Origin of the sequence: Paraconexibacter sp. AEG42_29, assembly GCF_040581415.1 — a bacterium.
Classification (GTDB): Bacteria; Actinomycetota; Thermoleophilia; order Solirubrobacterales; family Solirubrobacteraceae; genus Paraconexibacter.
Genome location: NZ_CP114014.1, coordinates 56913 through 111836 on the forward strand (window position 1 = coordinate 56913; position 54924 = coordinate 111836).

General features: G+C 73.2%; 57 protein-coding genes (2 of these 57 running past the window's edge). 43 read left to right on the top strand and 14 right to left on the bottom strand.

Annotated elements, in window-relative coordinates; all coding sequences use genetic code 11:
• Window positions 1-76, top strand: the 3' portion of a protein-coding gene (locus DSM112329_RS00270) for a flagellar FlbD family protein (protein WP_354699797.1). The gene continues 152 nt to the left of window position 1, outside the view; only the last 76 of its 228 coding nucleotides appear in the window; the start codon falls outside the window, past its left edge; it ends in the stop codon at window positions 74-76.
• A gap of 6 nt (window positions 77-82) precedes the next feature.
• On the opposite strand, the gene DSM112329_RS00275 is transcribed toward DSM112329_RS00270, so the two are convergent.
• The gene (locus DSM112329_RS00275; RefSeq protein WP_354699798.1) at window positions 83-664 is read right to left on the bottom strand and encodes a Uma2 family endonuclease; all 582 of its coding nucleotides are present in this window, start codon (window positions 662-664) and stop codon (window positions 83-85) included.
• Between the two features lie 195 nt (window positions 665-859).
• Between DSM112329_RS00275 and DSM112329_RS00280 the strand changes: the two genes are divergently transcribed.
• From DSM112329_RS00280 to fliR, 17 genes are all read left to right on the top strand, one after another.
• The gene (locus DSM112329_RS00280; protein ID WP_354699799.1) at window positions 860-1393 is read left to right on the top strand and encodes a chemotaxis protein CheW; all 534 of its coding nucleotides are present in this window, start codon (window positions 860-862) and stop codon (window positions 1391-1393) included.
• Window positions 1394-1427: 34 nt separating this feature from the next.
• A complete protein-coding gene (cheB, locus tag DSM112329_RS00285; protein ID WP_354699800.1) occupies window positions 1428-2525 on the top strand; it encodes a chemotaxis-specific protein-glutamate methyltransferase CheB in 1098 nt (365 codons plus the stop codon).
• 115 nt (window positions 2526-2640) lie between these two features.
• The gene (locus DSM112329_RS00290; RefSeq protein ID WP_354699801.1) at window positions 2641-3576 is read left to right on the top strand and encodes a protein-glutamate O-methyltransferase CheR; all 936 of its coding nucleotides are present in this window, start codon (window positions 2641-2643) and stop codon (window positions 3574-3576) included.
• Window positions 3577-3582: 6 nt separating this feature from the next.
• Window positions 3583-5622: a chemotaxis protein CheA gene (locus DSM112329_RS00295; protein WP_354699802.1), complete on the top strand. Its 2040-nt coding sequence runs from the start codon at window positions 3583-3585 to the stop codon at window positions 5620-5622.
• Window positions 5623-5625: 3 nt separating this feature from the next.
• On the top strand, window positions 5626-6213 hold the full coding sequence (locus DSM112329_RS00300) for a chemotaxis protein CheC (RefSeq protein ID WP_354699803.1): 588 nt from the start codon (window positions 5626-5628) through the stop codon (window positions 6211-6213).
• A gap of 15 nt (window positions 6214-6228) precedes the next feature.
• Window positions 6229-6759: a chemotaxis protein CheD gene (locus tag DSM112329_RS00305; protein WP_354699804.1), complete on the top strand. Its 531-nt coding sequence runs from the start codon at window positions 6229-6231 to the stop codon at window positions 6757-6759.
• A gap of 28 nt (window positions 6760-6787) precedes the next feature.
• On the top strand, window positions 6788-7774 hold the full coding sequence (locus tag DSM112329_RS00310; protein WP_354699805.1) for a FliM/FliN family flagellar motor switch protein: 987 nt from the start codon (window positions 6788-6790) through the stop codon (window positions 7772-7774).
• A complete protein-coding gene (locus DSM112329_RS00315; protein WP_354699806.1) occupies window positions 7771-8658 on the top strand; it encodes a FliM/FliN family flagellar motor switch protein in 888 nt (295 codons plus the stop codon). The genes DSM112329_RS00310 and DSM112329_RS00315 overlap by 4 nt, the downstream gene beginning before the upstream one ends.
• Window positions 8658-9017 carry a response regulator gene (locus DSM112329_RS00320; RefSeq protein ID WP_354699807.1) on the top strand — a complete coding sequence of 120 codons (360 nt, stop codon included), beginning with the start codon at window positions 8658-8660 and terminating at the stop codon, window positions 9015-9017. The genes DSM112329_RS00315 and DSM112329_RS00320 overlap by 1 nt, the downstream gene beginning before the upstream one ends.
• A gap of 132 nt (window positions 9018-9149) precedes the next feature.
• Window positions 9150-9965: a flagellar motor protein gene (locus tag DSM112329_RS00325; protein ID WP_354699808.1), complete on the top strand. Its 816-nt coding sequence runs from the start codon at window positions 9150-9152 to the stop codon at window positions 9963-9965.
• A gap of 4 nt (window positions 9966-9969) precedes the next feature.
• Window positions 9970-10929: a flagellar motor protein MotB gene (locus tag DSM112329_RS00330; RefSeq protein WP_354699809.1), complete on the top strand. Its 960-nt coding sequence runs from the start codon at window positions 9970-9972 to the stop codon at window positions 10927-10929.
• Entirely contained in the window at window positions 10926-11372 is a 447-nt protein-coding gene (locus DSM112329_RS00335) for a flagellar basal body-associated FliL family protein (RefSeq protein ID WP_354699810.1), read from the top strand. Before DSM112329_RS00330 ends, DSM112329_RS00335 begins: the two co-directional genes overlap by 4 nt.
• A 55-nt stretch (window positions 11373-11427) precedes the next feature.
• Complete coding sequence (gene fliN, locus DSM112329_RS00340) at window positions 11428-11784, top strand: flagellar motor switch protein FliN (protein WP_354699811.1); 357 nt, start codon at window positions 11428-11430, stop codon at window positions 11782-11784.
• A gap of 108 nt (window positions 11785-11892) precedes the next feature.
• A complete protein-coding gene (locus DSM112329_RS00345) occupies window positions 11893-12435 on the top strand; it encodes a flagellar biosynthetic protein FliO (protein WP_354699812.1) in 543 nt (180 codons plus the stop codon).
• A 1-nt stretch (window position 12436) separates the two neighbouring features.
• Window positions 12437-13069: a flagellar type III secretion system pore protein FliP gene (fliP, locus tag DSM112329_RS00350; RefSeq protein ID WP_354699813.1), complete on the top strand. Its 633-nt coding sequence runs from the start codon at window positions 12437-12439 to the stop codon at window positions 13067-13069.
• A gap of 13 nt (window positions 13070-13082) precedes the next feature.
• The gene (gene fliQ / locus DSM112329_RS00355; RefSeq protein ID WP_354699814.1) at window positions 13083-13361 is read left to right on the top strand and encodes a flagellar biosynthesis protein FliQ; all 279 of its coding nucleotides are present in this window, start codon (window positions 13083-13085) and stop codon (window positions 13359-13361) included.
• Window positions 13362-13385: 24 nt separating this feature from the next.
• Window positions 13386-14180, top strand: coding sequence for a flagellar biosynthetic protein FliR (fliR, locus tag DSM112329_RS00360; RefSeq protein WP_354699815.1), 795 nt, complete (start codon window positions 13386-13388; stop codon window positions 14178-14180).
• 48 nt (window positions 14181-14228) lie between these two features.
• On the opposite strand, the gene DSM112329_RS00365 is transcribed toward fliR, so the two are convergent.
• Window positions 14229-14792 carry a Uma2 family endonuclease gene (locus DSM112329_RS00365; RefSeq protein ID WP_354699816.1) on the bottom strand — a complete coding sequence of 188 codons (564 nt, stop codon included), beginning with the start codon at window positions 14790-14792 and terminating at the stop codon, window positions 14229-14231.
• A 99-nt stretch (window positions 14793-14891) separates the two neighbouring features.
• On the opposite strand from DSM112329_RS00365, the gene flhB reads away from it, so the two are divergent.
• From flhB to DSM112329_RS00400, 7 genes are all read left to right on the top strand, one after another.
• A complete protein-coding gene (flhB, locus tag DSM112329_RS00370; protein WP_354699817.1) occupies window positions 14892-15953 on the top strand; it encodes a flagellar biosynthesis protein FlhB in 1062 nt (353 codons plus the stop codon).
• Between the two features lie 71 nt (window positions 15954-16024).
• Window positions 16025-18094 carry a flagellar biosynthesis protein FlhA gene (gene flhA / locus DSM112329_RS00375; protein ID WP_354699818.1) on the top strand — a complete coding sequence of 690 codons (2070 nt, stop codon included), beginning with the start codon at window positions 16025-16027 and terminating at the stop codon, window positions 18092-18094.
• A gap of 85 nt (window positions 18095-18179) precedes the next feature.
• A complete protein-coding gene (locus DSM112329_RS00380) occupies window positions 18180-19847 on the top strand; it encodes a hypothetical protein (RefSeq protein WP_354699819.1) in 1668 nt (555 codons plus the stop codon).
• A 17-nt stretch (window positions 19848-19864) separates the two neighbouring features.
• On the top strand, window positions 19865-20503 hold the full coding sequence (locus DSM112329_RS00385) for a hypothetical protein (RefSeq protein ID WP_354699820.1): 639 nt from the start codon (window positions 19865-19867) through the stop codon (window positions 20501-20503).
• Window positions 20503-20886: a hypothetical protein gene (locus DSM112329_RS00390; RefSeq protein WP_354699821.1), complete on the top strand. Its 384-nt coding sequence runs from the start codon at window positions 20503-20505 to the stop codon at window positions 20884-20886. The genes DSM112329_RS00385 and DSM112329_RS00390 overlap by 1 nt, the downstream gene beginning before the upstream one ends.
• A 34-nt stretch (window positions 20887-20920) precedes the next feature.
• Complete coding sequence (locus tag DSM112329_RS00395; RefSeq protein ID WP_354699822.1) at window positions 20921-21136, top strand: hypothetical protein; 216 nt, start codon at window positions 20921-20923, stop codon at window positions 21134-21136.
• A 236-nt stretch (window positions 21137-21372) separates the two neighbouring features.
• Window positions 21373-22548, top strand: a complete 1176-nt coding sequence (locus tag DSM112329_RS00400) for a glycosyltransferase (protein ID WP_354699823.1) — start codon at window positions 21373-21375, stop codon at window positions 22546-22548.
• 11 nt (window positions 22549-22559) lie between these two features.
• On the opposite strand, the gene DSM112329_RS00405 is transcribed toward DSM112329_RS00400, so the two are convergent.
• Window positions 22560-23795, bottom strand: a complete 1236-nt coding sequence (locus DSM112329_RS00405; RefSeq protein WP_354699824.1) for an MFS transporter — start codon at window positions 23793-23795, stop codon at window positions 22560-22562.
• A 109-nt stretch (window positions 23796-23904) separates the two neighbouring features.
• Here DSM112329_RS00405 and DSM112329_RS00410 point away from each other — a divergent pair, with 109 nt between their 5' ends.
• The 3 genes from DSM112329_RS00410 (at window position 23905) to DSM112329_RS00420 (ending at window position 26740) form a co-directional block, all read left to right on the top strand.
• Window positions 23905-24801: a LysR substrate-binding domain-containing protein gene (locus tag DSM112329_RS00410; protein WP_354699825.1), complete on the top strand. Its 897-nt coding sequence runs from the start codon at window positions 23905-23907 to the stop codon at window positions 24799-24801.
• 118 nt (window positions 24802-24919) lie between these two features.
• Window positions 24920-25720, top strand: a complete 801-nt coding sequence (locus DSM112329_RS00415) for a flagellin (RefSeq protein ID WP_354699826.1) — start codon at window positions 24920-24922, stop codon at window positions 25718-25720.
• Between the two features lie 255 nt (window positions 25721-25975).
• The gene (locus DSM112329_RS00420; protein ID WP_354699827.1) at window positions 25976-26740 is read left to right on the top strand and encodes a hypothetical protein; all 765 of its coding nucleotides are present in this window, start codon (window positions 25976-25978) and stop codon (window positions 26738-26740) included.
• Window positions 26741-26832: 92 nt separating this feature from the next.
• Here DSM112329_RS00420 and DSM112329_RS00425 read toward each other — a convergent pair whose 3' ends face one another.
• A complete protein-coding gene (locus DSM112329_RS00425) occupies window positions 26833-27663 on the bottom strand; it encodes an SDR family NAD(P)-dependent oxidoreductase (protein ID WP_354699828.1) in 831 nt (276 codons plus the stop codon).
• 147 nt (window positions 27664-27810) lie between these two features.
• Here DSM112329_RS00425 and DSM112329_RS00430 point away from each other — a divergent pair, with 147 nt between their 5' ends.
• Window positions 27811-28527: a CHAP domain-containing protein gene (locus DSM112329_RS00430; protein ID WP_354699829.1), complete on the top strand. Its 717-nt coding sequence runs from the start codon at window positions 27811-27813 to the stop codon at window positions 28525-28527.
• On the opposite strand, the gene DSM112329_RS00435 is transcribed toward DSM112329_RS00430, so the two are convergent.
• Together DSM112329_RS00435 and purM are read right to left on the bottom strand one after the other, a co-directional pair.
• Window positions 28524-28946 (bottom strand): OsmC family protein, encoded by a 423-nt coding sequence (locus DSM112329_RS00435; protein WP_354699830.1) that lies wholly within the window; start codon window positions 28944-28946, stop codon window positions 28524-28526. The two genes, DSM112329_RS00430 and DSM112329_RS00435, sit on opposite strands and share 4 nt — an antisense overlap.
• 107 nt (window positions 28947-29053) lie before the next feature.
• A complete protein-coding gene (gene purM / locus DSM112329_RS00440) occupies window positions 29054-30145 on the bottom strand; it encodes a phosphoribosylformylglycinamidine cyclo-ligase (RefSeq protein WP_354699831.1) in 1092 nt (363 codons plus the stop codon).
• A gap of 296 nt (window positions 30146-30441) precedes the next feature.
• Between purM and DSM112329_RS00445 the strand changes: the two genes are divergently transcribed.
• Window positions 30442-31473 carry a hypothetical protein gene (locus DSM112329_RS00445; RefSeq protein WP_354699832.1) on the top strand — a complete coding sequence of 344 codons (1032 nt, stop codon included), beginning with the start codon at window positions 30442-30444 and terminating at the stop codon, window positions 31471-31473.
• A gap of 163 nt (window positions 31474-31636) precedes the next feature.
• On the opposite strand, the gene DSM112329_RS00450 is transcribed toward DSM112329_RS00445, so the two are convergent.
• Window positions 31637-32506 carry an undecaprenyl-diphosphate phosphatase gene (locus DSM112329_RS00450; protein WP_354699833.1) on the bottom strand — a complete coding sequence of 290 codons (870 nt, stop codon included), beginning with the start codon at window positions 32504-32506 and terminating at the stop codon, window positions 31637-31639.
• Window positions 32507-32510: 4 nt separating this feature from the next.
• Window positions 32511-33167, bottom strand: a complete 657-nt coding sequence (locus DSM112329_RS00455; protein ID WP_354699834.1) for a DedA family protein — start codon at window positions 33165-33167, stop codon at window positions 32511-32513.
• 71 nt (window positions 33168-33238) lie between these two features.
• Between DSM112329_RS00455 and DSM112329_RS00460 the strand changes: the two genes are divergently transcribed.
• Genes DSM112329_RS00460 through DSM112329_RS00470 form a run of 3 tightly spaced genes read left to right on the top strand, consistent with a single transcriptional unit; the run spans window position 33239 to window position 35909 of the window.
• Window positions 33239-34345, top strand: a complete 1107-nt coding sequence (locus DSM112329_RS00460) for a DegT/DnrJ/EryC1/StrS family aminotransferase (RefSeq protein ID WP_354699835.1) — start codon at window positions 33239-33241, stop codon at window positions 34343-34345.
• 8 nt (window positions 34346-34353) lie between these two features.
• The gene (locus DSM112329_RS00465) at window positions 34354-35346 is read left to right on the top strand and encodes a DUF354 domain-containing protein (RefSeq protein ID WP_354699836.1); all 993 of its coding nucleotides are present in this window, start codon (window positions 34354-34356) and stop codon (window positions 35344-35346) included.
• Window positions 35347-35360: 14 nt separating this feature from the next.
• Entirely contained in the window at window positions 35361-35909 is a 549-nt protein-coding gene (locus tag DSM112329_RS00470) for a hypothetical protein (RefSeq protein ID WP_354699837.1), read from the top strand.
• Between the two features lie 16 nt (window positions 35910-35925).
• Here DSM112329_RS00470 and DSM112329_RS00475 read toward each other — a convergent pair whose 3' ends face one another.
• Window positions 35926-36576, bottom strand: coding sequence for a DUF6518 family protein (locus DSM112329_RS00475; RefSeq protein WP_354699838.1), 651 nt, complete (start codon window positions 36574-36576; stop codon window positions 35926-35928).
• Between the two features lie 92 nt (window positions 36577-36668).
• Here DSM112329_RS00475 and DSM112329_RS00480 point away from each other — a divergent pair, with 92 nt between their 5' ends.
• A complete protein-coding gene (locus DSM112329_RS00480; RefSeq protein ID WP_354699839.1) occupies window positions 36669-37535 on the top strand; it encodes an FkbM family methyltransferase in 867 nt (288 codons plus the stop codon).
• Window positions 37536-37538: 3 nt separating this feature from the next.
• Here DSM112329_RS00480 and DSM112329_RS00485 read toward each other — a convergent pair whose 3' ends face one another.
• Entirely contained in the window at window positions 37539-38183 is a 645-nt protein-coding gene (locus DSM112329_RS00485; protein ID WP_354699840.1) for a glycosyltransferase, read from the bottom strand.
• Window positions 38184-38274: 91 nt separating this feature from the next.
• Here DSM112329_RS00485 and DSM112329_RS00490 point away from each other — a divergent pair, with 91 nt between their 5' ends.
• The 8 genes from DSM112329_RS00490 (at window position 38275) to DSM112329_RS00525 (ending at window position 47532) form a co-directional block, all read left to right on the top strand.
• Window positions 38275-38736: a helix-turn-helix domain-containing protein gene (locus DSM112329_RS00490; protein WP_354699841.1), complete on the top strand. Its 462-nt coding sequence runs from the start codon at window positions 38275-38277 to the stop codon at window positions 38734-38736.
• Window positions 38737-38931: 195 nt separating this feature from the next.
• Window positions 38932-41622, top strand: coding sequence for a glycosyltransferase (locus DSM112329_RS00495; protein ID WP_354699842.1), 2691 nt, complete (start codon window positions 38932-38934; stop codon window positions 41620-41622).
• Window positions 41619-43433: a hypothetical protein gene (locus DSM112329_RS00500; RefSeq protein WP_354699843.1), complete on the top strand. Its 1815-nt coding sequence runs from the start codon at window positions 41619-41621 to the stop codon at window positions 43431-43433. The genes DSM112329_RS00495 and DSM112329_RS00500 overlap by 4 nt, the downstream gene beginning before the upstream one ends.
• Window positions 43430-44008 carry a ferritin-like domain-containing protein gene (locus DSM112329_RS00505; RefSeq protein ID WP_354699844.1) on the top strand — a complete coding sequence of 193 codons (579 nt, stop codon included), beginning with the start codon at window positions 43430-43432 and terminating at the stop codon, window positions 44006-44008. The genes DSM112329_RS00500 and DSM112329_RS00505 overlap by 4 nt, the downstream gene beginning before the upstream one ends.
• Window positions 44005-44589 carry a ferritin-like domain-containing protein gene (locus DSM112329_RS00510; protein ID WP_354699845.1) on the top strand — a complete coding sequence of 195 codons (585 nt, stop codon included), beginning with the start codon at window positions 44005-44007 and terminating at the stop codon, window positions 44587-44589. Before DSM112329_RS00505 ends, DSM112329_RS00510 begins: the two co-directional genes overlap by 4 nt.
• Before the next feature lie 41 nt (window positions 44590-44630).
• Window positions 44631-45584 (top strand): glycosyltransferase, encoded by a 954-nt coding sequence (locus DSM112329_RS00515; RefSeq protein ID WP_354699846.1) that lies wholly within the window; start codon window positions 44631-44633, stop codon window positions 45582-45584.
• Window positions 45581-46564, top strand: a complete 984-nt coding sequence (locus DSM112329_RS00520) for a glycosyltransferase family 2 protein (RefSeq protein ID WP_354699847.1) — start codon at window positions 45581-45583, stop codon at window positions 46562-46564. The genes DSM112329_RS00515 and DSM112329_RS00520 overlap by 4 nt, the downstream gene beginning before the upstream one ends.
• Window positions 46561-47532 (top strand): hypothetical protein, encoded by a 972-nt coding sequence (locus DSM112329_RS00525; RefSeq protein ID WP_354699848.1) that lies wholly within the window; start codon window positions 46561-46563, stop codon window positions 47530-47532. Before DSM112329_RS00520 ends, DSM112329_RS00525 begins: the two co-directional genes overlap by 4 nt.
• A gap of 119 nt (window positions 47533-47651) precedes the next feature.
• Here DSM112329_RS00525 and DSM112329_RS00530 read toward each other — a convergent pair whose 3' ends face one another.
• Entirely contained in the window at window positions 47652-49004 is a 1353-nt protein-coding gene (locus DSM112329_RS00530; RefSeq protein WP_354699849.1) for a glycosyltransferase family 4 protein, read from the bottom strand.
• Between the two features lie 47 nt (window positions 49005-49051).
• Between DSM112329_RS00530 and DSM112329_RS00535 the strand changes: the two genes are divergently transcribed.
• Entirely contained in the window at window positions 49052-50410 is a 1359-nt protein-coding gene (locus DSM112329_RS00535; protein WP_354699850.1) for an oligosaccharide flippase family protein, read from the top strand.
• Here the strand turns inward: DSM112329_RS00535 and DSM112329_RS00540 are convergent.
• The 3 genes in view from DSM112329_RS00540 to DSM112329_RS00550 are tightly spaced (each overlapping or abutting the next) and all read right to left on the bottom strand, a layout consistent with a single transcriptional unit that may run on beyond the window.
• On the bottom strand, window positions 50397-51314 hold the full coding sequence (locus DSM112329_RS00540) for a glycosyltransferase (RefSeq protein WP_354699851.1): 918 nt from the start codon (window positions 51312-51314) through the stop codon (window positions 50397-50399). The genes DSM112329_RS00535 and DSM112329_RS00540 overlap by 14 nt on opposite strands.
• Window positions 51311-52507 carry a glycosyltransferase gene (locus DSM112329_RS00545; protein WP_354699852.1) on the bottom strand — a complete coding sequence of 399 codons (1197 nt, stop codon included), beginning with the start codon at window positions 52505-52507 and terminating at the stop codon, window positions 51311-51313. The genes DSM112329_RS00540 and DSM112329_RS00545 overlap by 4 nt, the downstream gene beginning before the upstream one ends.
• Window positions 52504-54924, bottom strand: partial view of a right-handed parallel beta-helix repeat-containing protein gene (locus DSM112329_RS00550; protein ID WP_354699853.1) — the 3' portion only. It continues 336 nt past the right edge of the window; the window shows 2421 of its 2757 coding nt (coding positions 337-2757); its start codon lies off the right edge, out of view; it ends in the stop codon at window positions 52504-52506. The genes DSM112329_RS00545 and DSM112329_RS00550 overlap by 4 nt, the downstream gene beginning before the upstream one ends.

The following is a 54924-nucleotide window of genomic DNA, read 5'->3' on the forward strand; positions in this document are numbered from 1 at the left end:
CGAGATCCGCGACTGGCGGGTGCTGATCCTCACGCGGGCGCTGGCGTCACAGCCGACGACGGTGCACCACCTCTGAGGCGGACTATGGGACGGCGTCGACTGCTGCGGCGATGTCGAACGCCGTGACGAACGGTAGGTCCTGCGGGGCGACCGGCTCACCGCGACGGTGGTTCGTGACGGTCGCATAGTCGCCGTCGACCGGGTCGCGATGGACGACGAGCCGCTCGCCCTCGAGGTCGAGGACCCAGTACTCGGGGATGCCGGCGCGGGCGTAGAGCAACCGCTTGCGCCCGAGGTCCCAGAGCAGGGACGTGGCGGAGACCTCGGCGACGAACACCGGCCCCGAATCGTCGCGACCCGGGGCGACGTGCCGGCCGTGATCGAGATGGATGACGACGAGGTCCGGGTCCGGGAGCGACGTCGCGGCGGCCGCGAACCCGCCTTGCTGCGCGACGCGGTACTCGTCGAGGGCGCCAAGCGCGAGGGTGAAATGGCGGCCGAGCTCAGCGGTCGCCCAGAAGTGCGGGTCGCCGGCGGGGCCCATCTCGATCAGCTGCCCGTCGATGAGCTCGACGCGGCGGTCCAGGAAGAGGTCTGCCTCGTGCATCCGCACGTACATCGCGGTGTCGATCGGCAAGAGCTTCGCGTGGGGATCGGCGGACACGGGCATCGCTCCTTCAGGGTAGACCCGCCCCTGACGGGCGGCAAGCTGCGGGACATCCGCCGACCGTGCCTCACCGCGGGCCGGCGCAGACCAGGTCGCGCGAATCGGCACGCCGACGTCGCAGCCCCGTCACCTCAAGACCCCAGGACCCGGTCCGATGACGAGGAGCACACCGGCCCCTGAACCTGGAGTCCCATGTCCGACCACACCTCCGGGCAGCTCGTCGTCTTCTCGCTCGGCACCGAGGAGTACGCACTGCCCATCAGCTACGTCCACGAAATCATCCGCTGGACCGAGCCCCGCGCCGTCGCCTCCGAGGATCCCTCCGTCTGCGGCGTCATCTCGCTGCGGGGCAAGATCCTGCCGGTCTTCGACCTGGCCACCCGCCTCGGCCTGACCAGCGCCCGCTCCGACCGCGCGAAGATCGTGATCGTCGAGCGCGACGGCTCGATGGCCGGCGTCGTCGTCGACGACGTCGAGGAGGTCCTGACGCTCGAGGACGGCCAGCTCGACAAGGACGGCGGCTCCGGCGTCAGCGGCGACTGCATCGAGGCGATCGCGAAGATCAAGGACCGCCTTGTCGTCCTGCTCAGCCCCGAGCACATCGTCGCCAGCGGCGCCGAGGCGCAGCGCGCGGCCGCCGCGGCGGCCGCCGAGATCGCCGTCGCCGCGGAGTCCGCGACGGCAGCGGCGGAGGACGCCCGCCTCGTCGAGCCCGTCGCGGCCTGAGCCCGGACCCGGACCCGGACGACGAGCCCACCCCATGGCCACCCCCGCACCCCACTCGCCACCACGCGTCCTCGTCGCCGACGACTCGGGCTTCATGCGCCGCGTCCTCTCGCAGGCCCTCCGCTCGGGCGGCTTCGAGGTCGTCGGCGAGGCCCGCGACGGCGACGAGGCCCTGAAGCTCTGGGCCGAGCTGCGGCCGGACGCGATGACCCTCGACCTGGCCATGCCGGGGACGGACGGCATCGGGGTCCTGCGTGCGCTGCGCCAGGCCGGCCAGCGCTCGGTGCCGGTCGTGGTCGTGTCCGCGTTCTCCCCGTCCCACGGCGCACGGGCCGTCGACGCCCTCGCCGAGGGCGCGTTCGACCTCGTCAGCAAGCCGTCCGGCGGCGACGGCCTCGGGGCGTTCACGGTCGAGATCGGCGAGAAGGTCCGGGCGGCGGTCCAGGCGAAATCCGGCCGTGGTGCCGCGGCGGCCGCTGCGGCACTCGCGCGACCGGCTCAGGCGCCGACCCCGCGGCCCGTCCCGGCGCTGCCGCCACGGCGGCCTGCACGTGTCGGCGGGCGGCGACTCGGGCGCCTGGTCCTGATCGCGTCCTCCACCGGCGGCCCGCGCGCCCTCGGCGAGCTCATCCCCTTCCTGCCGAACCCGCTCGGCGCCGGCGGGCTGATCGTCCAGCACATGCCGCCGGGCTTCACGACCTCGCTCGCCGACCGCCTGGACCGCGCGAGCCCGCTGCATGTGGTCGAGGCCGCCGGCGGCGAGCCGATCCGGCCGGACACGATCCTGCTCGCGCCCGGCGGCAGCCACCTGCGCCTCGGCGCCGACAAGCGCGCGCGCCTCTCGGACGAGCCGCCCGTCGGTGCGCTGCGCCCCCGCGCGGACCTCACGATCGAGGACGCCGCCGCGCTCTACGGCGAGGCGCTGCTGCTCGTCGTCCTGACCGGCATGGGCAAGGACGGGACGGAGGGTGCCCGCGCGGTGAAGGCCGCCGGCGGCCGCGTCCTGGTCGAGGCCGAGTCCACCTGCACCGTCTACGGCATGCCGCGCGCCGTCGTCGAAGCCGACCTCGCGGACGGGATCTTCCCGCTCGACGAGCTTCCCGCCGCAATCACATCGGAGATGTGGGCATGACTCGCCTGCCGGACGCCGAGCCGCTAGGCGAGGCTCTCCGCTGGCTCGCATGCCCACTGGAGGTCGCTCGCCTGCGGCTCCCGACCTCCGCCACGTTGAATCGAAAGGCCTCGCAATGACCGCCGAACCGCGCTCGCCGCTCCCGCCCCGCCGTCCGCTGAGCAGCGCCGCCGTCCCGGCTGCCCCGTCCCGGACCCGGCCGCCCCTGCGTCCGGTCGCCGGACGGGCCGGCGACGCGCCAGCCGCCCGCGCCGGGAGCGACGACTTCACCGTCTTCTGCGAGGGCGTCCGCCGCCTCTGCGGCATCGACCTCTCCCAGTACAAGCGCGCGCAGATGGAGCGCCGCGTGCGGACGTTCGTCGAGCGCCAGGGCGAGCCGGACCTGCCCACCTACCTGCATCGCATGCAGAAGGACAAGGCCGAGCTCGAGGCGTTCCTCGACCGCGTGACGATCAACGTCAGCCAGCTGTGGCGCAACCCGGACCAATGGACGCGCCTGGAGCGCACGGTCCTGCCCGAGCTCTTCGCGCAGGGGCCAGGGCTCAAGGCCTGGAGCGCCGGCTGCTCGTACGGCGCGGAGGCCTACACGCTCGCCGCGCTCAGCCGGACCGTCGCCGCGAAGCTCGGCGGCGGCAAGCGCATCGAGATCACCGGGACCGACATCGACCGCCGCATCGTCGAGCGCGCCCGCAGGGGGACGTTCACCGCCGACGACGCCCGCGACGCCCCGTCCGCCCTCCTTCAGCGGTTCTTCGAGCCGGCCGGCGAGGGCACCTGGACCGCGCGTGCCGAGCTGCGCCCACTCGTGCGCTTCGAGGCGGCCGACCTGCTGCGGATCCCCGCGCGCAAGGAGCAGTACGACCTGATCCTCTGCCGCAACACCGTCATCTACTTCACGGACGACGTCCGCGACGCCTTGCACGCGAAGCTCGTCGAGTCGCTGCGGCCCGGCGGCTACCTGGTCGTCGGCTCGACCGAGCGGGTGGCCCACACCACGCAGCTCGGCCTCACGCCCGCCTTCCCCTTCACCTACAAGAAGGGCGAGGCGTAAGCCGCCATGGACACCTCCGAGTACATGCCGATGTTCCTGGCCGAGTGCCGGGAGCACCTGCAGGAGCTGAACCTGACCGTCGTCCGCCTGGAGGAGTCCCCGGACGACCGCGAGACGCTGGACGAGATCTTCCGCGCCGCGCACTCCCTGAAGGGCATGAGCGCGACGATGGGCTTCGACGGCATCGCCCGCCTGACGCACCAGATGGAGGACGTCTTCGAGCTGCTGCGCCAGCGGACGACGGCTATCCCGGTGGCGGTGGTCGACGTCGTCCTCGAGTGCCTGGACGCCCTCGGTGCCGCCATCGACACGATCGACGCGGACGGCGTCGAGCAGATCGCGCCCGACCCGCTGATCGAGCGGCTGCAGGCGCTCGTCCGCGCGCAGGACGCCTCCGACGCCCGCGACGCTGCGGCCGACGCCGAGGCCGCCGAGCACCACCCGGTGCCGGTGGCCGTTCCCGAGCTGCAGGACGGCGAGCGCCTCGTCGAGGTCGCCATCACCCTCAGCGACGACGTGATGATGCCCGCGGTCCGGGCCTTCATGGTCTTCGCCGCGCTGCGCGAGCACGGGACGGTCGTCGCCTCCTCGCCGGCCGAGGAGGACCTCGACAACTTCGCCGGGCGCGCGCTCACGGTGACCCTGGTCGCCACGACCGAGGACACGGTCCTCGCGGCCGCGGTCCGCGGGGTGGACGACGTCGGCGCCGTCACGGTCCTGGACGCCGCCGCGGCGCAGGCCGAGCGCGACGCGCTCGACGCGGCGAAGGTCACCGCGCTCCCGACCTCCGCACCGGCGACGCCCGCGGCTGCGACCGGTGGCGGTGGGGGAGGGGCCGGCAAGGCCGCGTCCACCGTCCGCGTCGACGCCGAGCGCCTGGACCAGCTCATGCACTTCATGGGCGAGCTCGTCGTCCAGCGCACGCTGGTCGAGTCGCTGGCCGCGCAGGCCGGCGTCCCCGGCCTGGCGCAGGCCGTGCAGGAGCTCACGCGCTCGAGCCACGCCCTGCAGTCGATGGTCATGCAGATCCGGATGATCCCGGTCGAGGCCGTCTTCCTGCGCTTCCCGCGCCTGGTCCGCGACGTCAGCTCGAAGCTCGGCAAGCAGGTCGACCTGCAGATCATCGGGCAGGACACCGAGCTCGACCGCACGGTGGTCGACGCGCTCGGCGACCCGCTCGTGCACCTCGTGCGCAACTCGCTGGACCACGGCCTCGAGTCCGCCGAGGACCGCGCCCGAGCCGGCAAGGAGCCGACGGGCACGCTGCAGATCGCCGCCCGCCACGGCGGCGGCTCGATCATCATCAGCGTCCGCGACGACGGCCGCGGGGTGGACCCCGCCAAGGTCGCCGAGCGGGCCCTGTCCCGCGGGCTCATCACCAACGAGCAGGCGGCGTCCCTCGACGTCGAAGGCGCCGTCGAGCTGCTCTTCGCCCCCGGGTTCAGCACCGCCGAGACCGTCGGCGACCTGTCCGGTCGGGGCGTCGGGATGGACGCCGTGCGCACCAAGATCCGCGCGCTCGGCGGCGAGGTCCTGGTCACCTCCGCGCCCGGCGAGGGGACTGTCGCCGAGATCCGCCTGCCGCTGACGCTCGCGATCATGAGCGCGCTCCTGGTCGAGTCCGACGGCGACCCCTACGGCATCGCGCTGAACCGGGTGCAGCGCACGATGCGCATCGCCGGCCAGACGATCCGCTCGGTCGCCGGCGCCCCGATGCTGATGCTCGACGACGAGGCGATCCCGGTCCTCGCCGCGGCCGACGCGTTCGGCCACCCGACCGACGACCCGGCCCGCCCGCGTCACACCGACACGCACATCGTGCTCGTCCACGTGAACGGCCGCCTCGTCGCGCTGTCGGTCTCCAAGCTCGTCGGCCAGCGCGAGCTGGTCACCCGTCCCCTGCCGCCCGAGGTCCACTCGGGCGCCGCGGTCTCGGGCGCCGCCGTCCTGTCGAACGGCTCGATCGTCCTGCTCGCCGACTGCGACGCGCTCCGCGAGCGGATCCCCAAGCCGCATGTCTCGTCCTCCACCAAGAAGGCTGCGTAATCCATGACGACCTACACCGAGACCCAGCTCGACGCGCTGCGCGAGCTCGCGAACATCGGATCGGGGCAGGCCGCCGCCGCCCTCTCCACGATGCTCGGCCACCCGGTCGACATCTCCGTCCCGACCGCCGCCGCGATGGAGCTGAACGACGCCATCGCGGCCGCCGGCGATCCGGACGCGGCGCGCCACGCCGTCCTCGTCCCGATCATCGGGGACTTCGACGCGTCCGTCGTGCTGCTCGTCCCCGACAGCGACGCGCAGCAGCTGTGCGACGTGTACGGCCTGGACCCGCACAGCGAGGACGGGCGCTCGTTCCTGCAGGAGGTCGGCAACATCCTCGGGACGTCCTACATCAACGTGCTCGCCGAGATGTGCGGGATGGAGATGGAGCCCGCGCCGCCGCAGGTGGTCTACGACATGCTCGGCTCGATCCTCGCGTCGGTCCTGCTCGCCCGTGGGGAGGACGTCGACATGGCGCTCGTGCTCGACAGCGCGCTCACGGTCGAGGGCCGGCCGGCGTCGCTCTCCTTCCTGCTCATCCCGGCCGGCGGGGGCGTGCATGACCTGCTGGCCCGCATCGGCGTGAGCTGAAATCCGGAGCCTTCAATGTCATCAGAGCTCCCCGCACGGATGGGAGAGTGGGTCATCGGCACGGAAGCCGGCACGGTGCTCACCTGCATCGGACTCGGGTCGTGCATCGGCCTCGCCCTCATCGACCGCCGCACCAAGATCGCCGGCCTCGCGCACGTGATGCTGCCCGAGGCCCCCTCGGGCCCGGGGGCGGCCAAGCCGTCCCAGCCGGACAAGTTCGCCGACCACGCCGTCCCCGCCATGATCGAGGCGCTCATCCACGCGGGCGCGATGCGCCATCGCCTGGAGGCCGTCCTCGTCGGCGGCGCGCAGATGTTCGCGCTCGGCCGCGGGTCCGGTCAGGACATCGGCGCACGCAACGAGGCGGCGGTCCGCGCCCAGCTGGACCGCGCCCGGATCCCGGTCCGCGCGGCGGCCACGGGCGGCGGCAAGGGCCGCTCGATGCGCGTGGTCATCCCCGCCGGTGAAGTCGTGTACAAGGAAGCGGCCGGTCGGCCGATCACCCTGCTTGACCCCTCCGCGGACACCCTGCGGATGGCGGCCTAGACAGGTTCCCCACCGCCGTACCCGACCGATGAACGACTTCCTGAACCCCGACGAGATCGAAGCCCTGTTCGCCCGCGCGAGCGAGGGCAACCTGCCCATGGAGGCGCCGCCCGCCGGCGCCAAGGGTGGCCGGCGCACGCGCTGGCTGCGGACCGTGGACTTCACGCGGCCCACCAAGTTCTCGACGGACCAGGAGCGCCGACTGCGTCGGCTGCTGGACGGCTTCTGCGGCGTGAGCGCCCAGCGCGTCCACGGCGAGCACCGGCTGCCGCTGGAGCTCGAGGTCATCGACGTGCAGCAGCTCACGTGGGCCAACGCGTTCAAGCTGCTCCCGGAGTCCTCGGTCTTCTGCACCCTGGACACCGCGCCGCACGAGGGCCGGATGCTGCTCAGCGCCGAGCTGCCGCTGATGGTGACGGCGGTCGAGGGCCTGCTCGGCGGCGACACGTCCGGCGCGGTGAAGGACCGGCCGCTGACCGACATCGACCTGATCCTCGTCCGCCGCCTCGCACGCACGCTCGTGGAGACGCTGTCGGGCATCTGGTTCGACCTCGCCGAGATCACGCTGTCGCTGGCCGACGTCGGGACGCTCGCCGAGCGCGTCCAGGTCGCAGCCGGCAGCGAGCCGACGCTGATGCTCACGATGGAGGCACGTCTGCACAAGGGCTCGGGGACCATGGCGCTGCTCGTGCCCTACGCGGCGATCGCCCCCGCGGCGGCCGCGTTCTCCCAGCGCGAGGAGGACGCCGGGCACCACGATCCCGAAGCGGTCCGCGCCGTCCGCGCCGGCCTCGAGCGGGTCGACGTCACCGTCCGCGCCGAGGTGGCCGACACGCACCTGACGCTCGAGCAGATCCTCTCGCTCGCGCCCGGCGACCTGATCCGCCTGGACGCCCCGTCGGACTCCCCCGTCACGCTTTACGCCGACCGCACCCCGGTCCACGAGGCCCGCGCCGGCCGCTGGGGCACACGGCGTGCCGTGCAGATCACGGGCCCTGTCGAGGTGGTCGAATGACCAACGAGCAGGCCCTCCTCCGCCTCGCCGCCAGCACCCTCGACGCCATCCGCGACGTCCTCGAGACGTACGCCCCCGGCGCGGTCAACCCCGGCGCGGTCGGCGCGGTCCCGTCCGGGACGCACCCGCTCGCCGGCGCCCAGACGCCGGCCGTCCTGGCCGACGTCGGCTACGTCGACGGCGTCACCGGCGGCAACGTCATGGTCATCGGGGTGGAGGGCGCGCGGCGCCTGGCCGCCGCGATGATGGGCGGCGACCCGAACGACGTGATCTCCGGGGGAGAGCTGAGCGAGCTCGACTTCTCCGCCGTCGGCGAGGCGATGAACCAGATGATGTCGGCCGCCGCGATGGCGACGTCCGCCGTCCTCGGCGACGAGGTCGAGATCGCGCCGCCGAACGTCCGCCTCGTCCACAGCGCCGAGGAGGCGCAGGAGGGCGTCGAGCAGAGCGGCCTGGCCTGCACCGTCGAGTTCACGCTCTGCGGCGCGCCGTGCCTGCTCGTGCAGCTCGTCCCCCACGCCTTCATCGTCCGCATGACGCGGGCCCTGGACGAGATCACCGAGTCCTACGAGAGCGCCCCGCTCTCGGACGCCCTGCGCTCCGTCCCCGTCCGTGTCTGGGCCGAGTTCGGCCGTGCGCGGATGCCGTCCGGCCGTGTGGTCGGCCTGCCGTCGGGCGCACTGGTCGAGCTCGACCGCGACGTCGACGAGCCGATCGACCTCTACGCCGACGGGATGCGCTTCGCCGTCGGCCGGCTGCAGGTCTGCGACGACGGGACCCTCGCGGTCCGGGTCGAGCGGATCCTGACCGGCGGCCTCGACGGCGCCGCCGCCGACCCCACCTCTTCTCCCCTGACAACGCCCGAATACAAGGAGGTCGCCTGATGGCCCGAGTGCTCGTCGTCGACGACGCCGCCTTCATGCGCAAGATGGTCACCGACGCCCTGACCGGCGGCGGACACGAGATCGTCGGTGAAGCCGGCAACGGCGTGGAGGCGGTCGCTCGTTACCAGGAGCTGCGCCCCGACGTCATGACCCTGGACATCACGATGCCCGAGAAGGACGGCATCGCCGCCCTCAAGGAGATCATCGCGATCGACCCATCGGCCAAGGTGATCATGTGCTCCGCCCTCGGGCAGGAGTCCAAGGTCCTGGAGTCGATCAAGCTCGGCGCGAAGGACTTCGTCGTGAAGCCCTTCAAGCCCGACCGCGTGCAGGGAGCGGTGACCAAGGCCCTGGGCTGAGGCTCGGCGCACGGCCATGCCGGCTGTCTCTGGCAGCGAACCCCACGCAGATCGTGGGGTTCGCTGCCATTCGTCGTTCCGGGGGCTGCGGCCGCCTGAAGATCCGGGCGCCCCGTCCGACCACCGATGGGTATGAAGGCAGCCACCCTCATCGGCATCCTGGTCGCCATGGCCGGCATCACGTTCGGCGGCATCATGGAGGGGACCACCCCGATGATGCTCATCAACATCCCCGCGATGCTGATCGTCTTCGGGGGGACGCTCGGCGCCACGCTCGCCAGCGGCGGCATGGAGACCTTCAAGAAGATCCCCGCGCTGTACAAGCGCGCGTTCAGCGCCGAGCCACCGGCGCTCGGGGCTCGCGTCGGCCTGATCGTCGGCTTCGCCGAGCGCGCCCGCCGGGACGGCCTGCTCGCCCTCGAGTCCGAGGTCGCGAACGTCGAGGACGACTTCACCCGCAAGGGCCTGCAGCTCGTCGTCGACGGCACCGACCCCGACATGCTGCGCGAGATCATGGAGACGGAGATCGACGCGATGTCGGCCCGTCACCACGCCAACGCCAAGGGCTTCGAGCAGGCCAGCGGCTTCGCGCCGACCATGGGCGTCCTCGGCACCGTCATGGGCCTGGTGCACGTCCTCGGCAACCTGAGCCAGCCCGAGACGCTCGGTCCCGCGATCTCCGGCGCGTTCATCGCGACGCTGTACGGCGTCGGCGTGGCGAACATCGTCTTCCTGCCCGTAGCCAGCCGGCTGAAGGCGATCTCCGAGGAGGAGGTCGAGGAGCGCACGTTGCTGCTCGAGGGCATCATGTCGATCCAGTCCGGGGACAACCCGCGGGTCGTCGCGGAGAAGCTCATGAGCTTCGTCCCGCCGTCCGAGCGCGCGGCCGCCGAGGCCGCGAGCGCCGACCCCAAGCTCGCCGCGGTCCCCGACGCGGCCGCCGCGTAGCGCGATGGCCGGTCACGGAGGAAAAGGCCGCCGCCGCGCACGCGGTGGTGGCGGAGGCGGACACGACGGCCCCGACGAGCGCTGGCTCCTGTCCTACGCGGACATGATGACCCTGCTCGTGGCGCTCTTCATGGTGCTGTTCTCGATCTCGGCGGTGAACAAGTCGAAGTTCGAGAGCCTGCAGCGGGCGCTCAAGGACGCGTTCTCCGGCAACGTCCTGCCCGGCGGGACGTCGATCAAGGAGAACGGCGGCACCGCGACGGACCAGCGCGTCATCTCGGCGCCCGTGCCGGCGAGCGCACCGTCGATCGGCGGGGAGACCGCCGGGATGAGCGACGCCGAGAAGGCGGCGGCCCGCAAGGCCGAGGCCGGCGACTTCAAGCGGCTGAAGGCGCAGATCGACGCCTACGCCAAAGCCGAGGGCATCTCGGGACGGGTGTCCACGCGCGTCACCCGCGACGGCCTGCACATCCGCATCCTCACGGACAGGCTGCTGTTCGAGTCCGGGTCGGCGACCCCGAACGACACGAGCCTCCCGCTGCTGGCCAAGCTCGGCACGGTGCTCGCGCAGGAGAAGAAGCACGCGGTCCTGGTCGAGGGACACACGGACTCGATCCCGATCGCCTCCTACCAGTACCCGACCAACTGGGAGCTCTCGTCCGCCCGCGCGTCCGCTGTCGTGCGGGCGATGCTGACCGCGAAGGTCGCCCCGCAGCGCCTCACCGCGCAGGGCCGGGCGGACCTGGACTCCGTCACCAGCAACGCCACGCCGTCCGGCCGCGCGGTGAACCGGCGAGTGGAGATCCTGCTCCCCCGCCAGGCGACCGACGTCGCCGCGCCACGCCCCGGGTCGTCGGCCACCGGCAGCACCGGGGCCGCGAAGCCCATCGACCTCGACCACCCCCTCGGCACACGGATCGTGCCCCGACTGGCCACGGAGGCCACTGGAAACCACCACCCATGAAGTCCAAGATCAAGATCATCATCCCGCTCGTCCTCGTGCTCTTCGGGGGCGTCTACAAGTTCGCCCTCGCCAAGCCGCCGGTGCTGCCGAAGCCGAAGATCGCCGGTGAGGTCTATGTCCTCCCGAAGGACTTCCTCCTGAACCTCAAGGACGGCAAGTACGCGAAGCTCGGCGTCGGCCTGGTGTTCCACCACGGCTTCACCTCGGCCCCGGCGGCGGGCGGCCACGGCGCACCGGTCGCGCCGCCCGAGGGCTACGGCATCCTGCCGCAGGAGGCGGTCGTCCGGGACATCGTCACCGACGTCGTCACCACCTCGACCGCGCACGACCTGACCACGCGCAAGGGCCGCGAGCACCTGAAGGAGCGCATCCTCAAGCGCCTGCACAAGCACACCGACGTCCAGGCCGAGGAAGTCCTCCTCACGGACATCGCCGTCCAGTAGCCGTCCGTCCGTCCGTTCCCGCCGCCGTCCCGACCCACCGAAGAGAGCCACGACCATGTCCGACGACCTCCAGCTCGACGCCTTCGACCCCGCGGCCGCCCCGCTCGCGCTCACCGCGACCGGGGACCTCGAGCGCCTGACCGACGTCACCGTCGAGCTCGCGGTCGAGGTCGGGCGGACGTTCATGACGCTCGGCGACGCGCTATCGCTCGGGCCGGGATCGGTCGTGACGCTCGAGCGGCTGGCCGACAAGCCCGTCGACCTGCTCATCAACGGGCGCCCGATCGCGCGCGGGGAGGTCGTCGTGATCGACGAGCAGTTCGGCCTGCGCCTCACCGAGGTCATCGGCGCCGTGCCCGCCGCGACGCCCGCCGGCGACCCGGATCCGCACGCGCTCCCCGAGGCCGCGTAGGGCGGGTGGAGTCGCCCGGGGGCCGTCGCTCAAGACGGCGCCGGCGGAGCCGACTACCGGACTGTCCGGGAAGTTCCCCCCGATCCGTCCCCCGGACACCCGCCACCAGTGTTCCCCCCCAAGCTCCTCATCCCCCTCGCGGGGGCCGGCCTCGCGCTGGCCATGCCCGCCACCGCCCTCGCGGCAGCCTTCACCGGTCCCGGTGAGGACACGCCGCTGAACCTGCCGGCCGACGCGCCGCGGACCGTGGCCACGGCCGGCGGCTCCGGCAACCTCGTCCGCACGATCGTCGGGCTCGCCGTCGTCATCGCGACGATCTACGGCGTCGCCTGGGTGCTGCGTCAGATGAAGGACTCGCGCGAGACGCGGGTCTCCGGCGCCGGCCTGCAGCACGCCGCGACGATCCCGCTCGGCCCGAACCGGTCGCTGCACCTGATCCGCGCGGGCCGCGAGCTGGTCCTCGTGGGCAGCGCCGAGCAGGGGGTCGTCCCGATCCGCACGTACACCGAGGCCGAAGCGATCGCCGTCGGGCTGATCGAGCCCGACGCCGAGCCGGACGACCGCACCCCCGGCCCGCGCCCGTCCGTCGGTCCCGCGCGGGCGCCGGCCCGCGGCGTCCTCGGCAAGCTCCGCGATCTGACGGCGCGCTGACATGGACAAGTCGACCAACACCGTCCAGCTGCTGCTGCTGATCGGTGGCGTGACCCTCGTCCCCGCCCTGCTGTTCACGGTCACAGGGTTCACGCGCATCATCGTGGTGCTCGGGTTCATCCGGACCGGCCTCGGGACGCCGACCGCGCCGCCGAACCAGGTGATGGTCGGGATCGCGCTGTTCCTGACGCTGTTCGTGATGGCGCCGACGTTCACGAAGGTCAACGACGTCGCCATCAAGCCGCTGACCGAGAAGAAGATCACCCAGGCCGAGGCGTTCCAGCGCGGTCAGGAGCCGATCCGCGAGTTCATGTTCAAGCAGACGCGGACGAAGGACCTCGCGCTCTTCGTGAAGCTCGCCAAGCTCGACCGCCCGAAGACGCGCGCCGACGTCCCGACCCACGTCCTGATCCCCGCGTTCATCATCAGCGAGCTCAAGACGGCTTTCCAGATCGGCTTCCTGATCTTCCTGCCGTTCCTCGTCATCGACCTCGTCGTCAGCTCCACGCTGATGTCGATGGGGATGGTGATGCTGCCTCCGGTGTTCATCAGCCTGCCGTTCAAGATCCTGCTGTTCGTGCTGGTCGACGGCTGGAACCTGGTCACCCAATCCGTCGTCCAATCGTTCCACTGAGGAGGCGTCCGCCATGGATCAGGACACCGTCATCGGCCTGTCGACGCAGGCGCTCGCGCTCACCTTGAAGCTCGCCCTGCCGCTACTCGCGGTCGGCCTCATCATCGGCCTGGTCGTCTCCGTGTTCCAGGCGGTGACCCAGATCCAGGAGCAGACGCTCTCGTTCATCCCGAAGGTGCTGGCGCTCGCCGCGGTGCTCATGATCGGCGGGCCGTGGATGCTCAGCGAGCTGCTGACGTACACGCAGGAGCTGTGGCTCACGATCCCCGACGTCGCCGGCTCCGGGAACTAAGGACCGGACCGACGGGCCTTCGCCGTGGACGCCTCGCTACAGCCGCTGCTCGAGCAGATCGGCCCCGACCGCGTCGGCGCGTTCTTCCTCGTGCTCGCGCGCGTCTCGCCGCTGTTCATCCTGGCGCCGCTGTTCAGCTCCAAGCTGGTCCCGGGGCGGGTGCGCGGCATCGTCGCCGTGGGGCTGGCGCTGGGCCTGTCGCCGGTCGCCGCCCAGGGCGTCGTCCTGCCGACCGACCAGTACGCGTTCGCCGCCCTGCTGGGGAAGGAGGTCCTGGTCGGGCTCGGGTTCGCGTTCGCGCTCGGCGCGCTGTTCGCCGCGATGACGATCGCAGGGTCGTTCCTCGACACGATGATCGGCTTCTCCTTCGGGTCGCTCGTGGACCCCGTCACCGGCAACCAGTCCACGGTGCTCCAGCAGCTGTACAGCCTGATCGCGGTGCTCGTGTTCATCGCGATCGGCGGGGACGCGTGGGTCATCCGCGGCCTGGCCCGGACCTACGACGTCGTCGGCCTGCTCGACTACCCCCAGCTGAACGCGATGGTGAGCGGTGCAGCCGACGCGTTCGCGCAGATCTTCCTCGCGGCGATTCAGGTGGCCGGCCCGGTCATCCTCGCGCTGACCCTCACGGACGCGGCCTTCGGCGTGGTCTCCCGGGTGGTGCCGCAGCTCAACGTCTTCCAGGTCGGGTTCCCGGCGAAGGTGCTGGTGGGGCTGCTGCTGATCGGCGTGTCGCTGCCGTTCGTCGCCGGCTGGCTGGCGGACGAGCTGCAGCGGGACGTGAGCGCGGCGCTGGCGACCCTGCGGATCGCGGAGTAGAGGCGCCCATCCGCGCCCTGGAGGCGCGGTCGATCTCTGACCCGGCCGCTACGCCGGGAGGAGGGTGGTCACCGGGACCGCGAAGCCGGGCAGGAGCGGGCTGGTGAGGACGTCGTCGTGGCTGACCTCGCGGCTGGTGTCGAACGTCGGCGCGTCGGGGGCGCTGCGGCCGAGGATGACGATCGTCCGCGTGCTGGGGTCGACGAGCCAGTACTCCTGGACGCCCACGGCCTCGTACGCGGCGCGCTTGCGGCCGACGTCGTAGTGCCACGTCGACGGCGAGCGGATCTCGATGGCGATGTCCCCGTGTGGCTGTGGCCGGGAGTCGATGTCGTTCATGGCGCGGCCGTCGGCGTACCACTGCAGGTCAGGGGCGAGGATCGTGCGCGGGCCGATGTCGGTGTCGATCGTCGGGATCGTCTGACCGCGCCGCGGACCGCCGCGGGCCCAATGGGTGAGCTCGTAGAGCAGTTCGCGGAAGGCCATCTGGTGGCGGGTCGTGGGCTCGTCCACGATCAGCTCACCGTCCAGCAGCTCGTAGCGCCGGGCGTCGACCTTCTCCCCACGCGCAAGGAACTGCGCGCGCGTCATGCGGGTCGCGGTGCTCGTCATCGCCTGATCCATCGTAGGCCCCTTCGTCGCGGTGGTCCATACGATCCATAGGCCGGTGTGGCGCAAGTTCGCCCCCCGCCCGCCGACAACGGAGAGGGCATGGCGGGCGAGAAGACCGAGAAGGCGACACCCAAGCGCCGCGAGGAGGCCCGCAAGAAGGGCCAGGTCGGCCGCTCGCAGGATCTCGGCGGCGCCGTGATCCTGATGGCCGGGCTGCTCGCGCTCGGGACCGCGGGACCGGCGGCCGCTCGCCGCATGGGCGACGCGATGCGCTCCGCCCTGACCCAGATCGCGGACCCGTCCGTCGTCTCCCAGGACCACGTCGGCGAGCTGCTGACGCAGGCGATGATCGCGGTGCTGCTGAGCGTCGCACCGATCGCGGCCGTCTGCATCGTCGCCGGCGTCGCGGTGAACGTCGTCCAGGTCGGGTTCAAGCCGTCGGCCGAGGCGATGAAGCCCGACCCCAAGCGCCTGAACCCCGTCAGCGGCGCGAAGAACATCTTCGGGCCGAACATGTTCGCCGAGGCGCTGAAGTCCGTCTCCAAGGTCGCCGTCGTCGGCGCCATCGTGTTCGCGTACGTGGCGCCGAAGCTCACCGAGCTCGGGGCGATGGTCGGCATCGGCCCGCAGGAGCTGGCGGAGGCGCTCTCGTCGGACATCCGCTCGATCGCGATGCGCGCCGCGATGGCCTACTTCCTGATCGGCTGTGCGGACTACGGCTACCAGAAGTACCGCACCGAGAAGTCGATGAAGATGGAGGTGCAGGAGGTCAAGGAGGAGTCCAAGGGCCAGAACCTGCCGCCCGAGGTCCGCGCCGCCATGCGCCGCCGGCAGATGTCGGCCGCGCGCGCACGGATGATGGCCGACGTCCCGACCGCCGACGTGATCGTCACGAACCCCACACACTTCGCGGTCGCGCTGAAGTACGACGGGACCCGCGCGGCCCCCATGGTGATCGCGAAGGGCCAGGACCTGATGGCGCTGCGGATCCGCGAGCTGGCCGAGGAGGCCGGGGTCCCGCGTGTCGAGGACCGGCCGCTGGCGCGGTCGCTTTTCGCCACCTGCGAGGTCGGCCACGAGATCCCCGAGGACCTCTACGCCGCCGTCGCGCAGGTGCTGGCCTTCGTCTATCGCCTCAAGGCCCGCCGTCGCGCGGGCTGATCCTCAAGCACGCCGCGGCCCCGCCGAATACCGGGACGGCCCGCCTCCCCCCAGTGGGCCACCTCCCCACCATGGAAAACCTGTTCCAGCGCCTCGGGCGCCACACGGACCTCCTCGCCGCCGGCGTCGTCGTGCTCGTCGTCGTGATGATGATCGTGCCGCTGCCGCCGCTGATCCTCGATCTGGCGATCACGCTGAACATCAGCGTCGCGCTCGCCGTCGTCGTCGCGACCCTCTACCTGCCGCGGCCGCTGGACTTCAGCGCGTTTCCCTCGCTGCTGCTGCTGACGACGCTCTTCCGCCTCGCGATCAACGTCAGCGTCACCCGCCTGATCCTGCTGGAGGGCGACGCGGGCCACGTCGTCGAGGCGTTCGGGACGTTCGTCGTCGGCGGGAACGTGGTCGTCGGCCTCGTCATCTTCCTGGTGCTCGTCGTCATCCAGATGGTCGTCATCACGGCAGGCGCAGGACGCGTCGCGGAGGTCGGCGCGCGGTTCACCCTCGACGCGATGCCCGGCAAGCAGATGGCGATCGACGCAGACCTGAACGCGGGTCAGATCACCGAGGACCAGGCCCGCGAGCGGCGCGCCGACATCAGCCGCGAGGCGGACTTCTACGGCGCGATGGACGGCGCCTCGAAGTTCGTCAAGGGCGACGCGATCGCGGCGGTCCTCATCACGCTCATCAACCTCGTCGGCGGCATCATCGTCGGCGTCGCGATGATGGGCATGCCGCTGGGGGAGGCGGCGCAGCACTTCAGCCTGCTGACGGTCGGCGACGGACTCGCCGCGCAGATCCCGGCGCTGCTGGTGTCGGTCGCCACCGGCATCATCGTCACCCGGTCGGTCAGCGAGAAGGACCTCGGCGCCGACATCGCGAGCCAGATCGGCGCGCAGCACAAGGCGCCGATGGTCGCGGGTGTCGTCATCTGCATGTTCGCGCTGGTCCCGGGCCTGCCGAAGCTGCCGTTCCTCGTCATCGGCGCCGGCTTCTTCTTCATCGGGCGGGCGGCGGGCAAGAAGCTCGGGGTGGCGGAGGACGCGACGGCCGCTGCGGAGCTCGCCGCGCTGAACGCTCCCGCCCCGTTGGCGAGCCCGCGCGACCAGGCGCTCGAGGCGCTGTCGCTCGACGCGCTCGAGCTGAGCATCGGCTTCGGCCTGGTCCCGCTGGTGGACGGCGGCGGCGCGTCGGGATCGCTGCCCCAGCGGGTCGGGGCGGTCCGCCGCCAGATCGCGGGCGAGGTCGGGACGATCATCCCGTCGGTCCGCATCCACGACGACGTGATGATCGGGTCGCACGACTACGTCATGAAGGTCCGCGGGACCGAGGTCGCGCGCGGCAGCCTGCTCGCCGGCCACCAGCTCGCGCTCGACCCGGGGGACGCGATCGGCCAGCTCGACGGTATCCCGACAACCGAGCCCGCGTTCGGCCTGCCGGCGATGTGGATCGCCGACGCGCGCCGGCCCGAGGCCGAGGCCCTCGGCTACACCGTCGTCGACGGCGAGTCCGTGATCGTCACGCATCTGACGGAGACGATCCGCCGGCACGTCGCCGAGCTGCTGACCCGGCAGGACGTGCGATCGCTGCTCGACCGCCTGAAGGAGGTCAACGCCGCCGTCGTCGAGGAGGTCGTCCCGGATCTGCTGTCCGTCGGCGAGCTGCAGCGCGTCCTGCAGGCGCTGCTGCGCGAGGGCGTCTCGATCCGGGACCTCGGCGCCGTCGTCGAGGCCGCCGGCGACCGCGCCCGCATCACGCGCGACCCCGATCTGCTCGCCGAGTACGCCCGGCAGGCGCTCGGGCGGACGATCCTCGCGCCGTACCTGGACGCCGATCACCGCCTGCGGGCGATCGCGCTGGACCCGGCGATGGAGCAGGAGGTCAGCGAGTCGATCGCCCAGACGACGGACGGCGAGTACCTCGCGATGGACCCCGCGCGGGCCCACGCGCTGGTGCAGTCGCTGCACGACGAGGTCGAGCAGGCGAGCGCCCGCGGCCGGCGTCCGGTCCTCATCTGCAGCTCCCGCTGCCGCCGGCACCTGCGGCGCCTGGTGGAGCAGGCGCTGCCCCAGCTGTCGGTCTGCGCCTACAACGAGATCGCGCCCGGGATCAGCGTCGAGACGATCGGCGTGGTGAGCGCGTGATGGCCGGGCGATCCCGTTCAGGCGGGTCGTGTGCCCAGGTGGTGGGCGTAGGATCGGGCGGTAGCCAGCCGATCGGAGCGACCGCATGACCACGACCCAGCAGGACGGCATCCAGACCTTCACGGGCTCCGCGCTCGAGGAGCTCCTGCCGCAGATCCGCCAGCAGCTCGGGGAGGACGCGATCATCCTCGCGCGCCGCGACGGGACCGCGGGCGGGTTCGGCGGCTTCTTCGCGCGCCGCACGGTCGAGGTCGACGCGATGCCGGCCACCGTGCCCGCGTCGGCGTCGATCGACGTGTCCGGCGACGATGCGGACCCGTACGCCGAGGATCGCGTCCCCGGCCCGGCCGCCTTCGGCATCGACGCCTACGCCGCACCGCGTGCCGCCACGCCCGCCGGTGCCGCGTCACCCACTCAGCCCGCCCCCGCCGGCCTGGACGGCCCCGCCGGCCCGGACGAGCCCGCCGACCCGACCGGGGTCCCGCCGCGCGACGCCCTCGAGGCCGCCGCGGCCTTCGACGCCGCTGCCGCCGCGCTGCGCCGTGCCGCCCCGCGTCCCGCCGACGACAACGGCGACGGGGACGCCGCGCAGTCCGCCACGCCGCCGGCACCGCGCCTGGCCCCGCGCGAGGCCGCGGCGTTCGCCGAGCAGCTGGCCGGCCTGATGGGCGACCGCCCGCCGCCGGCGGCGCCGCTCCTGCGGCCGACGGTCGTCCCGGGCGTGGACGCGATGCCCGGCTTCGTGACGGCCGGCGGCGACGCGCCGGACCCGGCCCCGGACCCCGCTCCCCGGGCGGCACCTGCCCCGTCCCCCGATCCCGCCCCCGGGTGGGGCACCGTCCCGGCGCCGATCCCCGGGCTCGTCAAGCGCTCTCCGGCCGCGGACCTGGACGACGCCGACGCCCTTGTCCAGGCCTCTGCCCCGGCGGTCGAGCCGCCGGCGGCCGCCTTCCGCGTCCCGGTCGCCCCGGGGCTGGGCCCCGACGGCGCCGAGCTGCTCGCGACCGGGCTGTCGGCTGCGCTCGCGGCGGAGCTCGTCCACACCGCGGGGGCGCACGTCGCGCCGCTGGCGCAGGACTCCTCACCGCGGGGCGTGCTGCGGACCGCGCTCGCCGCGCGGATCCCGGTGGCCGCACCCGTCCGCGGACCGGGCGGCGCCGTGATCGGCTTCGTCGGCCCCGGTGGCAGCGGCAAGACCCGCTGCGTCGCCCGCCTGGCGACGGCCTACGCGAGGCGCTCGCAGCTGCCCGTGGCGTGCATCAGCCTGCGCCCGCTCGACGGCGGCGCCGAGCTGGCGGCGCTCCTGGGCCCAGCGGGCGTCCCCGTCCACGCCGAGGACGACGTCGCCGCCGCCGCGCAGCGCATCGGCGCGCTCCGGGCCGGGACGATCGTCCTGCTCGACACGCCCGGCGTCTCGCCGCGCGCGGAGGCCGAGCTGCGCACCCTCGCGGCCGACCTGCGCCGCCTGGCCGCCGACGAGCTGCACCTCACCGTCCCCGCCACGATCGGCGCGCTGGCCGCCCGCGAGCTGGCGACCGCCGGCCGGCAGCTCGGGGTCGTCGGCATCGCGCTCACGCACGCCGACGAGACCGCGGCGCTCGGGACCGTCGTCGAGCTCGCGATCGACACCGGCGTCCCGCTCACGTACGTGGCGCGGGGCACCGCGCTCGACGGCGGGATGCGTCCCGCCGCGGCGGACGCCCTGGCGTTCGCGATGCTCGGCCCGGTCGACCGCGACGACGAGCTGGTCTGAGAGCGCTGGTGGTGGGCGTGGACACCCTGCACGGCCCCACCCTCACCGACGTCGTCACGATCGTCGTCCCGCAGCGCGAGCAGCTCCAGGCGCGGGTGCACGACACCGCGTCCACCTGGATCGACCTGCTCCTGCTGAGCGCGCCGCGGACGTCGTGGGCGCAGATCACGCGCATGCAGGTGTCGGTCCAGTTCGCGGGCGCCCAGGGCCTGTGTCGCATCATGGGGCACCTGGCTCACCGCCCCCAGGACGCCCATCTGCGGGTCGTCGGCTACGGCACCGGCGAGACGCTGCGGTTCGAGCACCGCGGCCACATCCAGCTGCTCCGCCGGCCCGCCCTCGTCAGCGCGCAGGCGAACGCGCGCATCGTCGTCCTGCGCTCGGGCGCCCGCGACCACGTCGCCGTCGAGACGCGCTGCGTCGCCATCGGCGGCGCCGAGCTGCGCCTGGCCGGCCTGCCGTTCGCGGCGGCGGGGCAGACGTTCGGCTTCGACCTGTTCCTGGACCCGCGCGAGCCGGCGGTCAGCGGTGAGCTGCTCGTCGAGCGGCGCGACGCGGACGGGTTCGTCCGGGCGACGCTGTCCCGCATCACCGCGCACGACCGCAGCCGGCTGGTGCACTGGGCCGCCGAACACAGCACGAGGAGGGTCGCCTGATGGCGAAGAGGAAGAAGCAGGACAAGGCCGGCGACGCGGACGGCGGTGCACCCGCGGAGGTGGTGGCGGGCCCCCGTGCGCTGCGCCTGGCCGATCACCCGCGGGCGACAGGTCAGATCCGGACCGTGCGGTCGTGGGTCTCCCTTGTCGCGTTCCTCGTCGTGCTCGTCTTCTCGCTCCGGGCGGGGGCCTCGCTCGAGGACGGGCTCCTGCGGGCGATGGAGGCCGGGGCGATCGGCTACCTGATTGCGTGGGCGGCCATGGTGGTCGCCTGGCGCCAGCTGGCCCAGGCCGAGATCGAGTCGGCCCGGCGGCGGATCGTCGCGGCGATGCTGGAGCTCGAGGCGGCCGGCGAGAGCACCCCCACCCGCCCCGCGGCGTGAGGTGCCTGTCGCCTGACCGGCGGGCCGCTGACCGATGAGCGGCCGCCGGATCGAGCGCATCGGGCGGGCACTGCCCGGGAACGGCCCGGTCGTGCCGGTGGCGGCAGTGCGGCCGCGGTCGCGGGCGGAGCGCCAGGACGACGAGGAGGCCGACCGCGAGGACGCGCGCCGCGAGCGTGCGCGTGGGGCGGGCGAGACGCCGCAGGCCCCGCGTCCGCCACTCGGCCCGCACGTGGACATCCGCGCCTGAGGGTCCGGCCGCCGCAGCAGCGCGCCCTGCGCCGGGCACCGCCCACACCGCCCGAACGTCGGTTCCCCCGCGCTCTGGGACGGGGAAGCCGACGCTCGACTCCGTCACTCCACGGCCCCGGGCCCGAGCGTCCGTTCCCCCGCGCCCTGGGACGGGGAAACCGACGCTCGACTCCGCGGTCGGCGCCCCGTCCCGCGCGCCTCAACCGGGGCCGTCCGCGGCCGATCACCCCGGGCGTGGACGCCTCGATCATCGTGCCGCTCACCGGCGACCCCGACCGCGCGCTGCGGATGCTCGAGGCGCTCGCCGGACTACCCGAGGAGCCGCAGCACGAGGTCGTCCTCGTCGACGACGCCTCGCCGGACCTCGGGCCGCTGCTCGCCCGCGTCGCCGGTGACGTGACCGTCGTCCGGCTGCCCGAGCGCGTCGGCAGCGCGGGCGCCGTCCGCGCCGGCCTCGAGCGCGCATCCGGGAGGGTCCACGTCGTCCTCGCCGAAGGGACGCTGGTGCACCCGGCCGCGCTCACCGCGCTGATCGACGCTCTCGCCGACGACCGCATCGCTGCAGTCACGACCGGCGCGCGGCACCCGACCGCCGCCCGAGCCGTCGCCTGGGCGGCAGGTACCCCGCGCCTGCACGTCCCCGACGCGCCCGACGACGGCATCGTCGCCGCGCTCTGCTGCGCGCTCGCCGCTCGCGGCCCGGTCGTCGCGGTGCCCCTGGCGATCGCGGTCGACACCGCGAGCCCCGTCGCCGACCACGTCCCCCGCGCCCGCAGCGCGCCCGGGACCGCGATCGAGGTCAGCGTCGTCATCCCGACCCTCGACGCGGCCGCCGACCGTGTCCGCGCGTGCGTCCGCGCGCTCCAGCGCCACACCGACGCGCCCCACGAGCTGATCGTCATCGACAACGGCGCGCCGCCGCAGGGCTTCACCGACCCGGTCAACGCGGCGCTGCGCGCGGCCCGGGGCGACTACCTCGTGGTCTGCAACGACGACGTCCTGGTCGACCCGGGCTGGTGGCCGCCGCTCCGCGCGACGCTCGACAGCGGCGGTGAGGACGCGCCCGCCGTCGTGTTCCCCCGCACGGTCGACAGCGCCATGCGCGAGGACTTCGCCGCGTGGTGCTTCGCCTTCCCGCGCGAGACGCTGACCGGCTTCGCCGCCGCCCCCGGCGAGTTCCTGCATCCGGAGCTGCGCGTCTGGTTCCAGGACACCGACCTGCTCGCGCGGCTGCGCGCCGCCGCCCGCCCGCCGCGCCTGGTCCCCGAGTCCACCATCCGGCACGGCCTCAGCGAGACGGTCGCCTCACCGGACCCCGTGCTCCGCGCGTGGATCGACGCGCAGATCGTCCGCGACCGCGCGCGCTTCGAGCAGCTCCACGGCGCCGGCGTCCCCGGGGCCGCCTGCTGACCCGGCGACCCTCAGCCGGTCGCGCGGAGCGCACCCGCGGGGCGCAGCGACCGGGGACGCTGCTCCGGCGCCACCCGATCGTCCTCGCGCGGCAGCGCCCGCACGCACGCCAGCCCCACGAGCGGCAGCAGCACGATCAGCTCGAGCGGCGCCTTCGGCCCGGCGGCGTCCGCCAGCGGGCCCATCGCAGCGGCGGCCAGCCCGCCGACCCCGATCGCCAGGCCGAGCGTCACCCCGGACGCGACGCCGAGGTGGTTCGGCAGGTAGGCCTGGCCCATCACGACCGAGATCGAGAACGTCGCGATCGCGATCAGGCCGACGAGCCCGAGTGCGACGGTGGCCAGCACCGGGCCGCCTAGCAGGAACAGGATGAGGAGCGGTGCCTGCAGGGTGAAGGACGCGAGCAGCAGCGGTCGCCGTCCGAAGCGATCGGCGAGCCGCCCGCCCACCAGCGTCCCGATCGCCCCGGCGACGAGGTACGCGATCAGCGCGGTCTCGCCGGCGGCCTCGGAGGTGTGGAGGACGTCGACGAAGTAGAGCGGGACGAACGTCATCAGCACGAAGTAGACGATCGAGCGTGCGGCCACCGCACCGGTCAGGATCCCGAACGCACGCCAGTCGTCCTGCGGTGGTGTGGACGTGCGCCCGGTGCGGTCGGCCTTCGCGGCGAGTGCGGTCGCCGTCGCCGTCGCGTGTGCGGTCGCCCGGGCCCGTGCGACGCGCAGGCGCGGCAGGTCGCGCGCCGTCAGCACCGCTCCCGCCAGGCCGGGCAGCGCAAGCAGCAGCGTCGCGTGCAGGCCGAAGGGCAGGACGGTCACGAGGACCAGCAGCGGGCCGAGCGCCCAGCCGGCGTTGCCACCCACGCTGAAGTAGCTCATGCCGGTCGCCTTGCGCTCGCCGGCCGCGTAGGCGGCGGCGCGCGAGCCCTCGGGGTGGAAGGCCGCGACGCCGAGGCCGGACACGAGCACCGCGACGAACGCGGCCGTGGGAGAGTCGACGAAGCCGACCACGGACAGCCCGACGGCGGCCACGACGAAGCCCGCCGGCATCAGCCACGGCGCCGGCCGCTTGTCGGACAGGTGCCCGAAGACCGGCTGCACGATCGAGCTGGACAGCGTGGCGGCGAGGACGAGCAGGGAGCCCGTCCCGTACGACCAGCCGTGCGCGGCGAGCAGGAACGGGAGCAGCGCGGGAACCGCGCCCTGGTAGACGTCGCACAGCGCGTGCGCGACAGCGAGGCGGGTCATCTGCGGACGGTCGAAGGGGACGGCGGGCGGCACGAGCCGCTTCATATTGCGGGCTGCGACCCATAACGACAAAGACGTATCGGGACTATGCTCCAGAGCGGATCGTTATATGGAGCTCCGTCAACTGCGCTACCTGGTCGCGATCGTCGACCACGGCACCTTCACCGCGGCGGCCGAGGCCCTGCACGTCGCCCAGCCCGCGCTGTCGCAGCAGATGCGGCGCCTGGAGGCGGAGGTCGGGCTGCCGTTGCTCCGCCGCGCCCCGCGCGGCGTCACCCCCACCGACGCGGGCGGGCTGCTCGTCGCCCGTGCGCGCCGGGTGCTGTCCGAGCTCGACGCCGCCACCGCGGAGCTCGACGAGCTGCAGGGACTGCTGCGCGGCCGCGTCGTGCTCGGCGCGATGGGCTCGCTCGGGCCCGTCGACCTGCCCGCGCTGCTCGCGCGGTTCCACGCCGAGCACCCCCAGGTCACGCTCGAGGTGAAGGAGGAGCCCACGGCCGAGCTCGTCCGGCTGCTGGCGGCGGACGCGGTCGACCTCGCGTTCGCCACGCGCCAGCCCGCGCTGCCGTCCGGCGTGGTCGAGCAGGTCATGGCGCACGAGGACCTCGTCCTCGTCGTCGCGCCGGACCACCCGCTGGCCGGCCGGCGCAGCCCGGTGCGGCTGGGCGTGCTGGCCCAGGACCCGTGGATCGCGTTCAAGGGCGGCACCGGCCTGCGCCAGGCGATGGACGCCGCGACCGCCGCCGCGGGCGTCCGGCCGCACGTCGCGTTCGCCTCCAACGAGCTCGACCGCGTGCTGGCGCTCGTTGCGCGCGGCCTCGGCGTGTCCGTCGTCCCGCGGTCCACCGCCATGGCCGCACGGGACCCGATCGCGATCGTCGACGTCACGCCCCGCCTGCGCCGCGAGATCGTCCTGCTGTGGCGCGAGGACAGGCCGCACGCCCCGGCTGCTCGCGCGCTGCTGGCGCTGATACGGCGCCCGGCCGCCCCCGCCGTCCACCCCTGACTGGACACCGGCTCAAGGCCGCGGGGGACCTGGCCGACAACCCCGTCTGTAAGGCAAGAAGGAACCCCACGGACGGGGTTCCGGGACGCAAAACCCACGTCATCAAGGAGAGATGGCCATGTCCCTTCGCATTCAGAACAACGTCGAGGCGTTTCAGGCTCACCGGACCCTCAACGCGACTGCCAACGCGCAGTCGAAGTCGATGGAGAAGCTGTCGTCCGGCTTCCGTATCAACAGCGCATCGGACGACGCCGCCGGCCTGGGCATCTCCGAGAAGATGCGCGGCCAGATCCGCGGCCTGGCGCAGGCCCAGCGCAACATCGAGGACGGTGTCTCGATGGTGCAGACGGCGGAAGGCAACCTGGACGAGGTGCACTCGATGCTCCAGCGCGTCCGGGAGCTCGCCGTCCAGTACAAGAACGGCTCGCTGAGCTCGACCAACCAGGCGGCGATCCAGACGGAGGTCAACAACCTCGCGTCGGAGATCTCCCGGATCGGCACGTCGGCGCAGTTCAACGGCATCAACGTGCTGTCGTCCGCGTCGTCGGTGACGTTCCAGGTCGGGTCGAATGACGGCAACACGATCTCCGTGGCGATGGTCAGCCTCGGGGCGACCGTGGGCACGTCCTTCTCGACCCTCAGCAGCGCGACGGCCCTGACGGACATCGACGCGGCGATCGACAACGTGTCGGCTGCCCGTGCGACGTTCGGTGCGGTCCAGAACCGCCTCGAGCACACCCTGAGCGTCTCGGCGACCACCCAGGAGAACCTGATCTCCGCCGAGTCCCGCATCCGCGACGTCGACATGGCGGACGAGATGACGAAGCTCACGAAGAACCAGATCCTGACGCAGGCCGGCACCGCGATGCTCTCGCAGGCCAACCAGGCCCCGCAGTCCGTGCTGTCCCTGCTGCGCTAGCGCGCGGCGCAGGCAGCCAGGCGGCGGGTGACGTCGACCCGCCGCCCCTCCCACCGGCAGGACCGGTGTCTGCAGGACCGTCGCGCGCGCCTGGCAGCGGGCGCGACGGGCTGGGCGCAGGACGTTCCCGCCGGGCCGGCATGCCCGGCGGGAGGGACGGATCCGGCGACGGGCGGCCCCAGGCGACTGGGGCCGCCCGTTCGCCGTTCCACGTGCAGGCTTCTTTTGCGACCCCGCCCGGAATATGGTTCGTCCATGCACAAGCTACGAACTCTGGCGACGCTGCTCGCCGTCACCCCGGCGCTGGTCGTCGCCGGCTGCGGGTCGGACGACGACGGCGGCGGGGACGCGAAGCCGTCCGGCACGCCGGCCGAGGTCCTGAAGCAGGCGTCCGCGGCGCTCGCCAAGGTCGAGAGCGTCCACTTCGAGGGGACCGCGACGGACAAGGACGGCCCCGGCACCGTCGGCGGCGACGCCCACTCGGACGGCTCGGCCAAGATCACCCTCGAGCAGCAGGGCGGCAAGGCGGAGATCCGCGTGGTGGGCGACAAGGCCTACATCAACGCCGACACCGCCTACTGGACCACCAGCGCGAACGCGGAGACCGCGGCGAAGGCGGCGGACAAGTGGATCTCGCTGCCCGCGTCCGAGCTCGGGCCCAGCATCACGCGCTTCAACCCCGAGACGCTGGCCTACTGCCTGGCGAAGGATGCCGGCACGCTGAAGGACGGTGGCACGGGCGAGGTCGACGGCGAGGACGTCCGGATCCTCACCGGCGACGGCTCCGCGCCGGGCAGCTCGCCGGGCCGGCTGTCGGTCGCCAGCGAGGGCGAGCCGTACCCGCTGCGCTCCGAGCAGCTCGGCAAGGAGAAGCCGGGCGGCACGAAGGACCCGCGCTGCGACGACGACGACGGCGAGGCCGACACGACCACGAAGTCCGACATCAAGCTGAGCGACTTCGGCAGCGCGCCGAAGGTGACCGCGCCCGCGAACGCGATCGACGCCGCCTCGCTCGGCTAGCCGCCCAGCCCCTTCAGCGACCCGGGTCCCGTGGGTGCACAGCGTGCCGCGGGACCCGGGGACCTGCCCGTAGGGTCACCCGGGCGGGGACCTCAGCGGATGACGAGCGGCTGCAGGCGCCGGATCAGGCCGAAGTAGCGCACCGGCGCGACGCGCTGCAGCAGGTCCATCGCCTTCGCGTCCGGCCCGATGAGGCAGCGGTCCTGGCCCTTGTCGACCGAGCGGAGGATCGTCTTCGCGGCCTGGTCGGGGGTGGTGCGGGCGATCTTCTCGAAGTCCTTCTTCAGCTGCTCGCCGCCGTCGGTCCGCCCGAGGTTGTCGACGTGGTGGCGGCCACTGTTGACGATGTTCGTCTTGATGCCGCCGGGGTGCACGCAGATCGCGCGCACGCCCGTCCCGTGCAGCTCGTGCCGCAGCGACTCCGTGAAGCCGCGGACCGCGAACTTCGACGCGTTGTAGGCGCTCTGGGTCGGGAAGGCGACGATACCGAAGATGCTCGAGATGTTCACGATCGCGCCGGAGTCCTGCTCCTGCAGGATCGGGAGCCACGCGTCGGTGCCGTGGACGACGCCCCAGAAGTTGACGTTCATGACCCACTCGAAGTCCTCGGTGGACTGCCCGGCGACGGTCTGCGACAGCGCGACGCCGGCGTTGTTGACCACGAGCCCGATCGGCGCGGTCGCCCACTCGCGGACCTCGGCGGCGAGCTGCTGGTGGGCCCAGCGGTCGCTGACGTCCATGACCTTCGTGAGCACGGGGACACTCAGGGCCTCGGCGGTCTCCTGCAGGCCGTCCGCGTTCTGGTCGACGAGGACGAGCGGGCAGCCGCGGGCGGCGAGGTTCTGGGCGAGGCCCCGGCCGATGCCGGAGCCGGCGCCGGTGATGACGGCGACACGGCCGTCGACGAGCGTGGGGGAGGACATGCGGCGGAATGTACATGAGTGTTCATTCGAGCGGCCGGGGCGTCCCACCGATCTCGCTGACCCCGGGTTCCGCACCCGCTGCGGTGCCCGAAGTCCGGATGACCCCGCGATTCAACCCGTGCGCGCCGCCGCCGACTATCCGGTCTGATGAGCGTCGAGGCCGTGCTGGCCCGCATCTCCGAGCTCCAGGGCGTGCTCTCGCCCGCGGCCGCCCCCGTGTCCGCGCCGGCGTCGTCCGCCGTCGCCGCCCCCGGTGCGACCGACGGCGGGACCTCCTCGTTCGCGGCGATGCTCGGCCAGGCCGGGGCGACGGGGACAGCCACGCCCGGGACGACGGCCGCGCTGCGCGGCGCCACCACGCTGCCGGTCGGTGGAACCATCGGGACGGGGGCGGTCACCGGTGCGACCGCGTTGGCTGTGCCGGGGGCGAGCGACCCCGGTGCCCGCATGGTGGCGCTCGCCCAGGGGGAGCTCGCGGCCGGCATCGCCGAGCAGCCGCCGGGCTCCAACGACTCGCCGCGCATCGCGCAGTACCGCACCGCCACGACCCCGGGCGGGGTCGGCCCGTGGTGCGCGTACTTCGTCAGCTGGCTCGCGAACCAGGCCGGCGTGCCGGTCGGCGAGGCCGGGCAGGGCTTCGCGAACGTCGACGCGCTCGCCGCCTGGGCGCAGCGCACGGGCCGTGCGACGCAGACCCCTGCTCCCGGCGAGCTGATCGTGTGGGACGAGCACATCGGGCTCGTGACCGGTGTCGACCCCGACGGCTCGATCCACACGATCGAGGGGAACTCCTCCAACAAGGTCTCCGCCCGGACGTACGGCCCGGGCGGAGGCGGTGCGCTGACCTACGTCAAGCTCGGTTAGCCGAGCTTCGCGTCCATCGTGATCTCCTTGACCCCGGCCAGCGCCTTGCTGACGGGACAGCCGGCCTTGGCCTCCTCGGCGTGCTTGAGGAAGTGCTCCTCGCTGAGGCCGGGGACGACGCCGACGACGGTCAGCGCGATGCTGGTGATGGTCGGGCCGTCGTCGAGCAGGCGCAGCTGCACCGCCGCGCTCGCCTCGACGGAGGTCGGGTTGTGGCCCGCCTCGGCGAGGATGTTCGAGAGCGCCATCGAGAAGCAGGCGGCGTGGGCAGCCGCGATCAGCTGCTCGGGGTTCGCGCCCGGGCCGTCCTCGAACCGCGACTTGAACGAGTACTGGCCGGTGATGTCCTCACCGGCGGTGAAGACGCCCTTGCCGCCCTTCAGATCGCCTTCCCACTTCGCGTGGCCCTTCGATGCCATGTCGGTCTCCCTCGGTTGCGGATGAACTGAGGTGAACCTAGCCGCACGGCGCCGCACCGAATCATGGACCGGTCGGGATGGCGCCCTGCCGCAGGGACCCGCGCGGTTCAGCCGGCGCGGAGGCCCGACTTGTCCCCGGTGATGCCGAGCGACGGGACGGTGACCGTGCCGCCCGCGTCGGTGACGGTCCCGATGACCGCGGCCCCCGGGTGGAACTTCTCCAGGCCGGCGACCGCGTCATCCGCCCGGTCGGCCGGGACGACGCAGACGAAGCCGCAGCCCATGTTGAAGACCTCCCACATCTCGGCGACCGAGACGCTCCCGTGCTCCTGGATCAGGCCGAAGATGGGCGTGACGGGGAGCGGTGCGTCGATGGTCCAGCCGAGGCGGCCGTTACCCAGCCGCAGGAGGTTCGTCAGCCCGCCGCCGGTCAGATGGGCGAGGCCGTGGACCGGGACGTCGCTGCGGATCAGGTCCATGATCGCCCGCACGTAGATGACGGTCGGCTCGAGCAGCGCGTCGAGGATTGACGCCCCGCCGAGCTCGGCCGGGGTCGCGTGCACGTCCAGCGCGGGGTGGGTCGGGCTGTCGTCGAGCAGCGCGTGGCGTGCGAGCGTGTAGCCGTTGGAGTGCGGGCCGCTCGCGGGCAGGCCGATGATCGCGTCGCCGGGCTGGGCGTCCGCGCCCGTGATGACGGCGTCCAGCGCGACCGTGCCGAACGCCGTGCCGCACAGGTCGAAGCCGTGGGGGGACGGGTGGCCGCGGATCAGCTCCGGGATGACCGCGAGCTCGCCGCCGGGGATCTCGATGTTGGCCTGCTGGGCGCCGACCTTGAGGCCCTCCGCGATGCGGCCGAGGGCGGTGGCGTCGGCCTGCTCGACGGCGAGGTAGTCGACCATCGCGATCGGCTCCGCGCCGACGCAGATGATGTCGTTGACGTTCATCGCGATGCAGTCGATGCCGACGGTCTCCAGCCGGTCGGCCTGCTCGGCGAGGACGAGCTTGGACCCGACCCCGTCCGTCGAGAAGGCGATCCCGAGATTCGGCGCGACCCGCAGCACCGAGGCGTAGTGCCCGGACGGCAGCACGGAGGCGCTGGGGCGGTCCAGCTCGATCGTCGACAACACGCGGACGAGGGCGCCGACGCCCTCGTCGGCCTGCGTGGTGTCGACGCCGGCGGCGGCGTAGCTCTCAGACATTCGGGCCGATGCTCCCAGACGCGGCGGACCGGAGGCGCTGCGGGTGCGCGGCAGGCGGCGACGGCGGGTCGACGGCGGTCGGCGGCCATCGGCGGCGACGCGGATGGTCGGCGCGCGAACCCTGGGGTCGTCCGGAAGCCGCTCCTCCGGCCGACCCCCGCCCGAGAACCTGAACCAGGGTTCCGCCATCGCAGAAGCGGCAGATCTCCGGACGAGCGTTGTGCAACTGCGTCGTTGGTGATTTCTCCACCGGTCGCGTGTCGATTCGGCGCAGGCGCCTCGGCGACCGTCGAGCGATGCCCGCCCCCTGGTTCCCCGACGGCTTCGACATCGACCTGCACTCGCCCGGTGCGGGCGCGCGCTTCGATGCCGTGCTGACCGCGCTCGCGGACCGTCAGCACCAGACAGTCTGCGCGAACCAGATCGTCGCCCTCGGGTGGCGACGCGATCGCCTCCGTCCACGCCGGGCCTCCGGCCACATCACGAGGTTCGCTGTGGGCACCTACCTGGTCGGCGCGACGACCGCCTCCCCCCGGGCGTGGCGCGCGGCGGCGATCCACGCAGGCGGGGCGGGCGCCGTGCTGGCCGGACTGACGTCGGCGGCGCACCTGGGCGGTGACGTGCGCGAGCCGCATCGCGTCCAGATCGTCGTACCGCCCGGCGGACGAGTGCAGCGGGCGCGTGTGGCGGCACGGGATGCCGTCGTCCACGACCACGAGCGCATGATCTTCGACGGCCTGCCGTGCATGACGTGGGCGCGCACGCTGCTCGACCTCGCGGCCTACCGCCCGCGTCAGGAGCTCGAGCACGTCTGGCACGACGCGATCTACCGGCGCCGGCTTGACGACGAGGCGATCGTCCGCGTCCTGAGCGAGCATCGCGGTGAGCCCGGGATCGTCGCGTTCCGTGCCTTGTGGGAGCGCCGGCTCCTCGCGATCGGCCGCTCCGCCAACAAGCTCGAGTCCGACCTGCGGGACATCGTCGTCGAGGCGGGTCTTCCCGAACCGCGCCGCAACGTCCGGCTCCGGATCGACGGCGCGACCCTTCGTCCCGACCTCTACATCCCCGAGCGCAAGCTGGCGATCGAGACCGACGGCAAGGACGGGCACCGGGACCCCGAGCAGCAACTCGTCGATGCCGAGCGGGACGCGCTCTACCGCAGGCTCGGTCTCGAGCCGGTCCGCTACGCCTGGTGGCCGGTCACCTATCAGCGGCCCGGAGTGGAGGCTGACTTCGCGCGGTTCGAGGCGGAGTGGCAGCGCACGGGCGGGACGTGGACCGCGGAGGACCCGATGCCGCGCTTTCGGTACGCCCGAACCTCCTCGTGACGTCGTCAACCGGAGATTTGCGGCTCCATACGCGGCAGAACCCTGAGTCAGCTTGATCGGGTGCGGCCCGTGGGTCGTCAACCGAAGATCTGCGGCTCCAGGAGCGGCAGAACCCTGGGTCACCTTCGCGCGATGCTCGCGCTGGGCGGCCGCGCCCCGCAGGTCAGCGGCGGCGGGCGCGGGCCAGGACCAGGGCCGCCAGCGCCGTCCTGTACGCCGCGTACGGCAGCAGGGAGCGGTCCCGCTCCACCTGCCGGATCAGCCACGTGGACGCGAGCGTCGACAGGAACGACGCCACCACCCCCGCCGCGAACCGCCCCAGCAGACCGGGCGGCAGGCCCCGCTTGGCCAGCCGCGTGCCCTTTAGCGCCGTGGCGCCCACGATGACCGGGAGCGCGACGTGCCGGGACAGCGCGTTCGCGTCCTCGCGCCCGAAGCCCCGCCAGCGCGACGCCGCCAGCGTCATGCCGTTCCGCGACGCGCCCGGGATCAGCGCGCACGCCTGCGCGACGCCGAGCCACAGCGCGTCGACCGCGCCCGCGTCCTCACGCGCCCGGGCCGCACCGCCGGCGCCGGCCCGCGCGCGCCCCACGCGATCGGTGCCCGGGCCCGCCAGGTCCGCGGCCGCCATGCAGATGCTGCCCGCCACCAGGCCCCACGCGATCGACGCGGGCGTCCCCAGGCGCTGCTCGATCGACCGCTCCAGCGTGAGCCCGGCCACCGCCGGCACCGCGAAGGACAAGGCGATCAGCTCCAGGCGGCGACGGTCCAGCCCGCGGGCCGCGTCGCCGACCTCGCCCCGGAGCGCGATCAGCAGCGCGGCCGCGGTTCCGGCGTGGAGGGCGACCTCGAAGGCCTTGCGCAGCTCCGCGTCGAGCTCCTCGTACGGCCAGCCCGCGAGCCAGGGGACCAGCGTGATGTGGCCCGACGAGGAGATCGGGAGCAGCTCGGCCGGTCCGTGCAGGACGCCGAGGAGGACCGCATGCCGGAGCGGAAGGGCGTCCAGCGGATCGGTCCCGCCGGGCGTCCCCATGGGATCAGGCCGCGTCCGGCGCCGGCGACGTCGTCCCGCCGCCGCCGTCCCGCCCGCGGTACCAGCGGATCACGAGGTACGCGAAGCCGATGATGATCGCGGCGACGATCGCGTAGTCCACGTAGTGCAGCTGGTTCTTGATGTCCTCCCAGTTGTCCTTGGCGGACTTGCCCGCCAGGGTCAACCCGAAGTTCCACGGCAGCGCGCCCAGGAAGGTCAGGATGCTGAACCGGACCAGGGGCATCTTCGCCGCGCCGGCCGGGAAGGAGATGAACGTCCGGACGACGGGCATCATCCGCGAGAAGAACACCGCGGGCGTCCCGTACTTCTCGAACCAGCGGTCGCCCCAGGCCAGGTGCGACTCGGACAGGTGGAAGAACTTCAGGTGCTTCTCGAGCACCTCGTCGCGGCCGTAGTAGCCGATCGCGTAGGCGACCCAGGACCCGACGAGGTTGGCGAACGAGGCGACGAGGGTCGCCGCCAGCAGCGTGTACTCGCCCTCGGAGACGTTGAAGCCAGCGAACAGCATCGTCGCCTCGGAGGGGATCGGGATGCCCGCGGACTCGGGCGCCATGAGGATGAAGATCCCCCACAGGCCGAGGTCCCCGACCACGTCCGTGGCGAAGTCCGCGATGGGCTCGGTGATGCTTGCGAGCACCATGACGGCAGGAAGCAAAGTCGTCAGCACTGGCACCGAGGGTACCGGCGAGGCCGGTAGCGTGTGGCGCGCCCATGCCCGTCCCGCTCTTCGATCCCGGCACGCCGCTGCGCCCCCTCCGGGGCGAGATCGACGCCGCGATCGCCCGCGTCCTGGACTCCGAGCGGTTCGTCCTGGGCCCCGAGGTGAGCGCCTTCGAGGACGAGTTCGCGGACCACCTCGGCGTCCAGCACGCGGTCGGCGTCGCCAACGGGACGGAGGCGATCACGATCGCCCTGCGTGCCCTCGGCGTCGGTCCGGGGGACGAGGTCGTCGTCCCGTCGTTCAGCTTCTGGGCGAGCGCGGAGGCCATTCCCCCGCTGGGGGCGACCCCCGTCTTCTGCGACGTCGACCCGGCGACCTTCTGCGTCACGGTGGACGGCGTGAAGGCCGCGGTCACGTCGAGGACCAAGGCGATCGTCGCCGTGCACCTGTTCGGCAACGTCGCGCCCGTCCGGCAGCTCGAGGAGGAGCTGGGCCTGCCCGTCGTCGAGGACAGCGCGCAGTCGGCCGGGTCGCTGGGCCCCGAGGGTCGCCCCGGGTCGCTGGGGTCGATCGCCACCTTCAGCTTCTATCCGTCCAAGAACCTCGGCGCGTTCGGGGACGGCGGCGCGATCACCACCGGCGACGGCGCCCTCGCCGAACGGGTGCGCCAGCTGCGTTTCCACGGGTCGCGGGACAAGGTCAGCTACCAGGACGTCGGCTACAACTCGCGCCTGGACGAGCTTCAGGCCGCGATCCTGCGCGTGCAGCTGCCCCACCTGGACGCGTGGGCCGACCACCGCCGCGCCGCGGCCTCGTGGTACGACGACGCCCTTGCCGGCGGCCGCGCCGCCGCCGCCGGCGTCGTCACCCCGACGGCGACGGACGGCGCCCGCCCGGCGTGGCACCTGTACGTCATCCGCCACCCCGACCCGGACGCGCTGCAGCAGCGGCTGCAGGCCCGCGGCATCGAGTCCCGCGGCTACTACCGCCGGCCGATCGACGCCCAGCCCGCGATCGCGAGCGGCGGCTGGGGGCGGACCGTGCCGCTGCCGGGGACGGACGTCGCCGCCGCCGAGCACCTCGCCATCCCGATCAGCGCCGCGATCACGCGCGACCAGGTGGACGAGGTCTGCGCCGCGATCCACGAGCTCGCGTAGCTCCCGCCATGCGCGTCTGGATCGACTTCACGAACTCCCCGCACGTCCTGGTGCTGCGGCCGGTCATCGACGCGCTGCGCGCCCGCGGCGCGACCGTGGAGGTGACGGTCCGGGACTTCGCGCAGACCATCGGCCTGTCCGAGCGCCTCGGCATCGAGCACACGGTCATCGGGCATCACCGCGGTGAGAAGCTCGCGGCGAAGGCGGTCGGCCTGGCGGACCGGTCGACCGCGCTCCTGCGCTGGGCCCGCAAGCGGCCGCGCTTCGACCTCGCCCTCGGCCACGGCTCCAACGACATCAGCGTCGCGGCGGCGATCCTGCGGATCCCCCGGTCGACGATGTTCGACTACGAGTGGGCGACCGTGCAGCACACGATCAACTGCCGCCTCGGCAACGCGGTCGTCGTCCCGGACGCCATCCCGCCGGAGCGCCTGCAGCGCTACGGGGCGACCGCGAAGAAGCTGCAGCGCTACCCGGGGCTCAAGGAGGAGTACTACCTCGCGGACTTCGAGCCCGACCCCGCGGTCCTGACCGAGCTCGGCCTCGATGCCGCTCAGCCGATCGCCGTCGTCCGCACCCCGCCGGTCGTCAGCCTCTACCACCGCTTCGAGAACGACGTCTTCGCCGGCGTCCTGGACCGGCTGCGCGGCACGCAGACCGTCGTCCTCCCGCGCGTGGAGTCCCAGCGCAAGGAGCTCGGCGGCTTCATCGTCCCCGAGCAGGCGATCGACGCGCCGTCCCTGATCGCGCTGGCCGACCTGGTCGTCAGCGCCGGCGGGACGATGAACCGCGAGGCCGTCGCACTTGGGACGCCGGTGTGGACCACGTTCGAGGGGCGCCTCGGCGCCGTCGACGAGCAGCTGATCGCCGCGGGGCGGATGCGCAAGCTCGAGGACGCCTCCGCGCTGGAGCTCGTCAAGCACGACCGCACCGGCGAGGCCGCCCGGATCCGGCGGGACCCGGGGGTCCTCGTCGACATGCTCTGCGCGCCGCTGCGCTGACTACGCTGGCGCCCATGCGATCCCTCCTGGCCGGCGTGGCGCTGGCCGCCGCGGTCCTCGGCACCGTCGCCGCGACCACGCAAGCGCTCGTCCCGCTGCGCCGCCCGCCGGCCGACGCACGGATCGTGCTCGGCTCCGGCATGGCCGGCGCGACCTTGAACCAGCGCACGAGCCCGGTCACGGACGGCGGCCTGAAGCCCGCCCCGTTCAGCTCGTGGGGCAAGCTCCAGGGCGAGTTCTGCTTCGAGGGCACGAGCTGCTCGTGGGTGATCCCTGGGGACGGGGACGTCTTCATCGAGCGCGACGGCCGCTCGCGGCGGGTGCTCATGATCGGCACCACGGCGAAGCGCTGGAAGACGTCCAGGGGCGTCGGGCCGGGGACGTCGATCGCGACGCTCCGGGCGCGCTACTCCGGGCTGACGCGGATGACCACCTGCCAGATCGGCGGGTTCGGCGCGCCCAACACCGGCTACCGCCTCGGGCAGCACTCGTTCTTCGGCACCGCTGCCGGGAAGGTCACCGTCGTGTACGTGACCCGCTACGCGATCAGATCGGGCTGCTGAGCGCGAACCGCGGCGCTCAGGCGCCGGCCCAGCCCCCGGCGCGCAGCGTCTCGCGGAGGGTCGCCTCCACCACCACGACGGCCAGGGCGACTCCGCCGGTCCATCCGAGCGCACGCAGTGGCTTCGTCGTCAGGACCGCGGCGCCGAGGACGCCGATGATCGCCTGCACACGCAGCGCGTGCAGCGCCTCGTCCTGGTTCCAGACGCCGCCCAGGACACGGCCCTGCAGGTACAGCAGCAGTGCCTCCCCGAGCAGCGCGCCCGTGAGGATCGCGGCCCAGCGCGGGCCGCGGGTCCGGCGCCAGGCGCCGCCCGCCCAGCCGAACGCGGCGCCGACCGGCAGCGCGCCCGCGGTCCAGGCGGCACCGACGCCGAGGGCGTAGTCCCGCGAGGTCCGCTCCTCGACGAGCCCGAAGATCGCGTAGTAGGTGATGACGCCGACCACGAGTGTCGCCGCGCCGGCGATGGCGCCACGCCGCGGCGAGGCAGCGAACGCGCCGATCAGGAACGCGGCCAGCAGCCACGGTCCGCCCAGGGTCCCGGCCCAGTAGAGGAGCGACGACGTCGTGTGGTCGGTCGCGCGGCCCGCGAGCCCGACGACGCCGCCCCCGAGGACGGCCGCCAGCAGGACGACGGGCAGGGTGGGCCGGCGAAGCTCTGGCGGCATCGCGGAGCATCCTCGACGGCGGACCTGAAGCGTGCCTCAACGCAGGCGCGCCGCACGCGCCGGGCGTCGACGCGGTTTGTACGCTTCCGGCCATGCCCGCCCCCGTACAGGCACTGCTCCTGAGCCTGCTCCGCCGCCTGCGAGGCGGGCGCATGCTCGAGGCGGTCCACCGCGTCCCCGGCGTCGACCGGACGTTCCTGGCGACCCGCGGGTACCTCGTGCAGGAGACCGCGCGGTTCGCCGCGTCCGAGCTGCTCGGCCGTCCCGGCGTCCGGCGGTACCACCTGCGCAGCACCGGCCACGCCTGCCTCGTGCGCCACGGGACGTTCGACGTCCGCGGCCTCGACGAGATCTTTTGGCGTGGCTTCTACGACCTGCCGGACGAGGCCGGCGCGGCGCTCGCCGCGCGCCCTGGGCCGGTCCGGATGCTCGACTGCGGCGGGCACGTGGGCCTCGCGTCGCTCTGGGCGCTCAAGGCGTTCGGCGACACGACGCAGATCACCGCGTTCGAGCCCGACCCGGCGAACAACGTGATCCACGACCGCGTCCGCCGGTCGGCCCTCGCCGCGGGCGTCGGTGCCTGGAGCCTGGAGCGCGCGGCCGTCGGCGCGGAGGCGGGGACCACGCGGTTCCACGCGTCCGGCGACGAGAACTCCCGGGCCACGGACGACGGTGAGCTGGAGGTCCCGGTGGTCGACCTGCTCACCCACCTGCCCGGTGCCGACCTGCTCAAGCTCGACGTCGAGGGCGCCGAGTGGCCGATCCTGGCCGACCCGCGCCTTGCCGCCCGCCCGGGGCCGGCCGTGATCGTGATGGAGATCCACGCCGACGGCTGCCCTCAGCCGGACCACCAGGCGGAGGCGACGCGGCTCCTGGCCCTCGCCGGCTACCAGGCAGAGGTCACGGAGGACATGGGCCCGGGCGGGGCGCTCGTCTGCGCCTGGCGCTCGGACGGCTGACGGTCAGCCCTGCGGGAACCAGCGCGCGCGGAAGGCCGCGTCCGCCCGTGTGTACGCGTCGACGTCCCCGAAGCCGCCCTTCGTGTGGTGGATCAGCGGCAGCTGCTCCACCCAGACCTCCCGCCCCGCCGCCCGCGCGGCGAAGCACAGCTCGGCGTCGTAGCCGTGGAAGCCGGGGACGGCCACCGCGGAGCCGTAGCGGAGCGAGTCGATCGTCCACGGCGAGAGGACCATCAGCAGCCCGTCGACGCTGTCGACCGGGCACGGGTGCCGCCCGAAGTCGACGGTCCCGCGCGTCTCGACGACGTGGCCCGCGCCCTCGCCCTCCCACCACGCGAGCGACCGCACGTCCGTCGCGCCGACCGCTCCGATGACCGCGGCCGCCGGCGACGCGTCCAAGCGGGCGCGGACGGTGGAGCAGAACGCGGGGTCCAGCAACTCCACGTCCTCGTGCATCAGCACGAGCGCCTCGACGTCCGGCAGCGCGGCGGTCGCGTCGAGGATCTCGTCGTAGGCCGCGAAGATCGACCCCTGATCCGCCGTCGCCTGGATCAGGACGCTGTCCGGCTCCGCGCACACGCGCAGGCCGGGCAGCGCGCGCGAGCGATAGGTGGCCTCGGAGCCGACGCAGCTGGCAAACACGAACATCGCCCCCGGGTGGTCGGCGCGCAGGCCGGACCCTTGAACACCTGCCGGCGCGCCCATCAGAGGGTTGCAGCGCGCTACGCTCCATCTCGGAATGGATGGGATCGCTGCCAGCACCTACCAGTGCTCCGTCGCCCGCACCGTCGAGGTCGTCGGTGAGCGGTGGACGATGCTGATCCTGCGCGAGGCGTTCCTCGGCGTGAAGCGCTTCGACCACATCCAGCGGGACCTCGGCATCGCGCGCAACATCCTCAGCGACCGGCTTGGCAAGCTCGTCGACCAGGGGATCCTCGAGAAGCGCCGTTACTCCGAGCGGCCACCGCGCTTCGAGTACCGCCTGACCGCCAAGGGCCGCGATCTCTATCCGATCGTCGTCACGCTGATGCAGTGGGGCGACAAGTACACCGCCCCGGACGGCGCCCCGGTCGAGCTGACGCACATCGAGTGCGGCCAGATCACCCAGCCGCAGCTCACGTGCGACTGCTGCGGCAAGCCGGTCCACGCGCTGAACGTGCGCCCGGTCGCCGGTCCCGGGCTGCGCGCCGACGCCGCCTGAAGCACGCCGGCGGTCGGGGAGCTGACCGGTCGCGCTGCAGCCTCGTGACCAGTCACGCGTTTGTATCGAAAATAGAGCGAGTTACTGCTACGGTGCGGCGCTCTTTGTGCATGGACGCACCCACGCAGCTTGAGCCCCTCCGACGACACCCCCACAGCAGGTCCGCGGTCCCCTCGGCCGCGGGGTGTCCCGGCCGTGCGGCGGCCGATCGGTCCTGGGGTCACCGGCAAGGGAACGGGGATCGTGCTGACCCCGGTCGCGCTCGACGACCTGCGGCGCGTCGGCGGCCTGCTGGAGACCGAGATCGAGCGGACCGCGCGCGAGCAGGGGCGCGGCCAGCGGGCCCCGGTCCACCACGTCGCCCGGCCCCACGGCTCTCCCGTCCGCCGGCCGATCGGCGCCGGTGCCGTGGCCAAGCCCGGCGGCTGGCTACCGCCGCGCCGGCCGGTCCACCGCCCCGAGCCGCCCCGGGGGTCCGGCGCGCTCGACCTCTTCGGCTCGGGGTTCTGCCGCGAGCTCGGGGTGCTGCCGCTGTCGGTCCGCGACGGAGTCGTGACGGTCGGCCTGGCCGACCTCGGCGACGAGTCCGCCCGCGCGGCCGTCGCGCGGATCGCCGACGGCGCCGGGCTCGGGGCCCGGTTCATCCAGCTCGGCGCGACCGAGCTGCAGGTCGCCCTCGACCGCCTCGTCCCGCCGGTCTCGTTCGAAGCGCCACCGTCCCCGACGGCGACGCCGACCGCGCCGGAGGTCGACGAGCCGCCCACGTTCCACACCGAGCCGCCGGTGCCGTCGCCCGGTCCGCGGGCGCCGAAGCGGCTGGTCGTCGTCCCGCCGATCGAGGCAGGGCTCGAGGGCCTCGTGGTCGAGGACCCGCCCGCCTTCGACGCGCCCACGGAGCCGTCGGCGATCCCCACGCCCCCCGGCGACGCGGTGGACGACGCCGCGACCGCCGGACCGCCCCCGAGCTTCGTGCCCGCGCCGTCGCCGGCCGTCGAGGAGTCCATAGAGGTCGAGGTCGACGAGGCGCCCGAGGACGACGTCCCTGCGAGCGCCCTCGGCCAGCAACTCGTGGCCGGCGGCCAGCTGGCGAAGGCGGACCTCGCGGCGGCGCTCACCGAGCAGGAGCGGACCGGCGACTACCTCGGGCACATCCTCACGCACTCGGGGCTCGTCGACGAGCTCGAGATCGGCGCGGTCCTGGCCCGGCAGGCCGGCCTGGCCCTCGTCGACATCGAGTCGATCGAGGTCGACGAGGACCTGGTCCGGCTCGTGCCCCACGAGCTCGCGCTCCGGCACCTCGCGATGCCGTACCGCCGGGTCGAGGACGGCCGTGTCCTCGTGGCGACCGCCGACCCGGACAACATCGCCGGCCTCGAGCTGGTCGAGGAGTACGTCGGCCACCCGATCGCGATCGTCGTCGCCACCGACACGGGCATCGACAACGTCCTGCAGCGGATCCACAGTGCCGACCACATCGAGACGGCGATCGCGCAGCTGCGGTCCTCGCGCCCGGAGGAGTCGGCGTTCAAGGTGATCTCGACGGGCCAGAAGCGCTTCGGCATCGCGGTCCTCGCGCTGGGGCTCCTGTCGTTCGTGCTGTCGCCGATCCTCGCGTTCGTGGTGTTCAACCTCGCCGCGAGCTTCTTCTACCTCGGCTTCTCCTTCTACAAGCTGCTGCTGGCCTACAACTCGCTCGGCCACGACAACGAGAAGCACATCAGCAAGGAGCAGCTCGACGCGCTCGACGACTCCGACCTGCCGGTCTTCACGATCCTGATGCCGATGTACCGCGAGGCGGAGGTCGTCCCCAAGCTCGTCAACGGCATCGCAAAGCTCGACTACCCGCGGACGAAGCTCGACATCAAGCTGCTGCTCGAGGAGGACGACGACGAGACGCTGCCGGCGATCGAGAAGCTGAACCTGCCGCCGCACTTCCGCGTCGTGATCGTCCCCGACGCGCTGCCGAAGACCAAGCCGAAGGCGTGCAACTACGGCCTGCTGATGGCCCGCGGTGACATCACGGTCATCTACGACGCCGAGGACGAGCCCGACCCGGACCAGCTCAAGAAGGTGGTCGTCGCGTTCAAGCAGTCCGACCCGGCGACGGTCTGCATCCAGTGCAAGCTCAACTACTACAACCGCACGCAGAACCTGCTCACGCGCTGGTTCACGACCGAGTACTCGATGTGGTTCGACGTGTTCCTGCCGGGCCTCGACGCACAGGACGCGCCGATCCCGCTCGGTGGCACCTCGAACCACTTCATCACCGACGAACTGCGTCGCCTGGGCGCCTGGGATCCGCACAACGTCGCCGAGGACGCCGACCTCGGCATCCGGCTGAACAAGGCGGGCTGGCGCACCGCGGTCGTCGACTCGACGACCTACGAGGAGGCCAACCCCGATCTGCACAACTGGATCCGCCAGCGCTCGCGCTGGGTGAAGGGCTACCTGCAGACGTACCTGGTGCACATGCGCCACCCGTTCCAGCTCTGGCGCGCGATCGGGACCAAGCGCTTCCTGTCCTTCCAGCTGACCGTCGGCGGGACCGCGTTCGGGTTCCTGCTGAACCCCGTCTACTGGGGCCTGACGACGCTCTGGCTGCTGACCGAGGCGGGCCTCATCCGCCAGCTGTTCCCAGGGGTCGTCTACTACCTGGCGGCATCGGGGCTGTTCGTCGGCAACTTCGTCTTCACGTACCTCAACGCGGCCGGCTCGATGCGCCGCGGCTACTTCGACCTCGTCAAGTTCGCGCTGTTCTCGCCCGTCTACTGGGCGCTCATGAGCTGGGCGGCGTGGAAGGGCGCCATCCAGCTCATCACGAACCCGCACTACTGGGAGAAGACGATCCACGGCCTCGCCGAGCGCAGCGAGGACCATCCCGAATGAGTACCGTCGTCCCCCCGGACGAGGTCGTCGTCCGCAAGGGGCTTCCGGGGAAGATCCCGGCCCGGGTCGCCCGTGACCACCGGCACAACCGCCTGCGGCTGCGTCGCCCGCGGATCAAGGCCCGCACGTACGAGTCCGTCGGCCTCTTCGTGCTGCTCTACGGGGTCTACCTCGCACTCGGGTACCGGGTCGTCTACCAGCAGCACCTCGTCGTGTTCGATGCGACGGCGCGGCTTGCCCACGGGTACTTCGTGTGGTGGAACAACCCGCCGAAGCTCGCGGCGATCGGCTTCATCTGGGCGCCCCTGTCGACGCTCGTGTTCCTGCCGTTCACGCTGGTCAAGCCGCTCGCCACCTCGCTGATGGCGCTGCCGGCGACATCAGGCTTCTGGATGGCGCTGATGTTCGTCACGTTCCTGAGCCTGATGCGGTTTCTCGGCCTCAGCGCGCTGCAGCGCTGGGTGATCATCCTGCTCGTCGCGCTCAACCCGATGATGCTGTTCTACGCGATCAACGGCATGAGCGAGGCCCCGTTCATGGCCTTGACCGCGATCGGCGTGAGCTACTTCGTGCGCTGGCACATGACGCGCGAGCCGCACCACCTCAGCATCTGCGCCATGGGCCTGACGATGGCCGCGCTGTGCCGCTACGAGCTGCTCGTCTTCGCGCTGATCGTCGCGGTCGCCATCCCGGTGACGCTGTTCGTCCGGCGGCGATCGCAGGACGAGATCGAGGGCAGCATCCTCGCCTACGTCGGGCCGCTGTTCTACGGCATCGGCCTGTGGTGCTTCTTCAACTTCCTGATCCTCGGCGACCCGATCTACTGGTTCCGCAAGCAGTTCCTCGGGGGGACGACCGACTCGATCACCCCGGGTGCCAGCGGCATGATCGGCGACTCCGGGCAGACCGGCTCGGACGGCACCGCATCCGTCAACCGCGCGCTGACGCCGTTCGACATCATCGAGAAGGTCGTCGACGTCAACCTGCGGCTGTTCCCGCTCGTGCTCGTCCTGATGCCGTTCCTGCTCCTCTACTGGTGGCGGCGGCGGGACTCGCTCGCGTTCTGGCTCATCGCGCTGCTCGGCGCCAACGCGGCCACGAGCGCGCTGCTGATCTTCCGCAGCGACACCGTCGCGCTCCTGCAGCTGCGCTACAACATGCGCGACATCCCGGTCGCCATCATCGCGGGCGCCTGGCTCATCTCGCGGGCGCGACCCGGTCAGGTCCGCAACGGGGCTTTCGCGGCCTTCGCGGCGATGCTGGCGATCTCGATCCCGCTCACGTGGCAGACGATGGAGACCTACCCGTTCCAGTACCTGGAGCGGACGTTCATCGCCGCGCTGGAGACCGGAGAGGACCAGGAGAACAGCGGCACCCGCGGCCAGTACACCGTCGGCAACCGCGACGACAAGGAGATGGCCACCTACATCCGCAGGTACGTGCCGGAGAAGCGGGCGAGCATCCTGACCGACGACGGCCAGACCTTCGGCGTGATGCTCGAGACCGGCCGGCCGCAGATCTTCCGCGACCGCATCGACCAGGGCGACTCGAAGTGGATCATCCCGCTCGAGAAGCCATGGAATCGCGTGCGGTACATCCTCGTCGGTCGCTATCCCCGGTCGCCGTTCGCGATCCAGGACGAGGTCGAGGTGCGGTACCCGGGCCTCGGCGGCCTGGTCGGGCTGACCGCCATCCACGCGAACGACCACTACGTGCTGCTGCGGGTGGCCCGTCGTAAGCCGCTCAACCCCCAGACGCGCTTCGACTCGGTCCTGAACAAGGTCCGCGGCGAGTCACCGCCCCGCCTGTGAGCGGGTCCGGGCTCACGCGGCGGGCGCTGCTCGTCGCCGGCGCCGGCACGGGCGCTGCGCTGCTGAGCGGCTGCGAGGACGACGTGCCGGTCGGGTCCGCGACGGCGAACGACGAGGCGGCGCTGCTGCGCGACCTGGTAGTCGTCGAGCAGGCCCAGGTGGTCGTCTACGAGGCCGCCGCACGCCGCGCCGGCGGCGCGGCACGCCGGCGCTGGACCGCCCAGGCGCAGATCGAGCGCGAGCACCTGCGCGCGATCGGCGACGTGCTCTACCGCCTCGGCGCCCGTGCCCCGAAGGTCGTCACCGGCACGCCGGACCTGCCGCGGCGCGACAGCGAGCTGCTCGGCTACCTCGCCGACCTCGAGGAGCGCTCCGCGGCGGCGTGGCGCAGCGTCATCCCGCGGGTCTCGCAGGACATCGTGCGCATCGCGTGCGTGTCGATCATGGGCGTCGAGATCCGGCAGGCCGTGTGGCTTCGCGTCGCCGCGGGGCAGGCGGCGCCGGCGGTCGCCCCGCCGCCGCAAGCGCTGGCCGATGTCCTGGCCGCCGTCCGCGACACGGCCCGCCTCGCATGAACGACGTGATCGGGCGACGCACGCTCCTGCGCACGGCAGGCGCCGCGGGGCTGGCGGCGCTGACCGCGCCCGCGGTCGCCCGGGCGCAGACCGCCCCGCGCGGCGAGCCGGCGACCCCCGGGGACCGGGCGATCCTGAAGTACATGTTCGACGCCGAGTACATCCAGGTCGCGCTCTACACCCACGCGCTCACGCTGGAGCTCGACCCGCAGGTGGCGGCGTTCGCCCGTGCCGCCCTGGCCCGGCATCGCGTGCACGTGCGGACGCTGAGGGCCGTCAACATCGACGCGGACGTCGTCGTCAACCGGTCCACGGTGTTCGAGTTCGGCGAGCAGGACCAGCAGGGCTTCCTGCTCAACGCCAAGCGGATCGAGAACGCCGCCGCGGCCGGTGCCGGGACGGCGGTCACGCTGATCGAGGACCAGCAGCGCCTGGAGCCGCTGCTCGTGATCCTGACCGACGAGCTGGCGCACGCCGGGTCGGTGGCGCGGCTCCTCGGGGAGCCGGCCGCCGAGGCCGGGCCGTTCGACGACCCGCAGCCCCTGGCGGCGATGCGCCTGATCCTGACGTCCGCGAACTGACGGGCGCGGAGCGCCGGGGCGCAGCGATTACACTGCGGCCGGTGTCGTCCGCCCCTGCGCCGCGCATCAGCGCGATCGTCCCCCTGATCGCGCTGAACGACTACGGGCGGCGCTGCATCGAGGCGCTTCTCCGCCACGACGGCGTCGAGGTGGTCCTGATCCCTGACGAGCGCCCGGACGACCTGGATCCGCGCGTGGTCTGCGTGCCCTCTGGCACTGCGAACACGTCGGTCAAGCGCCAGCTCGGCGTCGAGGCCGCCCGCGGCGAGTACGTCGCCCTCATCGACGACGACGCCCTGCCGGCGGGCGGCTGGCCCGAGGTCGCGATCACCACGCTTGCGGACCCGACGATCGGGGCCGTCGCCGGGCCGTCCCTGACGCCGGACGACGAGCCGTTCCTCGGACAGCTCTCGTTCCGCGTCTTCGCCTCCCCGCTGGTCAGCGGCCCGCACCGCTGGCGCTACTCCCAGGTGGCTGCTCGCGACGTCGACGACGCGCCGTCCGTGAACCTCGTCATGCGACGCGCGGACGCACTCGCCGTCCGCCTGGACACGCCGTGGGCGTTCGGCGAGGACACCGTCCTCTGCGAGCGGATCATCCGGCAGGGCTGGCGGATCCGCTACACCCCGGAGCTCGTCGTGCTGCACTCGCGGCGGCCGCTCTGGCGGGGCCACCTGCGCCAGCTCTACCGCTGGTCTCGCCGCCGCGGGGCGTTCGCCCGGGCAGGCGGCCTGAACTCCCTGCAGCCCTCCTACTTCGCGCCGACGGCGCTGCTGCTCGGCGTCCTCTCCCGGCCGGTGCTGCCGCGGCCCCTGCGTCCGCTCTGGACGCTCGGGGCGACGGGCTACGTGGCGACCTGCGTCGCGGCCGGTTACGACCGCCGCCCCGCCCGCTGGTGGCGGATCGCCGGCGGCATCATGGCGACGCACGTCGTCTACGGGGTCGGCTTCGCGCTGTCGATGCTCGGGCGCAGGCTGCCCGAGGAGGACGCGTGACGCGACGCCCGTCGGTGACGGTCGTGGTCCCCGTCAAGGACTCCGGGCATGTGGTGCGCGGCGCGCTGGACAGCCTCGCCGCGCAGGACTACGACGGTGCGGTCAACATCCTGCTGGTCGACGGCGGATCGCGCGACGACGTGGCCGCGGTCGCCCGCGCCTACTCGGCCACTGTCCTCGCGAATCCGGCGGGCAACGAGGAGGCCGGCCGCGCGGTCGGGGTCGCGGCGGCGACGGGCGAGCTCATCCTGCTGCTCGACGCCGACGACGTCCTGCCCGCCACGGACTGGCTCGGCCGCCTCGGCCGCGCGCTCGACCTGGCGCCGGACGTCGTCGCCGCCGACTGCCTGTTCCACGAGCACCGTCGCGAGGACCCGCCCGTGGTCCGGGTCTGCGCGCTCATGGGCGGCAGCGACCCGCTCGCCGTCGAGCTCGGCTGGGCCGACCGCTGGGCCTGGCACCTGGATCGGTGGACCGGCATGCCGATCCTCGAGGAGGAGCGCCACGGCGACGTGCTGCTCATCCGGATCGACCCGGAGCGACCACCGCCGATGGGGTCCAACGGCTTCCTCGTCCGCCGCGACGCGCTGCTGCAGACCGGCTACGCGCCGTCGTTCATCCACTCCGACTGCGTGGGCGACCTCGCCGCCTTGGGCCACCGCTTCGCCCGCGTGGAGCAGGGCGTCGTCCACCTCTACGCCGAGGACCTCCGCACGTACTGGCGCAAGGCGAACCGGCGTGCGCGCCGCTCGATGCGGGGCGACCCGGTGCAGCGCCGCGGGTACCGCCCGAGCCTGCTGGTCACCGGTCGTCAGGCGCTGTTCTCGGCGACGCTGGTCGGCCCCGCCGTCCTCGCCGCGCGCGGCTACCGCGCGCGCCCGGACCCGGCCTGGGCCCTGTACCCGTTGCTGAGCCTGCTCACCGTCGCCGCCTACGTGCGCGCGCGGCTGTTCGTCGTGCGGGAACGCCTCGCGCGATGAGCCGGGCGCCGGCGATCGGGTCGCAGCACCCGCTGCGGCGACTGGTGCGGCGGGCGGACGACCTCGCGGCCCGCACGCGGGCGCCGGGCGCGCAGCGCAGGCTCGAGCGCGGAGCCCCTCACCAGCGGGCGCTGTGGGCGGAGCGCGCCGCACAGGCGCCTGCGGTCCTCGGACGCCTCACCGCTGCCGCCGGGCCGCCTGCCGGCCCGTGGGAGGGCTACGCCACGGTGATCGCCGCGCTGGTCGCCGGCGGGCTGCCGTGGGACGTCCTGCGCCGGCCGGTGATCCAGGAGACGATGCTCGTCCGCGGCCGCCGGACGCTGGTCGGCGAGCTCGACGTCCTACGGGCCGCGCACGCACCGGCGGCGCTGCGCCGCCTGCTGGCCGAGGACCCGGCCGGCTGCCCGCCCCCGGCGCGCGACACGCCCTGGACCTCACCGACCGCGGTGCACCACCTGCACCACCTCACCCGCTTCGGCCGGTCGACCGGGGCCGACCCGTTCGCGCTGGACGTCGTGGTCGAATGGGGAGGGGGCTACGGGGGGCTCGCGCGCCTCCTGCGCCGCCGCGGAGGCCCGCCGCCGACGCACGTGATCGTCGACCTGCCGGCCGTCCTCGCCCTGCAGTGGGTGTGGCTCGGCACCGTGCTCGGGCCCGACGCCGTCGTGCTCTTGGAGCCCGGGGCCACCCCGACGGCCGGGAAGGTGTCGCTGACCGTCCCGGCCGGGGCGGCCCTGCCACTGGCACCGGACCTGATCGTCTCGACCTGGGGGCTGAGCGAGACGCCGGCCGACGCGCGGCCGCTCGTCGCGCAACAGCTCGGCGGCGCGCGCCACGTCCTGCTGGCGGGCCAGCGCCCCGACGCGCTGTTCCCCGAGGCGGACTGGCCCCTGGACGAGGCGGCCGGCGCGGGCGCGCGGCGCGAGCCGGTCGAGGTCCTCGCCGGGTCGGAGTACGCGTTCCGATGACGCCGAACCGCTCGCGCTGCGCGCTCGGGTTCGGCCGGGCGAACTCGCCCGGGGGCTCGTTCGCCCAGCGCGTGAGGAAGGTCGATCTACCGATGCGCCATTCGCTCTCGTTCGAGCGTCTAGCGGCGGGTCGTCAGGCGGCGGGCTCGGGCTCGCAGCGTCCCGATCAGGAAGCCCACGTTGTCGCGGTCCAGCTTGCGGGCCGCCCGGAGGGCCCAGCGGGCCTGCTCGGCGTAGCGCTCGACCTGCACCTCGCGGCGCTCGCGGGCTGTGAGCGGCCGGAAGCTCCGCGTCAGCCGCTGCTCGTACTCGGCGCCGAAGCCGTCGACCTCCACGAGGCTCGGCACCCAGCCGTCGCCCGGGATCGGCTCGCCCGCGATCAGCGCTGCGTAGAGGCGCTCGAGCTGCCGCGTCAGCAGCATCCGGTCCATGCGCTCGTCGGCGAACACCGCAGCCGCCGCGCCGAAGCGGTCGGCCTTGGCAGGGTCGGCGATGAGGTCCGCGCAGGCTTCGGCGAAGGCGCGCGGATGGTCGGCGATGTGCCCCGTGACGCCCTGCTGCACCTGCTCGATCTGGCCGTTGTCCACCCAGGGCGTCGAGCACGTGACGATCGGCAGGCCGAGGGCCATCGCCTCCGAGATCGCGACCGAGTAGCTCTCCCCGATCTCCGCAGCAGTGACGAAGACGTCGCACGCCATGAACCGCTGCATGACCTGGGCCTCGTCGAACGTCGTGTCCACGAAGCTCACGCGGTCGTGGACGCCGAGGCGCCGCAGCAGCTTGTGCTTGTCCGGTGTCGCGCCGACGTACATGACCTGGACGTCCGGGACGAGCTCGAGCAGGTGGGGGACCATGGTGACGAGCAGGCGCCGCCACTTCGTGTCGTCGTCGCGGCCGATCCGGCCGACGACCGGCCGGTCGGGGTCGAGACCCAGTGCCAGCTTGGCCGCGCGGCGCTCCGGAGCGGCGGCGCGCAGGCCCGGGATGTCGATCGGCCAGTGCAGGACGCGATGGCGCTCGTGGAACGCCGGTCCGGTCAGCCCGAGGCGCTCGCGGTAGCGCCACGCGCACATCTGGCCGACGAACAGGTGGCAGTCGAACTGCGGCTCGTCGCTCGATGCGTCGATGCGGCCGAAGATGTTCGTCTCGATCAGGTGCGGCACGCCGGCCTTGCGGCAGGCGGCCGGCACCGCGGGTTCGGCGAGGCCGACGCGGAACGCGTGCGCGACGTCGACCCCGCGGAGGGCCTCCGCGAGCGCGTCCGGCCCGTCGGTCGCGAGCACGACGGGGACACCGGCGGCGTCGAGGTCCGCGTGCCGGGGGCCGTCGCCCTTCGTCACGACCACCCGGACGTCGAACCGCTCGCGGTCGATGGCGGTCGCGTGGTTGACCAGGCCCTTCTCGGTCCCTCCGAGGCCGAGCCATGGAGTCACGATCGCGACCGAACCGCTTTTCTGTGTGGGCGTCGTCACGCGCGGAACCATAGCCATGTGCGACGCCGCGTCGTAGGGTGCAGACCGTGAGCGCGGACGAGCCGGGAGGACCTCTCCCAGACCGTCAGATCGAGCTTGCGCTGGAGGACGTCCCGGTCGGCCCCGTCCTGCAGGCGCAGGCGCCGGAGCCCTCCCAGTCCGGCCTGCTGCGCTCCGGCGCGACGGTGATGCTGTTCGCCGCCGCGGCGAACGGGCTGAACGTCGTCTTCCACCTCTCGGTCGCCCGCTTCCTCGAGCCGGACGAGTACGCGCTGCTGACCACGATCTTCGCGATCAACGTCATCGCGACGGTCCCGCTGCTGGCACTGCAGACGACGGTCGCGCGCGAGATGGCGATCCTGCTCGCCCGCGGCGACGTCGAGTCGGCGGGGGCGGTGCTGCGGACCACCTTCACCATCGCCCTGCGCTTCGCCGCCGGCGTCTGCGTGCTGCTCGTGCTGCTGAGCTGGCCGGCCTTCGCGATCCTCAACATCGAGCGCCCGCTGCCGATCCTGGCGACGGCGCTCTCGATCACCGCCGCGGTCCCGCTGCCGGCAGCCTGGGGCGCTCTGCAGGCCTCCGAGCGCTTCACCGCGCTCAGCGTCATCCAGGGCCTGGGGCCGTTCCTGAAGCTCGTGCTCGGCGTCGGGTTCGCCGCCTTCGGGCTCGGCGCGTCCGCCATCACGTTCGGCGTCGTGATCGCCAACATCATCGTGTTCGGCCTGGCCTACAAGGTCCTGGCGCCGGTCGTGCAGTCGGCCGGGACCCGGCGGTTCCCGGCCCGCAAGGTCGTCGGCCGGTACGCGGTCGGGTCCGCTGCCTGCCTCGGCCTCTACACGGTGCTCACCCAGTCGGACGTGATCTGGGCCCGCGGCGCGCTGTCGGCCGGGGACGCGGGCGACTACGCGGCCGCGTCGGTCATGGGCAACTTCGTCCTGCTGCTCCCCATCGGGGTGACGACGGTCCTCTTCCCGCGGATCGCGAAGCTGGGCCAGGACGGCGACGGCCGCCGCGACCTGGCCTTCGGCCTGGGTGCGGTGATCGTGCTGAGCCTGCCGCTGCTCGTCGCCTTCGCCGCGTTCCCCCGCCTGCTGCTGCAGATCGCCTTCGGGTCCGACTACCTCGGCGCGTCCTCGCTGCTGCTGCCCATCGGCCTCTCGATGCTCGGCTACGCGCTGGTCACCGTCTACATGAACCACTTCCTCGCGCTGGGCCGGACCCGGTTCGTCGTGGTCCTCGGCGTGGGCATCCTCGCGCAGCAGTTCCTGTTCCTGCTCGCGCACGACTCTCCGGGCGGCATCGTCTGGGTCCAGGTCGCGGCCGGGCTCGGGACCGCAGCCGCGGCCGAGCTGTACGAGCAGATCGTCCGGCGCCGGCGCCCGGCCGTCATGATCAACCCGGCATAGAGCCGAGCGGCGGAAGCCGCGCGTCGAGCTCCTCGAGCGTCGTCACGGGAGCTCCGCGGCGGCGCTCGCGCTCCAGCTGCAGCCACAGCGCGTAGACCTCGGGTTCGAGCGGCTCGCGCGCCGGGCGGTCCCGCAGGGCGTCCGCGACGCCGGCGGCCACGGCCCGCGGGTGGCGACGGACGACCGACCGCCCGCCTGCCACCCCGCCGAGCCGCCCGAGCTGCGCCGGGAGCGCGCGCGCCGGGACGTGCCGCAGGACGTTGCGCCACTCGGCGCGGGTGGCGTACTGGACGCCGAACTCGTGCTGGCGCGCCGACGAGACGTGGTGGATGGCGAGATCGCTGCGCCCGAGCGCGACCACCCACCCGCGCGCGAACCAGCGCAGGGACATATCCGGCTCCTCGCCCGAATGGCGGAGCGTCGTGTCGTATCCGCCGACGGCGTTGAAGCAGTCGCGGCGCAGCGCGGCGCAGCAGCCGAGGAAGTAGCTCGTGAGAACGTGCCCGTCGGACGGCGGCGCGTAGTGCTCGAGGCGCGCCGGCCGCGGCGCGTCGGTGAACGGGATGCCGACCGCGGCGATGCGCGGGTGGTCGAACTCGGCCAGCACCTGCTCGACGGTGCGCGGCGACGGCAGCTCGGCGTCGTCGTCGAGGGAGATCAGCACGCTGCCGGTGGCCAGCAGGGCCATGGCGTTGCGCTGGACGAGCGAACCCTTGGAGGTCTCCTCGCGGATGACGCGGACGGACGGGAACTCGCGCTCGAGGTGGGCTGCGGTCCCGTCCGACGACCCGTCGTCGGTCACGATCACCTCGACGGGCACGGTCTGCGCGAGCGCGGACCGGACCGCGCGCGAGACCTCCGAGCAGCGATCCCGGGTCGAGATCATGACGGTGGCGTCGGTCATCGGCGTGAGGCTATAAGGGTGTCCAGGCGGTCGGCGAGCTCGCCCGCCACCGCCGCTGCGGTCACGCGCGGGCGCCAGTGCTGCGCCACCCGCAGGCCGTGGCCGGCGGTCGCGGAGGCGTCGAGGGCCGCCGTGGTGGCGTCCGCGAGCGCGCCGGCGGACCGGTCGGCGGCGACCCACCCGCCCGGGCCTGTCGCCGCATGCCGGACGGCGTTCAGCGGTGGGCCGACGACGGGGCACCCGCAGGCGAGCGCCTCGCTGAACGCGACCGGCGCGCCCTCCCAGCGGGACGTCGACAGCAGCGCCCCCGCCCCGGCGAAGAGCGCGGGCAGCTCCGTGCTCGGGACCGACGGCCGGCAGGTGACGCGCGGGCTGCGGCGGACCACCCGCTCCGCACCGGCGCCGATGATGGTCAGGCGCACAGCGGGGTCCGCGGCCAGCAGCGCCGCCACGGTCGCGGCCAGGAGCCGCGGGTCCTTCTGGGGGGCCGTCCAGCGGCCGACGGCGAGCACGGCCCGCGGCCGCGGGCCGGCGTCGACGTCGGCGCCGGTGAAGTGCGGCGCCGCCGGCTGCTCGCTGAGGCCGAGGCGGGCGGCCGGCTCGGGGATGCGCAGGAGCCGCAGCGTCCGGCGGTAGTCGGCCAGCGCGGCGTCACCCTGCAGGCCCGTCCAGTCGGCGGCCAGCAGCGCCGACCGCAGTCGTGCGCGCGCGGTGAGCTTGCGCAGAAGGCCCTCGGGTGGCGGCTCCGCGAAGCCCGGCGGCGTGGGCGCGCGTGTCGGCGGGTCGGCGGAAGCGCCTCCCGTGGCGCGGCCGCTGCGGGCCGCTCGTCGACCCTCGAGGGCTCCTTGGAGGTGCAGGGCGACCGTCCCGGGGTGCAGCCAGGGCACGACCCTGCCGTCGGAGTCCGCGAGGGCGATGGTCGGGAGCCCGGCGGCGCGGGCGGCGCCCAGCACCGCGGACTGGTGCAGCCAGGTCACGGCGATCACGCCGTCCACCCCGGCTGCGGTCCAGAACCGTGGGCTCGTGAGCTCGGCCAGCGAGGTGGCCACCGCGAGGTCGTCGGTCCCCGACACCGCCGGGGCGCGGACGACCGCGGTGTGCCCGAGTCCCCGCAGCGCGACCGTCAGGTTGCCGAGCTGCTTGAAGCGCTCGGTCGGCCCGAAGTTCGACTGCTGGACCAGGACCAGCCTCAAAAGGTCACTCGCAGCGTGCTCTTGACCGCTTTGCCCACCTTCCCCTTGGCGTCGACCGCCCGGACGGTCACGGTGTAGCGACGCGCGGGAAGCGCCCGCTTGAGCTTCAGCTGCCAGCTGGTGGTGCCCGTCGCGTTGAGGAACAGCGATGGGCAGCCCTTGCCGCGGTACTTGAGCAGCCGGCCGGCGCTGTTGAGCCGCAGGCACCCGGTCTGCGTGGTGACCGCCACCTGCACGCGCTTGAGGCCCGTCCCCTTCGCGGTGCCCCGGATCGACTTCAGGGTCTTCCCCTTGGCCTTGGCGATGGGCGAGCTGAGCTTCGCCGACAGCGCGACCGGCGGCGGGGGCGGCACGACCGGGGCACGCTTGACGTTGGTGATCGCCACCGTCGCGCGGTCGCGGGCCCCGGCGACGGCCGCGGTCGGGTCGGACACGATGACGTCGAAGGCGCGGTCGGCGTCGCTGCCCGGGGCGTCGACGACCGGGATCGGGACCGTGACCGAGGTCTCGCCGGCGTTGACGATCACCGACCGGTCGACCGCCGTGTAGTCGACGCCGGCGCGGCCGGTGGAGTCGACGGTGCGCACGCGGATGGCGGCCGAGCCGTCACCGCCGCCGAGGCGCTCGATGGTGATACTGGCGGCGCCGCCGTTCTCGGCGACCGAGTACGCGGTCGCCGCGAGCTGCAGCGTCGGTGCCGCACCGGCGCCGCGGCACGGGCTCAGCTCGCTCGTCGATCCGCCGGCGGGCGTGGTGGTCACCAGGACGGCCTCGTTCGCGCCCGGAGCGCCGGCGGCCGGCACGTTGAAGCGCACGATGCCGTCCGCCCCGGCGACGGCCACGCCCGAACCGAGGTACCGCAGGATCGGGCGGCGGACGGGGTTGCAGGCATCGGAGACGTAGACGTCCACGTCGACCGGGCGGCCGGCGGGGGCCGGGGCGGTCCCGCTGACCTGGGTCCGGGCACCGGTGGTGAGCACGGTGTCGAGCGACGGCGACCCGCCGGCATCGGGGCCGGTGGGCCCGTTGTCGATCGCCTGCCCGTCGCCGTTGAGCGTGACGACGTTGCCACGGACGCTGGTGGGGCCGGCCGTCGCGGCCACGGCGATGGCGCCCGTCCCCGCGTTGACCTCGATGACGCGGTTGCCGGCGCCGGCCTCTGGCCCGCCGATGACGGTCCCGCTGGTGCCGGTCTCGACGACGACCTGCGCGCGCTGGTTCGCCGCCTGCCCGATCGCCCCACCGGCGCCGCCGCCGATCTGGTTTCCGAGCACGCGGACGCCGGTGGCACCGCCGACGACCCGCACGCCGCTGCCGTCGTTTCCGGAGATGAGGTTGCCGGCCCCGGCCGCCGTTCCGCCCAGGGTGCCGCCCCCGCCGCCGAGCAGGACGCCGTCGGCGTTGCCGCGCGACGCCGAGCCGGCTGCGTCGGTCCCGATGTAGTTGCCCTCGACGCGGTCGTCGCCGCCGCCGAGGAAGACGCCGGGGCCGTCGTTCCCGGAGATCACGTTGCGCGCGCCGGCGGCCCGCCCGCCGATGACGTTGTTCCCGCCCGTGCCCGTGAGGCGGACGCCCTGCTCGGTGTTGCGCTGCTCGGAGCCGTCGCTGCCGAGGCCGATGGTGTTGCCGGCGATGACGGTGTCCCGCACGGAGGTCCCGGTCAGCCACACGCCGTGCCCCGCGTTCCCGGAGACGATGTTCCCGCCGATCGTCGTCCCGGCGCCGCCTTCGACCTTGACGCCGTAGTCGCCGTTGGACCGGATCGTCACGCCGTTCCCGGCGAGGCCCACGAGGTTGCCCCTGATCGTCGCCGGTGCCATCAGCCGGATGCCGCCGTGGTCGTTCCCGGAGATCACGTTGCCGTCGCCGATCACGGGCGCTCCGCCGGTGACCAGGATGCCGGCGCCCTTGTTGGACACGACGGTCTGCCCGTCGGAGCCCACGCCGATCCGGTTGCCGGCGACGGTCGTGCCGCTGCCGCCGCGGATCTCGATGCCGTTCGTGTCGTTACCGCTGATCACGTTGGCGCCGCCGCCCGGGCCCCCGATCCGGGTGCCGGTCGCCGTGCCCTCCACGGCGACGCCGCAGGTGCCGGCGTTGCCGACGCCGGTGACGCCGTCGGGCGCGGTCCCGACCCGGTTGCCCTCCAGGACCGTGCCGCCCCCGGCCGTGACGACGACGCCGCAGCGGTCGTGGTTGTCGCCGATGACGTTGCCACGGATCGTGGCGCGATCGGCGTTCACCACGATGCCGCCGGTCGCATTCCCGACGCCGACGGGGGAGTCGCCGAGCGACTCGCCGATGTACGAGTCCGCGACCGTGGCATCCGGGGCGTCGATGACGATCCCGCCGTTGTTGAACCGCGTCACGGCGACCCCGCGGATGACCGTTCCGGCAGCGCCGGGGCCCACATGCAG

Bases quoted from the DNA above. Each gene is read 5' to 3' on its own strand.
- fliN (WP_354699811.1), top strand. From the start codon at position 11,428: ATGTCCGACGACCTCCAGCTCGACGCCTTCGACCCCGCGGCCGCCCCG.
- DSM112329_RS00445 (WP_354699832.1), top strand. From the start codon at position 30,442: ATGCCCGCCCCCTGGTTCCCCGACGGCTTCGACATCGACCTGCACTCG.
- DSM112329_RS00295 (WP_354699802.1), top strand. From the start codon at position 3,583: ATGGACACCTCCGAGTACATGCCGATGTTCCTGGCCGAGTGCCGGGAG.
- DSM112329_RS00485 (WP_354699840.1), bottom strand. From the start codon at position 38,183: ATGTTCGTGTTTGCCAGCTGCGTCGGCTCCGAGGCCACCTATCGCTCG.
- DSM112329_RS00280 (WP_354699799.1), top strand. From the start codon at position 860: ATGTCCGACCACACCTCCGGGCAGCTCGTCGTCTTCTCGCTCGGCACC.
- DSM112329_RS00410 (WP_354699825.1), top strand. From the start codon at position 23,905: ATGGAGCTCCGTCAACTGCGCTACCTGGTCGCGATCGTCGACCACGGC.
- DSM112329_RS00450 (WP_354699833.1), bottom strand. From the start codon at position 32,506: ATGGGGACGCCCGGCGGGACCGATCCGCTGGACGCCCTTCCGCTCCGG.
- DSM112329_RS00290 (WP_354699801.1), top strand. From the start codon at position 2,641: ATGACCGCCGAACCGCGCTCGCCGCTCCCGCCCCGCCGTCCGCTGAGC.
- DSM112329_RS00540 (WP_354699851.1), bottom strand. From the start codon at position 51,314: ATGACCGACGCCACCGTCATGATCTCGACCCGGGATCGCTGCTCGGAG.
- DSM112329_RS00390 (WP_354699821.1), top strand. From the start codon at position 20,503: ATGGCGAAGAGGAAGAAGCAGGACAAGGCCGGCGACGCGGACGGCGGT.
- DSM112329_RS00525 (WP_354699848.1), top strand. From the start codon at position 46,561: ATGAGCCGGGCGCCGGCGATCGGGTCGCAGCACCCGCTGCGGCGACTG.
- DSM112329_RS00490 (WP_354699841.1), top strand. From the start codon at position 38,275: ATGGATGGGATCGCTGCCAGCACCTACCAGTGCTCCGTCGCCCGCACC.
- DSM112329_RS00365 (WP_354699816.1), bottom strand. From the start codon at position 14,792: ATGACGAGCACCGCGACCCGCATGACGCGCGCGCAGTTCCTTGCGCGT.
- DSM112329_RS00420 (WP_354699827.1), top strand. From the start codon at position 25,976: ATGCACAAGCTACGAACTCTGGCGACGCTGCTCGCCGTCACCCCGGCG.
- flhA (WP_354699818.1), top strand. From the start codon at position 16,025: ATGGAAAACCTGTTCCAGCGCCTCGGGCGCCACACGGACCTCCTCGCC.
- DSM112329_RS00460 (WP_354699835.1), top strand. From the start codon at position 33,239: ATGCCCGTCCCGCTCTTCGATCCCGGCACGCCGCTGCGCCCCCTCCGG.
- DSM112329_RS00305 (WP_354699804.1), top strand. From the start codon at position 6,229: ATGTCATCAGAGCTCCCCGCACGGATGGGAGAGTGGGTCATCGGCACG.
- DSM112329_RS00475 (WP_354699838.1), bottom strand. From the start codon at position 36,576: ATGCCGCCAGAGCTTCGCCGGCCCACCCTGCCCGTCGTCCTGCTGGCG.
- DSM112329_RS00330 (WP_354699809.1), top strand. From the start codon at position 9,970: ATGGCCGGTCACGGAGGAAAAGGCCGCCGCCGCGCACGCGGTGGTGGC.
- DSM112329_RS00470 (WP_354699837.1), top strand. From the start codon at position 35,361: ATGCGATCCCTCCTGGCCGGCGTGGCGCTGGCCGCCGCGGTCCTCGGC.
- DSM112329_RS00335 (WP_354699810.1), top strand. From the start codon at position 10,926: ATGAAGTCCAAGATCAAGATCATCATCCCGCTCGTCCTCGTGCTCTTC.
- DSM112329_RS00500 (WP_354699843.1), top strand. From the start codon at position 41,619: ATGAGTACCGTCGTCCCCCCGGACGAGGTCGTCGTCCGCAAGGGGCTT.
- DSM112329_RS00510 (WP_354699845.1), top strand. From the start codon at position 44,005: ATGAACGACGTGATCGGGCGACGCACGCTCCTGCGCACGGCAGGCGCC.
- DSM112329_RS00320 (WP_354699807.1), top strand. From the start codon at position 8,658: ATGGCCCGAGTGCTCGTCGTCGACGACGCCGCCTTCATGCGCAAGATG.
- cheB (WP_354699800.1), top strand. From the start codon at position 1,428: ATGGCCACCCCCGCACCCCACTCGCCACCACGCGTCCTCGTCGCCGAC.
- flhB (WP_354699817.1), top strand. From the start codon at position 14,892: ATGGCGGGCGAGAAGACCGAGAAGGCGACACCCAAGCGCCGCGAGGAG.
- DSM112329_RS00480 (WP_354699839.1), top strand. From the start codon at position 36,669: ATGCCCGCCCCCGTACAGGCACTGCTCCTGAGCCTGCTCCGCCGCCTG.
- DSM112329_RS00325 (WP_354699808.1), top strand. From the start codon at position 9,150: ATGAAGGCAGCCACCCTCATCGGCATCCTGGTCGCCATGGCCGGCATC.
- fliQ (WP_354699814.1), top strand. From the start codon at position 13,083: ATGGATCAGGACACCGTCATCGGCCTGTCGACGCAGGCGCTCGCGCTC.
- DSM112329_RS00455 (WP_354699834.1), bottom strand. From the start codon at position 33,167: ATGGTGCTCGCAAGCATCACCGAGCCCATCGCGGACTTCGCCACGGAC.
- purM (WP_354699831.1), bottom strand. From the start codon at position 30,145: ATGTCTGAGAGCTACGCCGCCGCCGGCGTCGACACCACGCAGGCCGAC.
- DSM112329_RS00310 (WP_354699805.1), top strand. From the start codon at position 6,788: ATGAACGACTTCCTGAACCCCGACGAGATCGAAGCCCTGTTCGCCCGC.
- fliP (WP_354699813.1), top strand. From the start codon at position 12,437: ATGGACAAGTCGACCAACACCGTCCAGCTGCTGCTGCTGATCGGTGGC.
- DSM112329_RS00395 (WP_354699822.1), top strand. From the start codon at position 20,921: ATGAGCGGCCGCCGGATCGAGCGCATCGGGCGGGCACTGCCCGGGAAC.
- DSM112329_RS00380 (WP_354699819.1), top strand. From the start codon at position 18,180: ATGACCACGACCCAGCAGGACGGCATCCAGACCTTCACGGGCTCCGCG.
- DSM112329_RS00465 (WP_354699836.1), top strand. From the start codon at position 34,354: ATGCGCGTCTGGATCGACTTCACGAACTCCCCGCACGTCCTGGTGCTG.
- DSM112329_RS00415 (WP_354699826.1), top strand. From the start codon at position 24,920: ATGTCCCTTCGCATTCAGAACAACGTCGAGGCGTTTCAGGCTCACCGG.
- DSM112329_RS00315 (WP_354699806.1), top strand. From the start codon at position 7,771: ATGACCAACGAGCAGGCCCTCCTCCGCCTCGCCGCCAGCACCCTCGAC.
- DSM112329_RS00425 (WP_354699828.1), bottom strand. From the start codon at position 27,663: ATGTCCTCCCCCACGCTCGTCGACGGCCGTGTCGCCGTCATCACCGGC.
- DSM112329_RS00405 (WP_354699824.1), bottom strand. From the start codon at position 23,795: ATGACCCGCCTCGCTGTCGCGCACGCGCTGTGCGACGTCTACCAGGGC.
- DSM112329_RS00430 (WP_354699829.1), top strand. From the start codon at position 27,811: ATGAGCGTCGAGGCCGTGCTGGCCCGCATCTCCGAGCTCCAGGGCGTG.
- DSM112329_RS00435 (WP_354699830.1), bottom strand. From the start codon at position 28,946: ATGGCATCGAAGGGCCACGCGAAGTGGGAAGGCGATCTGAAGGGCGGC.
- DSM112329_RS00300 (WP_354699803.1), top strand. From the start codon at position 5,626: ATGACGACCTACACCGAGACCCAGCTCGACGCGCTGCGCGAGCTCGCG.